At 60.5% G+C, this 57671-nt stretch carries 50 protein-coding genes and 5 pseudogenes (2 of these 55 only partly in view); 24 read left to right on the forward strand and 31 right to left on the reverse strand.

What is annotated here, in order from left to right:
* The 3 genes in view from EV130_RS09495 to EV130_RS09505 are tightly spaced (at most 15 nt apart) and all read right to left on the reverse strand, a layout consistent with a single transcriptional unit that may run on beyond the window.
* Positions 1–258, reverse strand: partial view of a Rab family GTPase gene (locus EV130_RS09495; protein ID WP_237358528.1) — the 5' portion only. Its footprint begins 234 nt before the window's first position; the window shows 258 of its 492 coding nt (coding positions 1–258); its start codon is at positions 256–258; the stop codon falls past the left edge of the window.
* Between the two features lie 15 nt (positions 259–273).
* Positions 274–2931: an OmpA family protein gene (locus tag EV130_RS09500; RefSeq protein ID WP_132660095.1), complete on the reverse strand. Its 2658-nt coding sequence runs from the start codon at positions 2929–2931 to the stop codon at positions 274–276.
* A gap of 7 nt (positions 2932–2938) precedes the next feature.
* The gene (locus EV130_RS09505) at positions 2939–3604 is read right to left on the reverse strand and encodes a DUF3450 domain-containing protein (protein WP_132551977.1); all 666 of its coding nucleotides are present in this window, start codon (positions 3602–3604) and stop codon (positions 2939–2941) included.
* Between the two features lie 228 nt (positions 3605–3832).
* Here EV130_RS09505 and EV130_RS32515 point away from each other — a divergent pair, with 228 nt between their 5' ends.
* Positions 3833–4054: a hypothetical protein gene (locus EV130_RS32515; protein WP_132551976.1), complete on the forward strand. Its 222-nt coding sequence runs from the start codon at positions 3833–3835 to the stop codon at positions 4052–4054.
* A gap of 249 nt (positions 4055–4303) precedes the next feature.
* Here EV130_RS32515 and EV130_RS33985 read toward each other — a convergent pair.
* Positions 4304–4437: pseudogene (locus EV130_RS33985) on the reverse strand (EamA/RhaT family transporter); the annotation flags it as partial.
* A gap of 129 nt (positions 4438–4566) precedes the next feature.
* Positions 4567–6003, reverse strand: a complete 1437-nt coding sequence (locus EV130_RS09515; protein WP_074060312.1) for an adenylate/guanylate cyclase domain-containing protein — start codon at positions 6001–6003, stop codon at positions 4567–4569.
* A 469-nt stretch (positions 6004–6472) separates the two neighbouring features.
* Between EV130_RS09515 and EV130_RS09520 the strand changes: the two genes are divergently transcribed.
* The 6 genes from EV130_RS09520 (at position 6473) to EV130_RS09545 (ending at position 13947) form a co-directional block, all read left to right on the forward strand.
* The gene (locus tag EV130_RS09520) at positions 6473–8209 is read left to right on the forward strand and encodes an adenylate/guanylate cyclase domain-containing protein (protein WP_132660099.1); all 1737 of its coding nucleotides are present in this window, start codon (positions 6473–6475) and stop codon (positions 8207–8209) included.
* Positions 8210–8823: 614 nt separating this feature from the next.
* Entirely contained in the window at positions 8824–9666 is an 843-nt protein-coding gene (locus EV130_RS09525) for a metallophosphoesterase family protein (RefSeq protein ID WP_074060311.1), read from the forward strand.
* The gene (locus EV130_RS09530; protein ID WP_074060310.1) at positions 9663–10832 is read left to right on the forward strand and encodes an ABC transporter ATP-binding protein; all 1170 of its coding nucleotides are present in this window, start codon (positions 9663–9665) and stop codon (positions 10830–10832) included. Before EV130_RS09525 ends, EV130_RS09530 begins: the two co-directional genes overlap by 4 nt.
* 1 nt (position 10833) lies before the next feature.
* Entirely contained in the window at positions 10834–11766 is a 933-nt protein-coding gene (locus EV130_RS09535; protein ID WP_420493378.1) for a carbohydrate ABC transporter permease, read from the forward strand.
* Entirely contained in the window at positions 11763–12611 is an 849-nt protein-coding gene (locus EV130_RS09540) for a carbohydrate ABC transporter permease (protein ID WP_132660101.1), read from the forward strand. Before EV130_RS09535 ends, EV130_RS09540 begins: the two co-directional genes overlap by 4 nt.
* A gap of 55 nt (positions 12612–12666) precedes the next feature.
* The gene (locus EV130_RS09545) at positions 12667–13947 is read left to right on the forward strand and encodes an ABC transporter substrate-binding protein (RefSeq protein ID WP_074060307.1); all 1281 of its coding nucleotides are present in this window, start codon (positions 12667–12669) and stop codon (positions 13945–13947) included.
* 81 nt (positions 13948–14028) lie between these two features.
* Here EV130_RS09545 and EV130_RS09550 read toward each other — a convergent pair whose 3' ends face one another.
* Positions 14029–15012, reverse strand: a complete 984-nt coding sequence (locus tag EV130_RS09550; protein WP_132660103.1) for a substrate-binding domain-containing protein — start codon at positions 15010–15012, stop codon at positions 14029–14031.
* Positions 15013–15412: 400 nt separating this feature from the next.
* On the opposite strand from EV130_RS09550, the gene EV130_RS32520 reads away from it, so the two are divergent.
* On the forward strand, positions 15413–15574 hold the full coding sequence (locus tag EV130_RS32520) for a hypothetical protein (protein WP_155774408.1): 162 nt from the start codon (positions 15413–15415) through the stop codon (positions 15572–15574).
* A 346-nt stretch (positions 15575–15920) separates the two neighbouring features.
* Here the strand turns inward: EV130_RS32520 and EV130_RS09555 are convergent, their stop codons facing one another.
* From EV130_RS09555 to EV130_RS09580, 6 genes are all read right to left on the reverse strand, one after another.
* On the reverse strand, positions 15921–17549 hold the full coding sequence (locus EV130_RS09555) for an ABC transporter ATP-binding protein (protein WP_074060304.1): 1629 nt from the start codon (positions 17547–17549) through the stop codon (positions 15921–15923).
* Positions 17546–18463 (reverse strand): ABC transporter permease, encoded by a 918-nt coding sequence (locus EV130_RS09560; RefSeq protein ID WP_074060303.1) that lies wholly within the window; start codon positions 18461–18463, stop codon positions 17546–17548. Before EV130_RS09560 ends, EV130_RS09555 begins: the two co-directional genes overlap by 4 nt.
* Before the next feature lie 11 nt (positions 18464–18474).
* On the reverse strand, positions 18475–19389 hold the full coding sequence (locus tag EV130_RS09565) for an ABC transporter permease (RefSeq protein ID WP_074063060.1): 915 nt from the start codon (positions 19387–19389) through the stop codon (positions 18475–18477).
* 79 nt (positions 19390–19468) lie between these two features.
* A complete protein-coding gene (locus tag EV130_RS09570) occupies positions 19469–20977 on the reverse strand; it encodes an ABC transporter substrate-binding protein (RefSeq protein WP_081377027.1) in 1509 nt (502 codons plus the stop codon).
* 88 nt (positions 20978–21065) lie between these two features.
* Entirely contained in the window at positions 21066–21971 is a 906-nt protein-coding gene (gene kdgD / locus EV130_RS09575; protein ID WP_074060302.1) for a 5-dehydro-4-deoxyglucarate dehydratase, read from the reverse strand.
* 63 nt (positions 21972–22034) lie between these two features.
* On the reverse strand, positions 22035–22805 hold the full coding sequence (locus EV130_RS09580; protein WP_074060301.1) for a FadR/GntR family transcriptional regulator: 771 nt from the start codon (positions 22803–22805) through the stop codon (positions 22035–22037).
* A 485-nt stretch (positions 22806–23290) separates the two neighbouring features.
* On the opposite strand from EV130_RS09580, the gene EV130_RS09585 reads away from it, so the two are divergent.
* Both EV130_RS09585 and EV130_RS09590 read left to right on the forward strand, forming a co-directional pair.
* The gene (locus EV130_RS09585; RefSeq protein ID WP_074060300.1) at positions 23291–23647 is read left to right on the forward strand and encodes an ArsR/SmtB family transcription factor; all 357 of its coding nucleotides are present in this window, start codon (positions 23291–23293) and stop codon (positions 23645–23647) included.
* On the forward strand, positions 23631–24134 hold the full coding sequence (locus EV130_RS09590) for an SRPBCC family protein (RefSeq protein ID WP_074060299.1): 504 nt from the start codon (positions 23631–23633) through the stop codon (positions 24132–24134). Before EV130_RS09585 ends, EV130_RS09590 begins: the two co-directional genes overlap by 17 nt.
* Before the next feature lie 1100 nt (positions 24135–25234).
* Here EV130_RS09590 and EV130_RS09595 read toward each other — a convergent pair.
* Positions 25235–25864: a hypothetical protein gene (locus EV130_RS09595; protein ID WP_132660105.1), complete on the reverse strand. Its 630-nt coding sequence runs from the start codon at positions 25862–25864 to the stop codon at positions 25235–25237.
* Positions 25865–25893: 29 nt separating this feature from the next.
* Positions 25894–27288, reverse strand: coding sequence for a selenium-binding family protein (locus tag EV130_RS09600; RefSeq protein WP_074060296.1), 1395 nt, complete (start codon positions 27286–27288; stop codon positions 25894–25896).
* A gap of 468 nt (positions 27289–27756) precedes the next feature.
* Between EV130_RS09600 and EV130_RS09605 the strand changes: the two genes are divergently transcribed.
* The 5 genes and pseudogenes from EV130_RS09605 (at position 27757) to EV130_RS09620 (ending at position 33569) form a co-directional block, all read left to right on the forward strand.
* Positions 27757–28851 carry a branched-chain amino acid ABC transporter substrate-binding protein gene (locus EV130_RS09605; protein ID WP_132660210.1) on the forward strand — a complete coding sequence of 365 codons (1095 nt, stop codon included), beginning with the start codon at positions 27757–27759 and terminating at the stop codon, positions 28849–28851.
* Between the two features lie 86 nt (positions 28852–28937).
* Positions 28938–30806, forward strand: a pseudogene (locus tag EV130_RS33270) (PAS-domain containing protein); the annotation flags it as partial.
* 162 nt (positions 30807–30968) lie between these two features.
* Positions 30969–32156 (forward strand): annotated as a pseudogene (locus EV130_RS33275) (ATP-binding response regulator); the annotation flags it as partial.
* Positions 32149–32526, forward strand: a complete 378-nt coding sequence (locus EV130_RS09615; protein WP_074060292.1) for a response regulator — start codon at positions 32149–32151, stop codon at positions 32524–32526. The pseudogene EV130_RS33275 and the gene EV130_RS09615, both read left to right, overlap by 8 nt.
* The gene (locus EV130_RS09620) at positions 32523–33569 is read left to right on the forward strand and encodes an adenylate/guanylate cyclase domain-containing protein (protein WP_074060291.1); all 1047 of its coding nucleotides are present in this window, start codon (positions 32523–32525) and stop codon (positions 33567–33569) included. Before EV130_RS09615 ends, EV130_RS09620 begins: the two co-directional genes overlap by 4 nt.
* Positions 33570–33750: 181 nt before the next feature.
* On the opposite strand, the gene EV130_RS09625 is transcribed toward EV130_RS09620, so the two are convergent.
* Positions 33751–34392 (reverse strand): Vgb family protein, encoded by a 642-nt coding sequence (locus tag EV130_RS09625; RefSeq protein ID WP_074060290.1) that lies wholly within the window; start codon positions 34390–34392, stop codon positions 33751–33753.
* Between the two features lie 48 nt (positions 34393–34440).
* Positions 34441–35661, reverse strand: a complete 1221-nt coding sequence (locus EV130_RS09630; RefSeq protein WP_074060289.1) for an ATP-binding protein — start codon at positions 35659–35661, stop codon at positions 34441–34443.
* A 122-nt stretch (positions 35662–35783) separates the two neighbouring features.
* Between EV130_RS09630 and EV130_RS09635 the strand changes: the two genes are divergently transcribed.
* From EV130_RS09635 to pepT, 5 genes and pseudogenes are all read left to right on the forward strand, one after another.
* Positions 35784–36620 carry a DUF899 domain-containing protein gene (locus tag EV130_RS09635; protein ID WP_074060288.1) on the forward strand — a complete coding sequence of 279 codons (837 nt, stop codon included), beginning with the start codon at positions 35784–35786 and terminating at the stop codon, positions 36618–36620.
* Positions 36601–36837 (forward strand): annotated as a pseudogene (locus tag EV130_RS09640) (hypothetical protein); the annotation flags it as partial. The gene EV130_RS09635 and the pseudogene EV130_RS09640, both read left to right, overlap by 20 nt.
* Before the next feature lie 239 nt (positions 36838–37076).
* Positions 37077–37526: an SRPBCC family protein gene (locus EV130_RS09645; RefSeq protein WP_132660107.1), complete on the forward strand. Its 450-nt coding sequence runs from the start codon at positions 37077–37079 to the stop codon at positions 37524–37526.
* A gap of 221 nt (positions 37527–37747) precedes the next feature.
* Entirely contained in the window at positions 37748–38806 is a 1059-nt protein-coding gene (locus EV130_RS09650) for an adenylate/guanylate cyclase domain-containing protein (RefSeq protein ID WP_132551954.1), read from the forward strand.
* A gap of 301 nt (positions 38807–39107) precedes the next feature.
* Complete coding sequence (pepT, locus tag EV130_RS09655) at positions 39108–40340, forward strand: peptidase T (protein WP_132660109.1); 1233 nt, start codon at positions 39108–39110, stop codon at positions 40338–40340.
* Positions 40341–40368: 28 nt separating this feature from the next.
* On the opposite strand, the gene EV130_RS09660 is transcribed toward pepT, so the two are convergent.
* The 6 genes from EV130_RS09660 to EV130_RS09685 all read right to left on the reverse strand — a co-directional run bounded on the left by EV130_RS09660 (position 40369) and on the right by EV130_RS09685 (position 45008).
* Positions 40369–41991, reverse strand: coding sequence for an ABC-F family ATP-binding cassette domain-containing protein (locus EV130_RS09660; RefSeq protein WP_074060284.1), 1623 nt, complete (start codon positions 41989–41991; stop codon positions 40369–40371).
* Positions 41992–42178: 187 nt separating this feature from the next.
* Positions 42179–42343: a DUF1328 domain-containing protein gene (locus EV130_RS09665; protein WP_022717247.1), complete on the reverse strand. Its 165-nt coding sequence runs from the start codon at positions 42341–42343 to the stop codon at positions 42179–42181.
* Between the two features lie 77 nt (positions 42344–42420).
* Positions 42421–42948 carry a hypothetical protein gene (locus EV130_RS09670; RefSeq protein WP_074060283.1) on the reverse strand — a complete coding sequence of 176 codons (528 nt, stop codon included), beginning with the start codon at positions 42946–42948 and terminating at the stop codon, positions 42421–42423.
* A 78-nt stretch (positions 42949–43026) separates the two neighbouring features.
* Positions 43027–43821, reverse strand: a complete 795-nt coding sequence (locus EV130_RS09675) for an anti-sigma factor family protein (RefSeq protein ID WP_132551951.1) — start codon at positions 43819–43821, stop codon at positions 43027–43029.
* Positions 43818–44423 carry an RNA polymerase sigma factor gene (locus EV130_RS09680; RefSeq protein ID WP_074060281.1) on the reverse strand — a complete coding sequence of 202 codons (606 nt, stop codon included), beginning with the start codon at positions 44421–44423 and terminating at the stop codon, positions 43818–43820. Before EV130_RS09680 ends, EV130_RS09675 begins: the two co-directional genes overlap by 4 nt.
* Positions 44424–44462: 39 nt before the next feature.
* Positions 44463–45008, reverse strand: coding sequence for a tetratricopeptide repeat protein (locus EV130_RS09685; RefSeq protein WP_132660111.1), 546 nt, complete (start codon positions 45006–45008; stop codon positions 44463–44465).
* 167 nt (positions 45009–45175) lie between these two features.
* Here EV130_RS09685 and EV130_RS09690 point away from each other — a divergent pair, with 167 nt between their 5' ends.
* From EV130_RS09690 to EV130_RS09700, 3 genes are all read left to right on the forward strand, one after another.
* Positions 45176–46228, forward strand: coding sequence for a type III polyketide synthase (locus EV130_RS09690; RefSeq protein WP_074063058.1), 1053 nt, complete (start codon positions 45176–45178; stop codon positions 46226–46228).
* A complete protein-coding gene (locus EV130_RS09695; RefSeq protein ID WP_074060279.1) occupies positions 46225–46728 on the forward strand; it encodes an isoprenylcysteine carboxyl methyltransferase family protein in 504 nt (167 codons plus the stop codon). Before EV130_RS09690 ends, EV130_RS09695 begins: the two co-directional genes overlap by 4 nt.
* A 76-nt stretch (positions 46729–46804) precedes the next feature.
* On the forward strand, positions 46805–48052 hold the full coding sequence (locus tag EV130_RS09700) for an NAD(P)/FAD-dependent oxidoreductase (protein ID WP_132660113.1): 1248 nt from the start codon (positions 46805–46807) through the stop codon (positions 48050–48052).
* A 24-nt stretch (positions 48053–48076) separates the two neighbouring features.
* On the opposite strand, the gene EV130_RS09705 is transcribed toward EV130_RS09700, so the two are convergent.
* From EV130_RS09705 to EV130_RS09745, 9 genes and pseudogenes are all read right to left on the reverse strand, one after another.
* Positions 48077–48610 carry a gluconokinase gene (locus tag EV130_RS09705; RefSeq protein ID WP_132660115.1) on the reverse strand — a complete coding sequence of 178 codons (534 nt, stop codon included), beginning with the start codon at positions 48608–48610 and terminating at the stop codon, positions 48077–48079.
* Between the two features lie 28 nt (positions 48611–48638).
* Positions 48639–49592 (reverse strand): peptide ABC transporter ATP-binding protein, encoded by a 954-nt coding sequence (locus EV130_RS09710; RefSeq protein ID WP_074060276.1) that lies wholly within the window; start codon positions 49590–49592, stop codon positions 48639–48641.
* Positions 49589–50605, reverse strand: coding sequence for an ABC transporter ATP-binding protein (locus tag EV130_RS09715; RefSeq protein WP_074063057.1), 1017 nt, complete (start codon positions 50603–50605; stop codon positions 49589–49591). Before EV130_RS09715 ends, EV130_RS09710 begins: the two co-directional genes overlap by 4 nt.
* A complete protein-coding gene (locus EV130_RS09720; RefSeq protein WP_132660212.1) occupies positions 50605–51501 on the reverse strand; it encodes an ABC transporter permease subunit in 897 nt (298 codons plus the stop codon). Before EV130_RS09720 ends, EV130_RS09715 begins: the two co-directional genes overlap by 1 nt.
* A 27-nt stretch (positions 51502–51528) precedes the next feature.
* Positions 51529–52533 (reverse strand): ABC transporter permease subunit, encoded by a 1005-nt coding sequence (locus EV130_RS09725; protein WP_074060274.1) that lies wholly within the window; start codon positions 52531–52533, stop codon positions 51529–51531.
* Between the two features lie 87 nt (positions 52534–52620).
* On the reverse strand, positions 52621–54216 hold the full coding sequence (locus EV130_RS09730) for an ABC transporter substrate-binding protein (RefSeq protein ID WP_074060273.1): 1596 nt from the start codon (positions 54214–54216) through the stop codon (positions 52621–52623).
* A 342-nt stretch (positions 54217–54558) separates the two neighbouring features.
* The gene (gene rirA / locus EV130_RS09735; protein ID WP_074060272.1) at positions 54559–55035 is read right to left on the reverse strand and encodes an iron-responsive transcriptional regulator RirA; all 477 of its coding nucleotides are present in this window, start codon (positions 55033–55035) and stop codon (positions 54559–54561) included.
* Between the two features lie 182 nt (positions 55036–55217).
* Positions 55218–55453: pseudogene (locus EV130_RS09740) on the reverse strand (M48 family metalloprotease); the annotation flags it as partial.
* Between the two features lie 301 nt (positions 55454–55754).
* The gene (locus EV130_RS09745; protein ID WP_132660117.1) at positions 55755–57251 is read right to left on the reverse strand and encodes a CoA-acylating methylmalonate-semialdehyde dehydrogenase; all 1497 of its coding nucleotides are present in this window, start codon (positions 57249–57251) and stop codon (positions 55755–55757) included.
* Positions 57252–57447: 196 nt separating this feature from the next.
* Here EV130_RS09745 and EV130_RS09750 point away from each other — a divergent pair, with 196 nt between their 5' ends.
* Positions 57448–57671 carry the 5' portion of a putative quinol monooxygenase gene (locus tag EV130_RS09750; RefSeq protein WP_132660119.1) on the forward strand. 109 nt of this gene lie beyond the right edge of the window, so 224 of the gene's 333 nt are visible here — the first part of the coding sequence; the start codon lies at positions 57448–57450; its stop codon lies beyond the right edge, outside the window.

Genomic DNA, 57671 nt, shown 5'->3' on the forward strand with positions numbered 1-57671 from the left:
GCGGGTTCCATCGACGACAAGCACGAGCCCGGACGCACCCCGCACATTGCTGACGCGGAATGAGCCGATATCGTCTTCGCCGGCCAAATCCCACAAAATTAGATCCACGGTTTTGTCCGGGAGTGCGACACTCTTCTTGTCGATTTTCACTCCCACCGTGGTCAAGTAGGTATCTGAAAAGATGCTTTGCACAAACCTGCGAACCAGACTCGTCTTTCCGACAGCGAACCCACCCAACATGCAGATCTTTTTTTGCAATATCCTAGCTCCGCACTACTCCAGGCTTACCGTAATCGAAACCCGGCGATTGGTGGAGCTCCCAGTTCGACTATTTTCAGGCACCACTGGCTCAAAGGTGCCAGCGCCCCGAACCAGCAGCAGTTCCGGAGCGACGCCGCGCTTGTTGAGAAGCGCACGAACTGCCTCGGCGCGGGCGGCGCTGATCGACACGTTGGCCGTCTCACGGCCCGTGGCGTCTGCATGGCCGGTCAACATGAACCGCGCTGTTACGCCTGACTTGCGGGCATTTTTGGCGAATTCCTTTATTTGATCCGCCAACCTGTCGAGGACCGGCATCTGCTCTGGTCCCGGCACAGCTTTGGCGGAATAGAAGAAAATATCGGTCGCCTGGATGGCCTCTCTCAAATAATTAAGTTCTGCAAGGTTCAGCTCACGCAGCTGCGAGACATCCAGAACCACTCCGTCCGCCGAAAGTTGTTCTGCGGCGGCCCGCGCCCGGTTGATCCAGTTGGCAGGAGCCTCACCCTCGGCAACGATGCGACCCTGGACGATCGAAAGCAGAACAGATTTGGGCGGAGCCAGCGACGCCGTCAGCCGCTTCAACACGAACTCCGGCTCAAGGCTCTGATAGAATTGCCATTGCGAATGAACGCGGGCGGGATCGACATGCGTTCCAGACAACAGCGACTGCGGGTCGGCGCCAAGCGGGTCTCTCAGGCCGGAAATGTAGAATTGGCCATCGCGCACCTTTTGTTCCGCAACGATGATGCCCGGTTGGGCCTCAAGTCGCGACACATAGGCCTGCCAGTGCTCCGCCGCGCGTGCTTCGGGGCTCACATCACGAACCTTGGAGATGTCGAATTCCGGTCCGCCTGCCGAAAGCTGTCGGGCCGCTGCGCGCGCCCGATCTATCCAGGTGTCGGCAGCCTCACCCTCGGCAACGATGCGATCCTTGACGATCGAAAGTCGTACTGTATCCGGCGGAGCCAGCGACGCCGTCAGCCGCTTCAGCACGAACTCCGGCTCAAGGCTCTGATAGAATTGCCATTGCGAATGAACGCGGGCGGGATCGACATGCGTTCCAGACAACAGCGACTGCGGGTCGGCGCCAAGCGGGTCTCTCAGGCCGGAAATGTAGAATTGGCCATCGCGCACCTTTTGTTCCGCAACGATGATGCCCGGTTGGGCCTCAAGTCGCGACACATAGGCCTGCCAGTGCTCCGCCGCGCGTGCTTCGGGGCTCACATCACGAACCTTGGAGATGTCGAATTCCGGTCCGCCTGCCGAAAGCTGTCGGGCCGCTGCGCGCGCCCGATCTATCCAGGTGTCGGCAGCCTCACCCTCGGCAACGATGCGATCCTTGACGATCGAAAGTCGTACTGTATCCGGCGGAGCCAGCGACGCCGTCAGCCGCTTCAGCACGAACTCCGGCTCAAGGCTCTGATAGAATTGCCAGCGTGAATGAACGCGGGCGGGATCGACCTGCGTTCCAGACAACAGCGACTGCGGGTCGGCGCCAAGCGGGTCTCTCAGGCCGGAAATGTAGAAATGTCCATCGCGCACCGTTTGTTGGGCGACGATGATGCCCGGTTGGGTCCCCAGTCGCGAAACATAGGCTTGCCAGCGCTGCCCGGATTGCCAGGAAAGAAAGAACCAACCGCCTGCCGGAATCAAAACCAGCAGGACTGCAGCCACCACCAGCCACGGAAATCCCTGGTTTGAGTCCTCCTGCTTCAGTTCAACGCAGGTCTGCAACTGCGTCTCTATGCCGGCTAACTGAGAACCGTCGCCGTCGAACTGCTCTAAAGCCTGTGAGTATTCATCATGGATGCGAAGCAACACATCGCGAACTATTTCATGTAATTCCTCTGGCGGATTTCCCCGGATCACCGCAACCAAGGTCGCAAACGGTCCAACTTCTGACCAGAGACGAAGCTCCCCAAAGCGGATAGTGTCCAGGCCGCTCTGTTCTTTCTCGTTAAATGAGTCTTTAACAAAGTCTTGAATTGCACTGAGCATCGAAGAAATGAGTTGAGGATCCTCGCTCGTTGCATTATCGGCAGTTACATGCGCGATCAAAAGCCCCGAATTTCGGTTAATGAGAAAGACATGTTCTACACGATAGACAAGAGAATGCTTCAGAACAACTTCCGAGAAGCTGGCACCAGTTCTCCAAGATTCAAATCTCCACTTGAGCCCATGCCAGGTAAATATATGTCTTAAAGTCTCATTCAGCGACTGAAAGGTCTGGTCGATCTTTTCCCCGATCGACTTGCGAATTGCCGGCAGAAACACCGGGTATAATATATCCGTCAGCGTGCGCGGGCTCTTCTGGATCGACCGTTGCACAGCCCTCTCGACGGCTGGCGCAAGGGCCTCGCCGAGCTGCGCATGAGGCGCCCGTGCGGCTGCACTGGGAAGAACGCCGCCCACTGCTTCCGCAAGCTGCTCCGGTTCGCCCAGCAGATGCGTAACGCGTGAAAGCTCTGAAATTTCGCGGCCGACCAGCAACTGGCGCAGCGTTTCCATGCGACGATCGGCGGTTGGAACTCCGTCGAAACGCGCATGATGGTCCGGATCAATGTTCCGAGCAATTTCGACCAAAAGAATAGCCAGAGCCGCGCGATCGATCTCGGTATCGTTCGAGGCGGCTTTTTGAGGAAGTCTGATTGGGTCGACGGTCGACGTCAAGTTCCCATCAACTCACTTTCCAGCTACGTTCCGAGTTGCTCTTGCTACCGCCAGAATCCTGATTTATGCATTTTGCAACCTCGACAAACAGGCCAGCCAAAAGATTTCTGTCGGTCTTGACGTTGCTGAGATCGGAAAACATTTTCTCCATTAGCATCTGAATGCTTTCATTCTTTTGCTTGATTTCCTCACGCAGCAAATGATCGCTTCGATTTATCCGGTCCGCAACGTCGCGCTCAAGCTCGCTCAATTGATCCGACAACGCGCGCACCTGCTTTTCAAGTGCCTGATTTTGCTCGCGAAGATTCCGGTCAATCTCCTTGTCGGCCTCGGCTCGTGCATCTTTTTCGCTCCGCAATTGCGCCGCGAGCGATTCGACCTGCTTCTTTGCATTTGACTCGTACGCTTCAAGATTGCGCTTGGCCTCGGATTCGACATCCTTAAAGCGCTGCAAGAACCGGTCTTCAAGCTTGGAAAAACGGCGGTCATAGTCCTGCATCTGGTTGCCGAACAGCAGATCGCGTATCTTGTCGACACCTACAGCGTCACCGGAGATCCCGCCCTCGCGGGCCTGGGCCGCCATGAAGTTCAGCCCGTTTCCCTCTGCATTACCTATCAGATTTTCGTCCGCCTTATTCGTAGAAGAAGCGGTACTCGAAGGTTCCTTTGCCATCCTTATGCCCCCCATTTGAACACCTGCCACGGTGCAACCCCGTCAACAGGTAATAATGTCAGCAAAATAGCCGGCCCACAAGCCGGAATCTTCTTGACTCAAGCCGATTCGTGATGCAGCCGAGCGCTACGTCACTGACGTAGCAATGGAAGTTTGGGGCGATGCCATCTAGCGGGCGGCCGCGACTGGTCGGGGATCAATCGCGGCAAGCGGCACGGTCGTCGAGCAGTGACGGTCCGCAATCTCTGCGCTCACGGCATCACGATGTTCATCCGCAAGGCGATCACTCGAGTAACGACGGCGGCAGGGCGCAATATCGCGCTCAAGGAGGGCGGTCCCATCAAGCTCGATAAGAAGCGCTTCACCAATTACACGGCAACACTGCGGGCGTTTGCGCGCGCACTCGCGGATGGCGTGACGAACCTTCCAGACGTCAAGAAGGGGTCGTAGCGCCCCTGGAGCGGCCTCAGGATTCCAAGTTGGTAGACGGGCTGTTGCGTTGCCATTTGGGCCATACTTACCTTGAAGTCGAGGCGATTGAACTCGCCGAACTGGCCCGGCAGCGGCTAGGCGACGAAAGTCATGTCGACGAGTATGGCGGAGCCGAAAGGTGCGGGCGCAACTCGTGCGGCTACAATGTCCGAACGCCTGCTTACGGGATCGAATAAGTCTGTGTCCAACGGCTGCCATGACGGCGTATGTGCAGGGCCGCCCCGCGAACATCGCTGTTGTCAGCGGTCGGAAAACAGCATCCAACCCCACGACATCGTCACAGGTGGGCTGAGATAGATCGCAGCGCTGACCTTGGCCACTTTGACCTCCCCGAACGAAGTCGCGTTGTCAACAGAGCGGGTCGAACCAACCCTCGGGAGTTTTCGGTGATCGGGGGTTCGACACACACACACACACACACACACTGCTTTTCTGACGCATGGTCCCGTGGGCCAATCGCTCAACTCGCCTTAAACGGCCCCTCCCACCCGAAACACCGGCAGTTCCTGCCGCACGCCTCGAAGATGTGCAGTTCTCGGGTCGACCGCAAAAGCCGCCAGTCCGTCGCGAACCCCGGTCGCGTCGTAAACGTCCTGGCTGACAAAAATCTCGTCGGCGTCGGCAAGGCCTTGGACGCGCGCAGCAATGTTCACGGTCTGGCCGAAATAGTCGAGGCGCTCGTTCAGCGTGACCGCAATTGCCGCGCCTCTGTGAACGCCGATCTTGAGGATCAGAGCCTTGTCTGGCTGCCGCTTGTTGAACGAGGCGATTTCGCTGCGCATGTCGAGCGCCGCGCGCACGGCATCGGCAGGCCTCAGGAACGCTGCCATCACCGCATCGCCGATCGTCTTGATGATCGCGCCGTTGTGGCGGACCGTCACGTCCTGCAGCCGCTCAAAATGCTGCTGCACAAGTGCAAAGGCATTCAGGTCTCCGATCCGGTCATAAAGTGCAGTCGAGCCCTTCAGGTCGGTGAAAAGGAGAGCGATGTCCGTGACGCCGAGCCCTTCGTGGCTGCGGATCACCTCGGAGCGAAAGAGGTCGCGGAACGTCTGGGTCGTGAGCAGCCGCTTCCCTGAGAGGAACGGCGCGAAGTGGAGCGGCGGCGGCCTGTCGACGCCGGGCGGCAGTTGAAGGATCCCGAACTCGATGCGTTTGTCCGCGACATTGGACATCTCGAAAATCACCTTGCCGGCCGCGATGGTGCCCGCGTCCGGCGTGCTGGACTCGAGGTCAAGACGGATTGCAATGCGCTGTTCGCCAGTCGGAAGCGCGGGATCGACAATGAATGTGATACCTGCGTCGCTGTCGGAGCTGCTGCCATGTAATATGCCAGCCTCTGCGATTATCTCAAAAGCGGTCGTCTCGCCCGGCTCGATATAGGCTAATCCGCGGCTCAGCATCTCCCTCAGGTGGACGAAAGGGGTTCCGTCCGGGATCAAGCCCTCACTCGTCGAGCTGTAGCGGAAAAGATAATCCTCCACCGTCAGCGTCTGCGGATCGTGATAGGAGATGCGGCGAATGGCCGGGTTCACGGTGAAGGTTATCGCGATCATGTCGTCGAGAGCCGCCACGAAATCCAAATGGCAGTGGGTGCAGCGGCAGTGACTGCGGAGATTCTTGAGAGCCCGGAAGCTATCGATGACACAGGAGCAGACCGGACAGATCAGAATCCAGGTCATATCGAAGAGACCTAGGGCGGTGGCGTGCAGGAAGAGAACAATCGTCTCCTCCTCGTTGAGGCTCTTGTCGGCGGCGAATTTGATCGGATTGATGCGGAAGAGCTCGGCGTCGCTTGCCGAACGGATGTTGCTCTCGAGCTTGGATACGAGCCGCGCACTCCAGGTCCGGGCCGACTCTAGCGCCGTCAGCTTCTCTTCGAGGTTCTTCTCGTCGATCGATGCCATGGCGACCTCCTCCCCGGACTGCGCTATTGTCAACCGAACGAGTTCAGTTGATCGTCCACCATCAGCGGTTCTACATGTTCGCAGCATTCTAGGTCTACCATAGCGAAAGGCTTCATTGTAGTGGGAAGCCCCCAGGATCCGGGACGTGCAGGAGTTGGCGCCGACGAGCCTGTCCGCCGACCCACCCACTTGTCGACTTCGGGATGGGTCGAGCGGACCGGCAGCTTTCAGAAAATCGCCGAGGTTGCTCGAATGGCTGAAATGATGGCGCAAAGCAGTCTGACCCGTTGCGACCCAATGCGGACCTTCTTCGAAGCAAGCCCAAGCGCAAGTCATGAGCCCAAAGGGACAATCGACTGGCGGGATCACCCCATGTAGCCTGCTGGCGGTCGAACCTCGAAGTCCCCGATAGACTTTTGAAATAGTCGTCATACAATCCGATCTCTGCGTTCTACGAAGGCAATGTGAAATGTCCGAAGAACGAGCCCAGCGCCGTCTTGCCGCCATATTGGCTGCCGACGTGGTGGGCTACAGTCGACTTCTGGACCAGGACGAGCAAGGAACATTGGCCGCGTTAAGGGGGCGGCGAAAGGAGATCCTCGAACCACTGGTCCGCGACCGCCAAGGCCGTGTCGTAAAAGTGATGGGTGATGGCGTTCTCGTGGAGTTCGGAAGTGCTGTGAACGCTGTGTTATGCGCCGTCGAACTCCAGAAGCGGATGGTGGCCGCCAACGAGGGTATGCCTGCCGACCGGCAAATCAACCTTCATATCGGCATTAATTTGGGCGACGTCGTTGTCGAGGCCGGCGATCTGTTCGGCGATGGCGTCGTTGTCGCCGTGCGACTTCAGGCGATGGCCGGGGCGGGAGAAATCTGTGTCTCCGGCGGCATCTACGACCAGGTCAAGCGGAAGCTTGATTGCGGCTTCGACGAACTTGGTCCGCAATCGATCAAGAACGTCGCCGAACCGGTGTCCGTCTACCGGCTTCGGTTGTCGCCCGCATCGGAAGATGGCGTGCCGGCGGACAAAGCGCCGCTGCCGCTCCCCACCAAGCCCTCCATCGCCGTCCTCCCATTTACGAACATGAGCAACGATCCGGAGCAGGAGGCATTTGTCGATGGCCTCACCGAAGACCTGATCACGGATCTGTCGAGAACCAGTGAGTTGTTCGTCATCGCCAGCAACTCGGCATTTGCCTACAAGGGCAGGCACATGGATGTGCGTCGCATCGCGCGCGAGCTAGGAGTGCGCCATCTTCTTGAAGGGAGTGCACGACGGGCAGCGGGACGGGTGCGTATAAATGCCCAACTGATCGACGCGATCGCGGGTGACCATCTTTGGGCCGAACGATTCGACCGGAGCCTTGAAGATATCTTCGCCGTTCAGGACGAGGTGACCGGCAAAATCGTCGAAGCTTTGGTGGGCCGCCTGATCGCAGCGCCGGCGCGCAACAGACCAAGCAACCTGGAAGCCTATGACCTCTGTGTGCGCGCGCGGGCCCTTGGCCTGCAAACGGCGCTCACCGCGAAAGAAGCCATTTTCCTGCTGAACCGGGCAATCGCGCTCGATCCGGAATACGCGGAGGCGCACCGTTGGCTGGCACTGAACCTCTGGCTGGGCTGGGAGTTCTGGGACGAACCGATGGATCCCAACCGCGCAAAAGCCCTTGCCGAAGCACAGCGCGCGGTCGAACTCGACCCGAACGATGCAGGGAATCGCTGGGTATTGGGCGTGATATTGGGCCACGAGAGCCGTTGGGCGGATTCGGATGCCGAATTCAACGCCGCCCACAAGCTGGACCCCAACCACGCCGACGCATGGGCGATGCAGGCAGAACTTACGACGGAAAACGGGCGGCCTGCGGAAGCCATTGAGCAGGTGCGGAAGGCGCTCCGGCTCAATCCTCACCCGCCCGGTTGGTATTACTGGATGTTGGGCCAGGCTCAATATTCCATCGGCGACTACAAATCAGCGGTCCAAACGCTGCGCAGGCCCGAAACTTATCGCACGACTTCACGACGCCTGCTGGCAGCGAGTCTGGCGCAGCTTGGCCGCTTGGAGGAGGCGCGCTGGGAGGCGAAAATGTTCATGATAAGCAACCCGCACTTCACCATCCGGCACTGGTCGGCATCGCAGCCTTTCCCGGCGGAAGACGTGCGCCAGCATATCGTGGCTGGCTATCGCCTAGCGGGGCTTCCGGAATGACGTTTGGCAAATCTCCCCAAGCCCGAAGCCGTTCGCTTGTACTTCCGCTCCATGCTCGAGTCGTCCCAATCTACCTTGGCAAGTGGCCGCTCTCCACCCCAGATCGGATGTTGAGACGGCCCGAGCCCAACGTCTGCTTTCGGGGATTCGGCATAGCCGCCGGAACGGCTGACTAGAGGGCGCAAAGGGGCCTCCGCGCGGCGACCGCAGGACGGGAACTTCGACCCAGAAGCGGAAATTATTTCCGCTCCACACCCATATTGACTGGGGCCCAAAGCCAGGGCGCAAAGGTGGCATCCACGGTCGCTCGCGGCGGGAAAATATAAGGAATTTCAAAGGCGATTTTTCTAAGTCATTGAAATTATAAGGTTCAGCCAATTCTCTCCAGAAGCCCTTAATTCCTTGATTTTCCTGTCGTGCCGGATCCCGTTTTGACATCATTGGCAACCTGATCCCCAAAATCGTGCCCACAGAGGCAACAGCCCGTGAAACTTTTGTGACCGAATTGATGAAAAGGTGGAAGGGCTGTAACAGGCCTGACATGGGAGGGCTCTAAGGAAGACGCCGTCGCCGCCATTTAGCGCAGGCGGACGATGACCTCGGAGAGCCCATTTATGAAAATCATCCAGATCACCGACACGCATTTCAGCCCCGAGAAGACCCATTTCAACGGCAACTGGGCGCCACTTCTGAGCTGGATTGAGGACCAGGAGGCGGACCTTATTGTCCACACCGGCGACCTGACTGTCGATGGCGCCGACAAGGCGGATGACATCTCCTTCTCGATGGACCTGATGCGCCAGGTCTCCACACCGATGCTGATCGTGCCTGGCAATCATGACGTCGGCCACTTCTCCCATATGAGCCAGCCGGTGAATACCGAGCGTCTTGCCCGGTGGCGCTCACTCGCCGGCGGCGACCGCTTTGTAGAAGATGCGAACGGCTGGCGTCTCGTCGGGCTCAATGCGCTTCTTTTCGGACGCGAGGATGAGGAAGAAGAGGCGCAGTTCGAATGGCTGCGGACCGCATTCGAGGAACGTGATGGACGCCGGCTGGCGCTGTTTGCTCATAAGCCGCTGTTTGTTGACGAACCGCATGAGGGCGATACGGGTTATTGGGGCCTGCGCCCCAAGCAGCGCCAGCGTGTCTACGACCTGATGGCAGCCCACGACGTGGCGCTCTATGCGAGCGGCCACCTCCACTGGGCCTGGAAGGGGCGCTTCGAGAACACGTCCGTCGTATGGGGGCCATCGGCCGCCTTCGTCATCGATACGTTAGAGCGCGAGATGCCCGGCGAGCGCCTGATCGGCGCCGTTTTGCATCATCTCGGCGACGAGGTGAGGAGCGAGATCGTCGCCGTGCCCGGCATGACGGCACATGTCATCGATGACGTCATCCATGAGGTCTATCCCGCTTCCGCTCCGAAGGCGCGAGCAGCGCAGGAGGAGGCGGAATGAGTGCACTCACCCTCACTAACATCCACAAGTCGTTCGGCAAAAACCAGATCCTTAAAAGCGTCAGCCTTGATGCCCAGCCGGGCGAGTTCATCGCGCTGGTCGGACCATCGGGCTGCGGTAAGAGCACGCTTCTCCGCATCCTTGCAGGGCTCGAAAGTGCGGATAGTGGCGAGATTGTCATCGACGGTCGCGACGTGAGCCAGGTCCGAGCCGCCGATCGCAATATCGCGATGGTGTTCCAGTCCTACGCTCTTTATCCGCATCTGACGGCAGCGCAGAACATTGCCGTTCCGCTCGTCATGCGCCGCCTGACGCGGGCGCAGCGCATCCCCTTCCTCGCACCGCTGATGCCCGGCCAGCGCAAGGCGGTCGCCGCCATTCATCGCGATGTGCGCGAGATGTCCACCTCGCTGAAGATCGACCACCTTCTTGACCGCAAGCCGGGCCAGATGTCCGGCGGCCAGCGCCAGCGCGTAGCACTCGCGCGCGCCATGGTGCGCCGTCCGGCCGTCTTCCTGATGGACGAGCCGCTGTCGAACCTCGACGCCAACCTGCGCGTCCATGCCCGCGGCGAGATCGTCGAAATGCACCGCCGTGCCGGCGTGCCGACCGTGTACGTCACCCACGACCAGGCGGAAGCGCTATCGATGGCCGACCGCGTCGCCGTGATGATCGGCGGTTCGTTGCTCCAGCTTGCCCCGCCGCAGGTGATCTACGACAATCCGCAGCATATCGAGGTCGCCAAATTTGTCGGCCAGCCGCGCATCAACCTCATCGCCTCCCATGTGGAAGCCAAAGGCGCCATCGCGCTCGGCACCGAGCGCTGCGTCCTTCTCGATCTAATTCTGCCCGCGGATACGCCCGTCACGCTCGGCATCCGGCCGGAATTCGTCCGTGTGTTGCGCTCGGGCGAGTCCGGCCTGCCTGCCCGCGTCGCGCGGGTGGAGTTCCTCGGTTCAGAAATCATCGTCTACTGCCGGCTTGACACGATCGGCGAAACAATGATTGCCAAGGTCACCCCTGCCGAAGGTGCAGGGCTTGCCGCCGGTACGGCCGTGCGTCTTTCAGCTGCCGCCCAACACATCTTCGTCTTTGGCGCCGATGGCGCTCGCCTCGCCGCGGCGCCGCTTGTCGAAAACCCGGTCCGGGAGGCGGCCCATGGCTAACATGGCCGCAACTTCTATCGGCGCGGTTCCGGCCGTCCCGAAGACTCGGCGCTCTGCCGCCGAACGGCAGGAGGCCCGCGTCGGGATGCTCCTTTCGCTGCCCGCCATCCTCCTCGTCTTCGTTTTCGTCATCCTGCCGGTCGTGGCGGTGATCGCCCTTGCCTTCACCAATTTTGAGCTCGGCTATCCGAGCTTCGAATTCGTCGGCTTCGACAACTATGTCGAGCTCTTCGGCGACCGCACCTTCATGAAGTCGCTGTGGAACACGAGCGTCTATGCGGTGATCGTCACGCCGATCTCGATCTTCATGGCGCTGGGGCTCGCGATGCTGATCGAGGCCGAAGGTATCGGTCGCTCCTTCTTCCGCACGGCCTATTTCCTACCGGTCGCCTCGCTGCTCGTCGCAATGGCAACCGTGTGGCAATATCTCTTCCATCCGACGATCGGCCCGATCAACACGATGCTCGCCATGATCGGCATCTCCGGTCCGAACTGGCTCGGTGCCGCAAACACCGTGCTCTACAGCCTGTCGATCATCGGCATCTGGCAGTCGGTCGGCTTCAACCTCGTGCTCTTCCTTGCCGGCCTCACCGCCATTCCTCGTGAACTTTACGCCGCAGCCGAAGTCGATGGCGCCAAAACCGCCTGGGACCGCTTCAGGCTGGTCACGTGGCCGATGCTCGGGCCGACCACGCTCTTCGTCACCACGGTCAGCGTCGTTAACTCGGTCAAGGTGTTCGAAACGGTCAAGACGCTCACCGAAGGCGGACCGAACAAGGCGTCTGAAGTGCTGCTCTACACGATCTACCAGGAGGGCTTCGTGTACCTGCGCGTCGGTTATGCCTCCGCCATGACAGTCGTCTTCCTCGCCATCCTCGTCGTGCTGATGTTTCTGCAATATCGCATTCAGGACAAGCAGGTGCATTACGTATGAGCCGGAACGCTTTCACCCCCTCCATGTCGCTCGGCCGCGTTGCCCGGCTCTCGATCCTCAGCCTCGGCGCCATCGTTTTCCTGGTGCCCTACATCTTCATGATCTCGACCGCCGGCAAGGCGCAGAGCGACATCTTCACGTCGTCACTCAACCTGATCCCGACTCACTGGTTCTACGGGCAAAACTTCGCCAAGGCGTGGTCTCGCGTGCACATGCCGACGCTGCTGTTCAACGGTATCCTGGTCTGCCTGATCATCCTCGTGATCCAGGTGGTGGTCGCCATCCCCTGCGCCTACGCCATGGCAAAACTGAAGTTCCGCGCGGCCAAGGCGATGATGGTTCTCATCATGCTCGGTCTGCTGGTGCCTATCCACGCGACAGCACTGCCGCTCTATGTCGCCTTCGATCGGGCGGGGGCGCTGAACAGCTATGTCTCGCTGGTCGCCCCCTTCACCATCTCGGTCTTCGGCATCTTCCTGTTCCTGCAGTTCTTCCGTGCCATGCCGAACGACCTGATCCACGCTGCGCGCCTCGATGGCATGAGCGAGATCGGCGTTATCGCCCGGGTCATCGTGCCGAATGCCTGGCCCGCGATCACCGCCTTCTCAATCTTTTCGATCGTCGCCCACTGGAACGACCTTTACTGGCCGCTGATCGTCGTTTCGAACCAGGCCTATGCCACGCCGCCACTTGGTCTTCTTTACTTCCGCGCCGCGGAAGCCGGCGACGACTACGGCGCCCTGATGGCCGCAACCCTCATCATCACTTCCCCTCTCGTCGTAGCCTTTCTGCTAGCCCAGAAGCGCTTCGTCGAAGGGATCACCATGACCGGCCTCAAGGGCTGACCCTTGTGCTAACCGGTCGTCTCCTCCCAAGCCGCCCCGAACCAGGAGCCATGCGATGAAGCATTTCACCAAGATCCTTGCCGCCGCGAGCGTCGCCATAACAGGCGCCATGACGTTCTCGCTTCCGGCCCATGCCGAAACCACGCTCACCGTGCATTATCCGATGCCGGGCTTCTTCAAGGACGTGATGGACACGATTTCGAAGAAGTTCATGGAAGAGAACCCGGACATCAAGATTCAGTTCGCCAATCCTTCCGCGACCTATGAGGAAGGCATCCAGACGATCATGCGCCAGGTCGGCACGTCCGAAATGCCAGACCTGACTTTCATCGGCCTGAACCGGCTGCGCATGGCTAATGAACGCGATGTCCCGGTCGATCTCGGGCCACTGATCGCCAAGGACAAGGCGTCCATGGTCGAGCAGGGTTTTTCGGATACGATCCTGAAGCTCGCACAGGTCAACGGCAAGCAGGTCGGTCTGGCATTCGCCACCTCCAACCCTATCATGTACTACAATGCCGATCTGGTTAAGGCTGCCGGTGGCAACCCAGACCAGCCGCCGAAGACCTGGGACGAGGTCATCGACCTAGGCGCCAAAATCAAGGCTCTTGGCAACGGCGTCGATTCCGTCGACTTCCGCTGGCAGGGTGACGACTGGATGTTCTCCGCGCTTCTCTTCGGCGCCGGCGGCACCATGCTCTCCGAAGACGAAAGCAAGGTCACCTTCAACGGTCCGGAAGGCCAAAAGGCGATGAAGGTCGTCGATCGCTTGGTCAAGGAAGCCGGTATGCCGGTCTTCACCAAGCAGGCCGGCGAACAGGCATTCGTCGCCGGCAAGGTAGGCTTTGCCTTCCAGACCACCGGAGCATTGCGCAACACGATCAAGAATGTCGGCGACAAGTTCGACCTTCGTACCGCTGAAATCCCGCTTCTCGACCCGGAAAACGGCAAGCTGCCGACCGGTGGCAACGCCGTCGTCATCCTGACCCGTGACGAAGCAAAGCAGAATGCTGCGTGGAAGTTCGCAAAGTTCGCCGCCGGCCCGTATGGCGCGTCAGTGGTTGTGCCGGGCACGGGCTACGTTCCGAACAACGAACTGGCCGCTAAGTCGCCGGAGTATCTCGGAGAGTTCTACCAGAAGAACCCGCTCTTCCAGGCCGGGCTGAAGCAGATGCCGCGGATGATCCCGTGGTACGCTTTTCCGGGCTCGAACGGCGTCCGCGTCACCCAGACGATCGTCGATAACACTGCCCGCGTTGTCGACCAGTCGGCCACGCCGGAAGAAGCCTTGGACGACGCGGCAAAGGACGTGAAGCGACTGCTGCCGCGTAGCTGACAGGTTCGTGCCGCCGCTCTTCCAATGGGAGGCGGCGGTTACACGGTCACTTCATGCGCACGTCGGGCTCGAGGAGGAGGACTATTCCGAGATCGCTCGCACCGTGCCACCGCGTCGTAACGAGAAGTCCACTTGAAGATGACGGGGCGGTGCAGCATTCTCGGCAATGTCGAGCAAAAGCGACGCGGCAGCCGCACCCATGCTGGCATCCGGCATCTCAATTGTGGTAAGCGGCGGATCCATTATCCGCCCAAGAGAAATTCCATCAAAGCCCGCAACCGACACATCGCCCGGGACCGACAAGCCCTCACGGCGGAGGGCGCCTATGACGCCGAAGGCTAGAATATCGTTGGAAGCAATTATCGCTGTCGGCCGAACATCGGCCACGGCAACCCCCAGGTCGAGCATGTCGTACTCGCCGATAAAGGCGATCTGCATCGCTCGCAAAGGCTCAAGTCCCGTCTCCGCCATTGCCTGACAGTAACCGTCGTAGCGCAGGCGTGCCCGGTCGGAGGCAACAAAGCTCCCGGATACGAACAGAATGCGTTCGTGCCCGAGTTCTCTCAGCAGCATCGCAAGTTCACGCCCGGCCTTAAAATTGTCCACTGTAACTGCCGAGGGAAAACGCTCCGTCGGGCGGTTATGAAGCAGAACGGTCGGTGGTAGCGGCAGGGCTGGCCAATTGTTTCGGTCGGCACTGCAGAGCGTCAGAATTAGGCCGGTCGGCTTCTCGTTGAGCAGAGCCGAGACGGCATCCAATTCGCGCGCCGGATCGTAATGAGACTGAGCTATCAAAACACCATGTCCGGCTATCAGCATGCGGTTTTCGATGCTCGATAGGGAAGAGGAGAAAACCGGATTTGTGATGCTGGGTATAAGAACTCCTACAACGTGTCGCCTTTCGGCTTTGCCCGTGGAAGCAAGCGGCCGGTAGCCGAGCTCGGCGGCAGCGCGGCGGACCTTGAGCACCATCGCCTCGCTCACGGAGCCCTTGAGCGTGAGAGCCCGGCTTGCAGTCGCGAGAGAACATCCGGCCTTCGAAGCCACGTCCTGTAGCGTAGCCAATTACCAACCCCGTTTCGTTCCACCATCTGGAGATATCTTTCCGTCGCCCAAACAGCAGACGGTTCGATCCGAAGCTCTAACATGTACACTAAAGCAATGTCATGCTGAGCTTATCCTCCTAAAGTTTCTTTCGAAGCTGAGGCGCAAAGCTTCCGCACCTAGCTTCGCAAAGCGGCCATGCGTGTGGTGGTCGCCGGACCGGGGCCTCCACTCCGAAAACGGAAATAATTGCCGCCGTGACCGGCGGTCGACTGAGGCCCAAAACCGGGGCACGAAGGTGGCATCCACAATTTCTGGGAATACCAACCTGGCGTAGACGCCCTCCCTCGCGGTTTCCTACATGGAGGCGTCGCGAGGGCGCATCCGTTTGAACAGGGCAACAAGCGAACCGGTTTCGATAGTGGCTTCCATTCTGAAGGTGAACGGTTACGACATCGTGCCGGAAGCCGATACCGAGCTTATGGCCGTCGCCTTCCTCGAGCTGATCGACCGCCATCGAACGACGGAAGCGTTCGAGACCTACCTGGCCGACTACGTCGTTCCCTCTAACCTCGTCCCCTGACAAGCACCGAGCCCTGAAGGCGCAAATTCCGGGGTGGAGGCGCAGTTTCGGGAAATGGCAGCGATCCTAGGGATCGAGCACCGGCTCCCTACAATAATTGGTATTCCCCTAGAGACGGCGGACGCCCAGGATGACGCCCGCAATTTTGGACTAGGGAACGCCGAGGTCATCCCCCTGCATTTCAGGGACCGTCGGAAATGACTGCGCTTGCTTCTCGAACGATTAATTTTCCCGCACCTTTGCCTCAGCCACGCTGACCTTCCTTCCTCGACGTTGGAGCAACGAGCCGCGGTACTGTAGCGCCACAAATCGACACCGGTGCTGCGATTGTGCGGGAAGCTGGATGTCATGCCCATTTGGGCCGGGGCACCGAATTAAGCAGCGACTTTGTGTAGTGGTGCTTCGGACTGTTGAAAAGTATCTCCGTCTCGCTTTCCTCCACGACCTTGCCCTGCTGCATCACCAGTATCCGGTCGGCAAACTCCCGTACGATCGGCAGATCATGCGTGATGAAGACGTAGGAGAGGCCCAGACTGCCGCGGAGATCGGCCAGCAGCGCGATGACTTGCATCTGGATCGACACGTCGAGCGCCGAGACCGCCTCGTCGCACACAATCAGTTCCGGCTCGCTGGCCAGAGCGCGAGCAATCGCGATGCGTTGACGTTGGCCGCCGGAAAACTGGTGAGGATGGCGCTCGGCATGCTCGGCCTTCATGCCCACGAGTTCCAGAAGCTCCACGACACGGTCTTTCCAACGCGCTCTTGGCAGAATGTCGCGATGGATCACCCACGGCTCTGAAACGATCGAGCGCACGTTCATGCGCGGGTTCATCGAGCCGAACGGATCCTGGAACACCATCTGCACGCGCCGTCGGAAGCCGTTCAGCGCCTTGCCTTCCAGCTTGAAAATATCTGCGCCGGCGAACAGCGCCTTGCCGGACGTCGGATCGTTGAGCCGCAGCAACATGCGCGCAATGCTCGACTTGCCCGAACCGGATTCGCCGACGATACCCACTGTCTCTCCGCGCCGGACAGTGAAACTGACATCGTCGACGGCCCGGAATTCCCGTTTGGACGAGAAAGGGCCGGAACCGAGTATGTAATGCTTGCTCAGGTGTTCAACCTGCAACAGAATCTCGCCCTTGATCTCGGCTCGCGGCTGTTTCGGCGACGAACCGGCATGCGGCAATGCCGACATCAGCCGGCGCGTATAGGCATGACCCGGATTGGTGAAAATATCCTGCGCGGGGCCGCTCTCGACCACCTTTCCGCCATTCATGACAATGATGCGGTCCGCCATTGCCGCGGCAACTTCAAGATCGTGAGTGATCATGATCAGCGCCATGCCGGTTTCGCGCTGCAAGTCCCTCAACAGTTCGAGGATCTGCGACTGGACGCTCACATCCAGCGCCGTAGTCGGCTCGTCGGCGATCAGGATGTCCGGTTTCAGCGCGATTGCCATCGCGATCATCACGCGCTGGCGCTGGCCACCGGAAAACTGATGCGGATAATAGTCGATCCGCTTTTCCGCTTCCGGAATACCGACGCGTTCCAGCAGATGGACGACCTTGTCCCGCACCGGACCGGCATCGCCGTCGCGATGACTTTCGAAGACTTCGGCGATCTGTCGCCCTACGGTGTAGACAGGGTTGAGATAGGCCAGCGGATCCTGAAAGATCATGGCAATGCGACGCCCGTTCAACTCGCGCCGCTCCTCTTCATCGAGCCGTGACAGGTCCGTTCCATCGAAAATCAGGGAGCCGGAGACGATGTCGCCCGGCGGGCAGTCGATAAGCCCCATGACTGTCCCGGTACTGACGCTCTTGCCGGAACCGCTTTCGCCGAGAATCACCAAAGTCTCCCCGGGGCAGACATCGAAGGACACATCGTCGACGGCCCGAACCGGATCGCCTTCGGACAGGAAGTCGACCGTCAGGTTGTCGATCTTAAGAATTGGCTTGTCCGACGCGGTCATCGCGGGGCCTTTCGCAGCGATTGCAGGCGCCAGCGCTGCAGCGGATCGGCAACGGTCCGCGCCCAACTGGCGAGAATGTTGAGGGAAAGGGTCGTCAGCAGGATGGCAAGTCCCGGCCAGAAGGCAATCCACCACGCGGATGCCAGATAGCCGCGGCCATTCGCAACCATGGCCCCCCACGTGAAGTCCGGCGGCTGGATGCCGAGGCCGAGGAAGCTGAGCGAGGATTCGGCCAGAATGACGGTCGCGAAATCGATTGCCGCGATCGTTACCAGCGTTGGCAGCACGAGCGGAGCGATATGCCGGAACAGGATGCGGCCAGAGCTCGCACCCATCGAGCGGGCGGCGCTGACGAACATGCGCTCGCGCAATTCCAGCACTTCGGCGCGCGCCGTGCGGATGAAGATCGGCATGCGTGTGATCGCCAGCACGATGACCAGGTTCATCATGCTGGGGCCGAGCGTGTAAAGCACGATCAGGGCCAGTAGCAGCGAGGGGAAACTCATGATCACGTCGGCGAGACGCAGGATGACATGGCTGTACCAGCGCTCCGAATAGCCGGCGATCAGGCCAAGCATGCCGCCTGCGACCATGGAGCAGAAGACAGCGGCGGCAGCGATGCCAAGCGTATTCTGTGCGCCGACGATCAGCCGCGCCAGAATGGAGCGCCCCAGCGTATCGGCGCCGAGGATGTATATGAAACCATGCTCCAGGGAAAATGGCGCCAGATTGCGCTGCCGCAGCCCGAGCTTGCCGGCGAGGTCACCCACCAGGAGCGGTCCGACCAGCACGCATGCGATGAGCACGATGAGGAAGAGCGCCGCGCACAGCGCCAGCTTGTCGCGGGCAAGATATATGGCCAGCTGCCGAAGGCTGCCGGGCGACTTCACGGATAGCACCGTCACTTCGGCCATGGTCCGCTCCCTCAATACCGGATACGCGGATCGAGCGTGACATACAGCAGATCGATCGCGATGTTGACGATGAAGATGGCGACGGCGGTGACGAGAATCGTCGACTGCACGACGGCGAAATCCCGCTGGATGATGGAATCGATCATCAGCTTGCCTATGCCCGGCCAACCGAAGATGGTTTCGACGACGACGGCGCCGTTTATCAGGCCCGTGGCCAGATCTCCCGCGACTGTGATGACCGGAAGCAGCGAATTTCTCAGGGCATGACCGAAGATGATCTTGCGGCGCATCATGCCCTTTGCATGAGCGGTCTTGATGTAGGGCGAGGCGAGCGCCGAGATCATCGTGCCGCGCACCACCTGCACCAGAAGACCGAAGGGGCGCAGCATCAGCACTGCGATCGGCATGATCCAGTGCAGGCCGGTGCCCGTGCCGGAGGTGGGCAGAATTCCGAGCCCGACGGCGAAGACAAGAATGCCGACGATCGCGATCCAGAAGTCCGGCGTGCTGGCGCCGGCCAGCGACACAAGGCCGGCGGTACGGTCAAACAGGCTGCCGGGCCGTGCGGCGGCCAGGGCCCCGACGACGATGGCAAGCGCCGTTGCCAGTGTCATTGCGACGAAGGCGAGTTTCAACGTGGCCGGAAAGGCTTCGAGCGCCACGTCGATGGCGGACCGGTTCTGGCGCAGCGACTGACCGAAATCCAACGACAGCAGGTTCTGCAGGTATTGCAGGAACTGCACGTGGATAGGCTGGTCCAGACCGTTGAGTCGCGCGAAGGCTTCTCGCGCCTCGAGGCTGGAATCGAGTGGCAGATAGAGCGCCGAGGGATCACCCGTCAGGCGCGTGAGGAAGAAGACGAGTGTCAGCAGACCGATCAGCGATATGATGCTGTGATACGCGCGCCGGCCGATATAACCGAGCATCATCCGGAACCTCTGGTTTCACCTAGGAGTTCAAGCGAGCGCAGAAGGTATCTTCCACGCTCGCCCGGCATATTGCGGCTCAATTCTTGATGCCGATATTTGCGAGCGGAATCTCGCTGTTGGTCGTAATGTCCGGTTTCCAGTCAAGACGCGTGCCAACGCGGGTGTAACCGATCATGTGGAACATCGGGATGTCCAGGGCCAGTTCGTCATGTACCTTGTTGAAGATCGCCTTGAACCTGGTCGTGCGATCCTCTCCGGTGGCCGCCATGGCATCGGCGATCTCCTTGTCGAGCGCCGGCTCTCTTACCGTCGAATAGCTGCCCTCTGAGGTGTAAAAGATCGGAATGGTGAAGGCGGCGTCGCCCTTGTTGTTGTCGTGCATCATCTGCAGGAGGTTCGGCCCACGGCCTTCGGGGAACGGCTTCTGCAGGTAACGCAGCCAGTCGTTCACATCCAGCATGGTGAGCTTCACGTTGAGGCCGACATCCTGCCACATGGCCATCATGGCTTCCATGGCTTCCGTACCGTTCGGATAGATGCCGTTGCGACCGATGAGCTCGATTTCAGTGTCGACCGGAACGCCTGCTGCCTTTGCCTCGGCAATCAGCGCGCGCGCCTGCTCGGCGTCGAAGGTCCATGGCGCGAGCTTATCATCGTGGCCGTTGATGCCAACGACGACCATTTGCGACGCACGTTGGACATCGTCTCCGAAGAGTTGAGCGAGTCCCTCCCAGTCGATTGCGAGGTTGAGCGCCTTGCGAATACGAACATCATCAAGGGGAGCGAACCCGGCATCGATGCGCATCGCAGTCGTTTCCGAGTTGAGATAGGCGAAGTCCGTGTCCGGATTGGTCGCGTCCTGGATCGCGATGGACGGCGTGAGGTCGGCTTCTCCGGTTTCGACCATGGCGGCGCGGATCGAGGATTCCGGACGCCAGACATAGCTGGCCTTGGTGATTGCCGGCTTCTTGCCCCAGTAACCGTCGAAACTTTCCAGCACCACCGTCTGCGGCGTGAAGCTAGCGAGCTTGAAAGGGCCGGTCCCGATCGGATCGTTGACCGCCTTGTCCGCTGGCGTGTTCGGAGAGACGACCATCACCACGCTGAGTAGCGTGGGCAGGATCGGCTGCGGCTTATCCGACTTGATCTCCACCGTCAGGTCATCGACCACTGTCACCGTGAGCTTGGCGGCGCCGAATTTGGCGATATTGCTGCAGGTCACCTTGCCGCCTGTCATGCGCTCGATCGAGTACTTGACGGCTTCGGCGTCGAATGCGGCGCCATCCTGGAACTTCACGCCTTCGCGTAGCTTGAGCCGCCACGTGTTCGGGTCGGTCTGCGTCCATTGCGTGGCGAGACTGGGGGTCGCCTGACCGTTTGCGGGATCGATGACCGTCAGCGGCTCGACGACATTGCGGCTCAGGATCTGGCCGACATTGGTGATAATGGTGCCGCAGGGCTCGAGGTTCGCCGGCTGCTCCGGCAGGACGATATTAATTTCGGACGCGTTTTGAGCAGTGGCGTGGCCGGCCAAACCCGAAAGGAACATTGCGCCCGCGACGATGTGAACTGATTTTATTGCCATTTGCACTCCTCCCGAAAGTGAAACGATGAAGTTTGGAATTTGCGTCATAGAACGGCGCCGTTCTCTCGGCGTCCGCCCACCGTTCCCGTCAGCCGCGCGCTGCCTCAATCAGGCTGCGCAACATTTCTCGCTCCTCGCCCGTCAGGTCGACCAGCGGAGGACGAACGGGGCCCGGCGTGTAGCCGACCAGATCGACGCCTGCTTTGATGATGGAGACGGGGTAGCCTGCCTTGCGATCGCGAAGCGCCGCGAAGGGAAAGAAGAAGGTGTGAAGAATGTTCTCCATCGTCGCCCGGTCACCAGCACGCATGGCTCGGTAGAAGCGTTGCGCCAGTTCGGGCACGAAGTTGAAAACCGCCGAGGAATAGGTGGTCACTCCCACGCCGTTAAAACCCTCGGCGAAGAGTTCATGTGTCGGCATGCCACCGATGTAGCACAGCCGCTCACCAAGCTTGGCCGTCACGTGGCGCACCAGATCCACCTTGCCGGTGCCATCCTTGAAGCCGATCAGGTTGGGACAGGCATCCGCCAAGCGCGCGACCGTGTCGGCATTGGCTACGGAATTGGCTCGGTTGTAGAGAATGACGCCCAGGCTCGTGGAATCGCAGACCGCCTTGACATGCGCGTAGATTCCTTCCTGCGGCGCCTCGGTCAGATAGTGCGGAAGCAGGAGAATACCGTCGGCACCCGCCCTTTCCACGATCGCCGCGGACTCGACTGCGAGCGAGGTGCCGTAGCCGCAGCCCGCTATGATCGGCACATTACCCGACACGTCTTTGGCGGCCTTCGTTACTTCTCCCACTTCGGACGGCGAAAGCGAAAAGAACTCACCAGTGCCGCCGGCGGCGAACAGGGCGGCGGCCTCGAAGCCCGACAGCCACTCCACATGGTGGCGATAGCTGTTCAGGTTGAGCTGGTGATCCGGCGTGAAGTGCGTGACAGGAAAGGACAGCAGCCCCGAAGCGACACGCGACTTGATTTCTTCAGGCGACAACGAATTTCCTCCCGTGCAGCAAGCTTAAGACGGGGCAATTCATATGATGACTTTTGAGACGAGTCAATCAATGTCATCTTTTTTTTGTCCCTGACCCCACGCGGTCAGTGAGCGATAGCGTTTGATGCCCGTAACAAGGTGGCGCCGCATCGCCTCTCGCGCGCGATCAGGGTCGCGCGCCAGGATGGCCTCGGCGATTTCCCGATGCTCATCGAGAATCGGAGCATCCCTGCTCGGCAGCGGATCCACGCCCCCCATCACCGTGCGGAACTTCACGCGCGGGATCATGCGCCGCCCGACATGCTCGAGGAAGGTGCGGAAGCGGGCATTGTTGGTCGCCGTCGCAATAGCCAAATGGAACTGGAAGTCCGCCTCGTCCGTCGGCTTTCCTTCCGCAACCAAGCGGGAAAACCGCTCCACCTGCGCCTGAATCTCTGCTTCCTGGGCCGGAGCACTCCGCACGGCCGCCAGCCCGGCCGCCTCCACTTCTATGCCAATGCGCAGTTCCAGCTCTTCAATGATGTCAGAGATCTTGTCCGTTTCGCCAGTGAATAGCCGGAGCCCCGGATCGGCCTGCCGTGGACCGATCACGAATACGCCCGAGCCCTGCCTCGACTCGACGAGTCCATCGGCACGCAGAGCCGCAATCGCCTCGCGCACGACTGTTCGGCTCACCCCAAACTTATCGATCAAGGCTGGTTCGGTGGGCAATTTGTCTCCAGGCGCATAGTAGCCGGCATCGATTTGCGCTCGAAGTGCGTCTTCAACATCCGCTGATAAGGATCTCCGACCACGCGAGCGCCTCGGTGCAGGCTTACGATCTTCTGTATTCATTTGCTAATTCATCTTATGACCACAACGAATGCCGCAGCTTATTTCGAATGGCCGGCGGCCGCAACTCCGTGACATCACACCTGGAGGGACTGCGCTTCCAGATTTTGTCCTAGCAGGCGGTCTTGATCATAAAAGCCTGCTTTTCTCCGGTGGCCGCATTTCATCGCGCTTGACGGTTATTCTGCGAGGAGCATTGGTGATTTTTCTGCTCTTGAAGGAACTAACGACCCTCTCGTTGCAGTGTCCACCCGTGTCAGATCCTTTAGCCTGCACATGAGGTTGGCCGCGCCGGAATGGGGCCGTTAGCCGGCGGAGTGGTGTCGGGAGCAGGCGTTGAATTCTGACATTCGTTCATCAGCGGCTCTAAGGTCCGCTTTTGACCCCGAGCAGACGATTTTTTTGCTGCCGCCGGACGACCGGTCTACTGCAATGGAAAGTTCGGGATACTTGTGCTTCCTGCGCGAGCAGGTTATACACTGAACTAGATGGTTCAGTATCTAGATCCTCCCCTCGATCTCTCGTTTGCGGCGCTGTCCGATGCGACCCGCCGCGGGATCATCGATCAGCTTGGGCGAGGGGACGCGTCGATCACCAGTCTCGCGGATAACTTCCAGATGACGCTGACCGGCATGAAGAAGCACGTCCAGGTTCTCGAGCGGGCGGGGCTCGTCGTCACGCAGAAGGTCGGACGGGTGAGAACCTGCAAGCTTGGGAAACGCGGCCTCAAGGCGGAGGCCGAGTGGATCGAGGCGCATCGCAAGCTCTTCGAGGCCCGCTTCGAAGCATTGGACGAAATCATCAGCGAAATGAAACAGGAGGAAAGCGATGACTCAGCAAGTTAACAGTGCAAGTAGTGGGCCAAACCGCACGTCAGTCGAGCGCAGAGGGGATCGCGAACTCGTGGTAACGCGGACATTCAATGCGCCGCCGAGCACGGTTTACAGGGCGTGGAGCCAGCCCGAGCTGTTCCAGCGCTGGTGGGTGCCAAAATCGGTATCCGGCGTTTCGCTGGTATCGTGCGATATGGACGTCCGTACCGGCGGCAAATACCGGCTGGAATTCGGAGCCGGCGGTTCGGACACCATGGCCTTCTATGGCAAGTATCTCGAGGTGGTGCCGAACGAGCGCATCGTCTGGACCAACGACGAGGGCGAAGAGGGTGCGATCACGACCGTGACCTTCAAGGACCAAGGCGGGAGGACACTGCTGAATTTCCACGAAGTCTATCCGTCCAAGGAGGCGCTTGAGGAAGCACTACAGGGCTCGGCGGCCGCATTGCCGGAGCAGTTGGAGCAGCTCGACGAATTGCTCTCCAGCATAGACCAGTAGCGCGGGTCGGGAAACTCGGCTTGAGGGAACGTCTTGTCTTGGGAAGTGACTCCACCGGCCTTTCTGGCCGGAGCGGGGGCGCAAAGCAGCCCTCCACGCGCAACCAATTGACAGCCCGTTTCGGGCCCAATCAGCTGTTCGCGGCGTCTGTTGGTAAAGACCGCAACGGCTCGATCTTTCCGGTTCCCATCCCTGGCTCATTTGGGCAATCCCGCCTTCAGCAGGCCCTGGCGGAACAGTTCCAATTGCTCCGGACGCTCCAGCAGCAAACCTCGCCTGACGAAATCCTCCGTGGAGAAGTCGGGGCACAGTTTCAGTAGCTGCGCCCTCGCGGTCTCGGTTGCATTCGTGTTGCCGGCCTGTGCGTAGCAGGCGGCTAGGCGCGCGCAGGTAAACAGGCCCGGATTGGGGAGCTCCTTGAGCGCCGCTGCAGCGTCCTCGTAGCGGCCAAGAATATAGAGCGCATTGCCAAGCGCCGCGCTGTACCACGGCGGCGGAAAACCAAGCCGCTCAAGGCTCAGGGTCTCGACATCGAACTGGTCAACTGGCGGGGCATTTTACAATTGCGAAGGAGCAGAAGCCAGATCGTCGATCGAACAGACGCCTGCAACTCCAGCAACTACAAGACACAGGAACAGCGCCGGAGCCTCAGCAAATAGTGACTTCCGCCGCGGCCTTGAATGATAACGCCTCTTGCGCATGCCCTTCCCCCAGAAGATTGGCGCCATGATCGTATCCGATGCCGTGCATTAGTAGAAGCTGTAGTATCCATACCCTAAACGGAGAAAACTTCGCTCCGCAGTGCGCCTATCGGATGATCTTGACGTCAAGCAGCGAGAAGTAGGTGGCATCCGCGGTCGCTCGCGACGGAAACCAGCGGAAATTCAAAGGTTCTTTCGACAAGCTTTGAAAGCAAGCGGCAGGCCACGATCACCACACACTCGTGCGCTTCTATCGGCTGTCTGATCATCCCCACGTCGTCGAAGCGAAGAATGTGTCCATGGCGTAGAGTTATCTGCACCTCTTGGCCTTCGGGGCGACTTCGATCGACGCACACGCACGGATTGCTCCCGGACTTCAGCGCATCTTTTTCGCCTTCGCTAGACGATCAGCAGCACGCAACCGGTGCCAAGCAGTACCAGCGTCCATACGAGATCCACGTTAAGCCAGGCGCTGCGCAATATCTCGAGCCCAATCCAACGATAGACCGCCAAAGCCACAAGACTTGTAACCGCCAACATGGCAAGTGTATGGACGCCGACTGCGGCGATCGCAATGGCAGCCGACTCGTCCCCGCCCATTTCGCGCAATGGTGAATCCGCAAGACAAAGTGGTATCAACGCTGGCAGGATCATCAGCCCGGCCCCGTGGGCCGTCGCCATCAGAAACGACCACAACGCCAGGCCGGCAAGCCCCGTGCGCATGCCGATCCTAACGCGACGCCCGTGCCCGACGAAATGATGCCAGACGGCCCAGCCGATGAGGCCGGCTCCAGCCGCCGCGCGTACGAGATCCTGGTCGACGAAGAGCCCGGCTGCGACCAGAACTCCAGCCACCAGTGCGATCGACACGGCGTGTCCGACGGCGATGGCGGGCACTGCCTGGACCACGGCGGCAGAACTCTGCCTGTGAACTCCAAGCGCCACGGCAAACAGCCATCCCATCGCAGGGTTGAGACCATGAAAGGCTCCTAGTCCTGCCAGCAAAATCCACGGCCAGATTTCGTTCATGGGCGCCTCTTGTGGCCAACCTTTGCTCCTTACGGATAACAATACGAATCTGATGAACAATCCCCACCCTGGAGGCGGACCTGATGCGGGCGATGTGATTTTGGCCATTCGACGAAGAATTTCTCGTCGAATGCAATGCCTCCGTCAGGCTCCGCGTCAAGCTTCACCATCCAGCCCGAGATGCCATCGGGATAGAACTGCTCGTCGATCGCACCGTAGAGAGAGTTGGTGAAATAGATACGGCGTCCATCGCGACTGATCTCGACCATCTGCGGGCCGCCATTCAGCGCACCATTCTTCGCTCCTGAATGTGACGCACGCGAAACGATGCCGCCGATCCGAACCTTGCCTGTCAGCTTTGGCTTGAACGGATCTGAAACATCGTACTGATGCAGGTCACCGGTTCCCCAGCACGACACGTAGAGAAATCTGTCATCCATCGAAAGGTCTATGTCGGTGACGAGTGGTGGTACTGCACTGAAACCCTTCAGCATCGGCGGCAACAGGTCTGGATCGGCGGGCTCCGCCGGAATGTCGATCACCTTTGTCACCGCCCACTGGGTTCCGTCACGGTGCCAGACCCATATCGAGGAGGAGAGGTCCTCAAGACTGACAACGCAATTGACAAAACCATAGGCCTTTGTCGGGTCATGCGCGGGTCTGAGCTCGAATACGAGCTGATACTTGTCACCGAAATCGATCGTCTGCAGGTGCTTGCGCTTATGCAAATCCCAAAAGTGCAGACGGCGGCCGTATTTCGCACCGAGCAGGACTTCCGGGATCAGGCCGTTTTCGAACGTATCCGGCGTGCCCCACTCGCTGGTGACGAGTGTATCGTGGCCGAGATGCCACCAGACGTCATAGGAAAGCTGTTGCGGACCTCGATCCATTTCCCACTGGCCGCGCACCTCGAATGTCTCGTGATCCATGAGGAGAATTCCGCCCGGTCCCTTACCTTCGGCGTTGCCGAGTGCTGCAACATAGATCCCTTCTGGTCCGCAGTGAACAGTATGCGGCCTGGAGTAGCCGGCCCGCTCGGCGACTTCGCCGGGTTCGATGACCTTGAAGAGCGATGGCCTGCGGCCATCGGGCTTGGTGTCGATGATATGGATACGCGAGGATTTCAATCCCGGCACCACCAGATAGCGGCGTTCTGCATGCGGATGCGGCGCATTCGGGCAAAGGCAGGATGAACAGGCGTTCCAGCCGAAATGATGCAACTCGTCACCGACATTGGGCATCGGGAGGGATGTGACGATCTGACTATAGGTGGCCGATCGAGGATCGACATCGACGACCGCGAGTTCGTCGGGAACTGCTCGCGTCGGATCGAAGGCAACGACGTAGGCAAGCGTCTCCGGTGCAGCCTTCATAGCCATTCGCGGTGACGGATAAAAGCTCGGATCGGGTTTCCACGTTACCATGTGAAGTGCTCCTGGCTCGCGTTTGCTGAACAATGGAAAATGTTCGCTAGATGCTTGCCGACAGCCGACTCATCGCTGCGGACGGGGCAGGATCCAAGGATGTCTCGACGGAATACAGGTTCGAAACCGCCCTCTGCGGCTGGGCGAGCTGTAGAGGTAATCCTCCCCGCGTAATTGTCTCAGATAATGGCGGGTTTGGGCAGTCCTTTTTTGCCGCCCCCTCTTCGCGGCTTCCCCTTCATTGCTTTATGCAAGCCGCGCCCACCTCAGTGCCATCGACACCAAAGGCCATATCACTCCTCAGCGCCGCATGGTATATTTCGAGACATGGCCACTAAGGCGCCGCTGGAATAGCAGACAGCTGATCGCGGCGGCTCGCGAGTGACCCATAATGACCGAGGCGCCCGGCTGCGCAGTCGCGGTACCGCTCTCGTGCCCAAGATTGCTATCAAGGCGGAAGGCTGTTTCATGCACCGCATCGCCGTCGCAGTTTTCGCGCTTGCAGCCGTGGTCGGTTATTCCGCGCACGCTGAGGTGCTGATCGGCGTCTCAGCCGCGATGACCGGACGGCTCGCATGGATCGGCGAGCAGGGGCAGCGTGGCGCAGAGATGGCCGTGGCCGATATCAATGCGGCGGGCGGCGTTCTGGGCCAGCAGGTGCGGCTCATCGCGGTCGACGACTTCTGCGATCCAGAGCAAGCGGTAGCCGTTGCCAAAAAACTCGTGGCTGACGGTGTCGTTCTCGTCGTCGGGCACTACTGCTCTGGAGCCTCGATCCCGGCATCAAAGGTGTATGAGGCGGCGGGAGTTCTGCAGATTTCGCCGGGGTCGACCAATCCGCTGCTGACCGAACAAGGCCGCGCCAACGTGTTCCGCGTCATTGGTCGCGACGATGCGCAAGGCGTCGTCGCCGGCAACTACCTTGCCGATCATTGGGGCAACAAGAAGATTGCGATCCTTCACGATGGCACCACCTATGGCAGGGGCCTTGCCGATGAGACCAAAAAACAATTGAACAAGCGAGGCGTATCCGACACGATCTACGAGGCCTACAGTCCCGCGAAGAACGACTATTCGATTGAAATTGCTGCACTAAAGGCTGCAAAAGTCGACGTGGTCTATGTCGGCGGCTATCATGCTGAAGTTGCACTGATGGTTCGCGCTGCGCACGACCAAGGCTACCCAGGCCAGTTCATCTCAGGCGACGCCCTGGCGACCGAAGAATTTGCGCTGATCGCCGGTCCAGCCGCTGAGGGAACTCTCTTCACGTTTTCCGCGGACCCACGGCGAACCCCCCAAGCGGGCCCGGTGGTGGAGCGCTTCCGGGCAGAGAACTTCGAACCCGCAGGCTATACGCTGCTGAGCTACGGGGCCGTTCAGACCTGGGCGCAGGCGCTCAAGGAAGCCGGTTCGCTGGAGTTGCGCGAGGTGATTGCTTCATTGCGCGGCCACTCGTTTGATACGGTATTGGGACGCATCGACTTTGACGACAAAGGCGACCTCACGGTTCAGAGCTGGGTATGGTATATCTGGAAGGATGGCGAATACGTGCCATTGCAATAGCCCAACGCTAATCACTGGGGATCGCATTCGAGAAAAAAACTGTGCGGGCAATGTTGACCACATCAGCCGGACGATGGGTCGCCGCGATGTTTGACCGTCTCGGCATACGTGGCCGCTTACTCTTTGCTTTCTTTGGCATCAGCACCTTTGCGGTGCTCGCGACCGCTGCAGCCGTATATGCCTTCCTGCAAGTGGGCGAGGTCGTCGAGAGGATCACAGAACGCCGGGTCCCGTCGGCGCTTGCATCGCTCGAGCTCTCGCGCCAAGCCGAACGGGTCGCCGCCACTACGCCGGCCGTACTTGCCACGACCAGCACGGTCCAGCACAACGAGGTCTCGGCTGCAATCGCAGTGGAGATGTCCCGCCTCGAAGAATTGCTAGCCGCGCTCAAAGGCACCGCGGCAAATACGGCGGCCGTGGCTGAGATCGAAGCCGCGGTGATTGGCCTGGGGCGCAATCTCAAAGCTCTTAACGATCTTGTCGCCGCGCGCCTCGGTGTGGTTGCGCGCAAAGAGGAACTACTGAGCCGTTTGTCGACTACGACAATCGCAAGCGAGCGCCTTGTGGCACCCGCCATCCTCGTGATGAACTCCAAGGTTCCCCAATGGAAGATAACCGTGGCGGATGCCACCGTGCCACCGGAAGCGCGAGCGGCGGCTACGACAGAGCTTGCGCAGGCAATTTCCGCCTACATTCCACAACAGAAGGCACAACGGGAGATTTCGGCGATCAACGAAGCCCTGCTTAAAACGGCGGTTGCGCCGACGCCCGGCGACCTGGTGCTGATGTCGTTTCCGCTGCGTCGCTCGGTCGAGGCGCTTGCGGCGGTGACATCGGAGATCGATGAGAAGCTGCAGACGCGGTTCCGCCAGCGCGTCGCCGAGTTCAAAGGGCTGATCGACGGACCGAAGAGCATTGCACAAGCGCGTGAGGATGAGCTCGCATTACTCGCAAACGGCGGCAAGCTTTTGGTGGAGAACGCTCAGCTCTCGCATAATTTGACCGTTGCCGTGGATCGCTTGGTAGCTGCGGCCAACCGCGACATCACCGAGGCCGGCCGTGAAGCTGCGACCGTCCAGCGCTACGGCACCGGTGTTGTTCTTGGCTCAGCCGTCCTGAGCCTCCTGAGTTCAGTTCTGATCGTATGGTTGTATGTCGACCGCAATCTTCTTGCCCGCTTGTCGGGTCTGAGCCAAAGCATGCTTGCCATCGCCGGCGGCAATCTTCGGGCACCGCTGCCGGCCATGGGCCGCGACGAGATCGGTCGCATGACCAAGGCGCTTGCGCTGTTCCGTGACACTGCAGTCGAGGTCAAGGAAAAAAACCTGCGCGAGATCGCCGAAGCGCGCCAGCGACTCGTCGATGCAATCGAGAGCATCTCCGAGGGTTTCGCCCTTTACGATGCCGAGGACCGGCTTGTTCTGTGCAACAGCCGCTACCGGGAAATCCTCTATCCCGGCATAGCCGATGCCGTCGTGCCGGGTGCGCAATTTGAGACGATTGTCCGTAAAGCCGTCAAACAGGGCCTCGTCGAGGATGCCAAAGGTCGGGAGGAGGAGTGGCTCGCCGCGCGGCTTGAGGCACACCGCAACCCTAAACAGACGCTGGTTCAACATCGCAGTCATGACCACTGGGTCCAGGTCAACGAGCGGCGCATTACCGGCGGCGGCACGGTCGCGGTCTACACCGATATCAGCAATCTTAAGAGGCATGAAACGGAGCTCGAGATCGCCCGCGACGCGGCCATGGCGGCGACACAGGCCAAGAGCAAGTTCCTTGCAAGCATGAGCCACGAGTTGCGCACGCCGCTGAACGCCATCCTGGGCATTACCGAAATGCTTGAGGAAGATGCCAGCGAAGCCGGTCAAGGCGAACTGGTCGAACCCCTTCAACGCGTCTCGCGCGCCGGCAAGCACCTGCTCAAACTCATCAATGAGGTCCTCGATCTGTCAAAGATCGAGGCCGGCCGCCTGGAACTGCATATCGAGGAGTTCGATGTCGCAAGAATGGTTCAAGATGCCGCGGCAACCGCGCAGCCCCTTGCGCAGAAGAACCGCAACCGGATCATCGTCCGCTGCCCGGATGACATTGGCTGCATGCGCGCCGATCAGCTTCGGGTGCGTCAGATCCTCCTCAACCTGTTGAGTAACGCCTGCAAGTTCACCGAGAATGGCCAAGTGACGATTGAGGCGACCTGCGCGAAGCCCAATGGAGGCGGTGGCGTGATATTTACCGTCGCCGACACCGGCATCGGTATGACGCCGCAGCAGATGACGAACCTGTTCCAGGAGTTCAGTCAGGCCGACAGTTCTACCACCCGCAAGTACGGCGGCACTGGGCTCGGGCTTGCCATCAGCCAACGCCTATGCCGCGCGATGGATGGGCAGATAACTGTCGACAGCACTCCCGGCGCCGGTACCAAGTTCACGGTGTGGCTGCCATCGGCAATCGAGCTAAGTCCCACGCTAGAAGGGCTGCCGGCCCCTGACACCGGACTTGCCTCTGATGATCCTGTTCGCCTCGCCACGAACGTCGTCCTCGTCGTTGATGACGATAAGGCGGTGCGGGACCAGATGCGCTGGTTCCTCGCGCGCGAGGGTTGCGATGTCGTAACGGCCAGGGACGGTGCCGAAGGTCTTGATCTGGCCCGGCAGGTGAAACCCTCGCTCATCACCCTTGACGTGCTGATGCCGGGTTGCGACGGCTGGAGCGTCCTGCAGGAACTGAAGGCGGATCCTGAGCTCGCGAGTATCCCCGTGGTGATGCTCACCATGGCCGATAACAGGAATCGGGGGTATTCGCTCGGTGCCGCCGACTACTTGATAAAGCCGATCGACCGCGACACGCTCCGGAAACTGATCGCCAAATTCTGGTCGGGCGCGCCAAACCCGGCGCTTCGAGTTCTGATCGTCGAAGATGATGAGAACACGCGGCAGCAATGGCGTCGCATATTGAGTACTGAGGGTTGCGATGTGGACGAGGCCGGAAATGGCCGGGTCGCGCTGGAACGGCTCATCGGCGCGCCTGCGGACCTGATCATTCTCGACCTCATCATGCCGGAGATGGACGGCTTCGAGTTCCTTGTCGAATTGCGAAAGAAGCCAGCCTTCAAGGCGGTGCCGGTCGTGGTCGTTACGGCGGCGACCCTTGGCGAGGAAGACCACCGGCGCCTGAACGGTGGCGTCGAGCGCGTGCTCGCCAAGAGCGCCTTCAGCCGCAACGAGCTTCTGGAGGAATTGCGCAAGATGGTTGCACGATACATTGTCAAAAGAAGTTCGCCTGACGAGGATCGCCACGATGGTTAGGATTCTCTATGTCGAGGACAACGAGGACAACATCTACATGTTGTCCGCGCGGCTTAGGCGCAAAGGCTACGAGGTAATCGTCGCCACCGATGGCGATCAGGGCCTGGCGCGTGCACGATCGGATGCGCCGGCCCTAATCCTGATGGACTTGAGCCTTCCCGTCCTCGACGGCTGGGAGGCGACAAGGCGTCTCAAGGCATTGGCTGAGACGCGGGGTATTCCTGTAATCGCACTCTCGTCGCATGCGATGGCTGGCGACCGCGAAGCAGCACTGGCAGCCGGGTGCGATGACTTCGATACCAAGCCTGTCGACTTCGCGCGCCTGCTTGGAAAGATCAGGGCCCTGCTCCCAAGGGAGTCGATGCCATGATTGAGGCTGGACCTGCCCTGCTCGTCGTTGATGATAACGAGGACAACCGCTTTACGCTGACCGAGCGGTTGAAGCGAGAAGGCTACCGGAACGTCGCATGCGCCAGCAATGGCCGGGAGGGGCTCGAAATGCTGGCAACGAGACCATTCGACCTCGTGCTGCTCGACATCACGATGCCGGAAATGGACGGCTACCAGGTGCTCGAGCACCTGAAGGCCGACACAACGCTGCGCAACATTCCGGTTGTCATGATATCGGCGGTCGATGAGATCGACAGTGTTGCGCGCTGCATCAGCCTCGGCGCCGAGGATTATCTGGCCAAACCGTTCAATGCGGTTCTGCTGCGCGCCCGAGTGGCCGCGTGCCTGGAAAAGAAGCGGCTGCGCGACCAAGAGGCGGTATACATGCAGCAAATCGAAAACGAGAAGCGCCGAGCCGACGAGCTTCTGTACGCCATCCTACCCGCCGGCGCGGTGCGCGAGCTCAAAGCGACCAATGAGGTCCGGCCTCGCCGATACAACGAAGTCGCGGTGCTATTTTGTGATATCGTCGGCTTCACAGCCTATTGCGACGAGAATCCGCCGGAGAAAGTGGTGGAGGATCTTCAGGCGCTGATCGGTGAATATGAACGGATCGTGCGTCAGCATGGGATGGAGAAGATCAAGACTATCGGCGACGCCTTTATGGCTACGGCCGGCCTGTTTGATCGCATGCCGGATCCTGTTTTTGCCAGCCTGCAATGCGGGCTCGACATGGTGGCGGCATCACACCGCATCGAGCCCAAATGGGAGGTACGAGTCGGCGTTCAATTCGGTCCAGTTGTGGCAGGAATCATCGGGCAGCGGCAATACGTGTTCGACCTGTGGGGCGACACGGTGAATATGGCCTCCCGGATCGCAGCCCATGCTAGCCCGGGGACGGTAGCGACCAGTGGCGCCACGTGGCATCGCATCCGCGAGCGGGGTCGCGGGCGCTCACTGGGCTTCGTAGACATCAAGGGCAAGGGTCGGATTGAACTGATCGAATGCCAGGCTTTTCGTTGAGGGACCGGAACAACTCTAGCCACAGCATTGACATGCGGCTCGTCTTGCCAGGCTGAGACGACGCTTCGTTTGCAGCAGCGACAAGACGCTGAAGGTGCAAATTTGGCGCCGGAAGCGAGAGTGATCGCCGTTGTCCGCGAGGCCGGTCGACCATTCGCGATCAGATCGGCTTATGTCTTCGTCACCGCGACTCGCGTCTCGGCCGGCGGATGGCCCGCACCTTACCGCTGCTTCCGCCGCCGCAGAAGAGCTGATCGCCGCCATCGGATTCGAGCCCGGAGACACTCACACCGGCAGGCATGGCGAGCACTTCGAGGACCTCTCCCGTTTCATGATCGATTTGCCTGATCTCGCTCTCGTCACCTTCCCAGGTGGCGTGCCAGAGTTCGCCGTCGACCCAGGTGACACCCGTGACGAAGCGGCTGGACTCGATGGTACGGAGAATTGCTCCTGTCTCAGGATCAATCTGATGGATCTTGCGGTCCCGGTATTGCCCCACCCACAGCGTGCCCTCGGCCCAGGCAAGGCCAGAGTCGCCGCCGCCGGGCGTCGGGATCGTGGCGACCACGTGGCCGGTCTTCGGATCGATCTTCTGGATTCGGTCCTCGGCAATCTGAAACAGATGCTTTCCGTCGAAGGCGGTCCCTGCGTGCGCGGCAACGTCAATGGAGCGAACGGTCTGTCCGCTCGAGGGGTCGAGGGCGTTCAGCCTGTCTCCGGACGCAAACCAGACGTGCCGGCCGTCAAAAGTGACGCCATGCACCTGCTCGGCACCCGGAAAAGGTCCATATTCGCGGAGAATTTCGGCTGCGGATTTCTTCATGATTCCACCCTGTCTTTCCAGGTTTCCAACTCGGCTCAGGACCTGACCTTAATCACCCGGCAGCGGACCGGGGAGTAACAAGATTGTCGGGAATCCCGGCACCGGAGGGGTCATCCAGCGACGCGCCCGTCCACGGCCATAAGACTGCACCTTGCCTGCTGCGGCAAGCTGCTCGAGCGCTCGCTGTACCGTGCGCGGGCTTGCGCCGAGCGCAATCGCAAGTGCTGAGCTCGACCATGACTCGCCGTCAGCAAGAAAGGCAAGCACCGCCGGATGCTGTTCTTCGACGGGCGGCGCCAGTACAGCGATCTCGCGAGCGCGGCGCGGCATCAACGCAAAGCCTCGCTTCGTCGCCTTCACATCGGCAAGGGTCCGGATTGCGGCGCGAAGCCGCCCGATCTCGACCCTCAGCCGCGCGCGATGGGATTCATCGGCATGTCTTGCCCGGAAGGCGCGGGCGACGAGGATGGCCCTCGGAACGTCGCCAGGCCAGGCTTCGCCCAGCGCACGGGCGAGTGCGAACAATACCGGGCGCGACGCGAGCGGGACGGCCAGCCGCTCGTCCCGCACGATATTCCGGCATGCGTCCACAACAAGCGCACCGGACCCCGGCAGCGCTTCGATCTCCTCGAGTAGGAGCAGACGTTCCTCACCACGCGCAATCAGGCGCGCCGCAGGTGTTACCAGGAGGAGAAAGGCTCGTTCTACCTCCGCGGTGAGTGCAGGAATGTCTGCCTCGCTCGCGGCGTGTCTGGCCCGCGTGAGAGCCTCGCGCGCCGCTTTCGTTTGAAGACGCCGAATGGCGATCCCGGCAACAACCAACTCATGGGCGGCCTTCGACGCGGGCGGGAGCGGCGTTGAATCGAGCACCGCCAGCTTACTCTCTGCCTCGTCGAGGCGGCCAATCAGGAGCAGGCGCCGGATCTCCACATTCCGTGCATGTGCGGCATTGATGCGGTCGCCATGGGCTTCGAGAGTCGCCCGCGCTGCGTCGAGCGCCTTCGCAGGCCAGGTGAGGTCGCGCGAGACGAGGGCGATTTCGGCCTGGGCGACGACACACCTTGCGCGGGCCACCGCCTCCTTGCGGCCGAAGGCACGCGCCGCACTCCTGAGCAGAGCCGTGGCCCGGCCGAGATCGCCGAGTTGCGCCATCGCAATACCCCTGAGCGCAAGCGCCGGCGCGTCGCCGCGAAGCGCGACCCGCTTCAATGCGCCAAGGGGATCACCCGCGGCAAGGGCGCGTGCCGCAGCAGTGATCAGCGAGTCCATCGGAATCCCGTCACACTTGTAACTCCCACCATTCGATATCCGGCCCTAGTCTATTCGTGACCAGCAAGCAACACGCCGCCCCGAAAATGAGACGGCGACAGACAGCCAAAGGAGCAAAAAGGATGACGGCACACGTAACAGGAACACGTCAGGAGTGGTTGTCGGCACGGCTCGACCTGCTCGAGGATGAGAAGGAGCTGACCCGGCGCAGCGACGCACTGGCGTTGCGGCGTCAGGAATTACCCTGGGTTCGGATCGACAAGGAATACCGGTTCGAGACCGAAGAAGGCAGCGCCAAGCTGGCGGATCTATTCAAGGGCCGCTCGCAGCTTCTCGTCTATCACTTCATGTTCGGCCCCGACTATACGGCCGGATGCCCCTCCTGCTCGTCGATCGCCGATGGATTCAACGGCATCGTGGTCCATCTGGAGAACCACGATGTCGCCTTCTCGGCGGTCTCGCGCGCACCGCTTGCAAGGCTGCAGGGATTCAAGCGGCGGATGGGCTGGACTTTTCCCTGGGCCTCGTCGAACGGCGGCGATTTCAATCGTGACTTCAGCGTCTGGTTCACTGAAGAAGAGCAGCGCGAGGGCAGCATAGATTACAATTTCCGCCGCGAGCCGCCGGCACCTGAGCGGCTCGCTGAAAAACCGGTTCAGGAATGGCAGGTGCGTGGCAGCGAGGCGCCGGTCGCGCAGATCGCAGCCATGACGGGAACCGACGTTGCCACATATACGCGCGACAGGCCGGGCCTCAGTGCCTTCGTGCTCGACGATGGCATCGTCTACCATAGCTATTCCAGCTATGCGCGCGGTCTGGACGGTCTGTGGGGTATGTACCAATGGCTCGACCGTGCTCCTATGGGGCGCAACGAGCACGGCGTGTGGTGGCGCCACCACGACAAGTACGAAACGGAATCTCGCCGGGGGGGCCGCAACGATGATTGCTGCTCAGCGTGAAACCTTGGGCTCCTCCGGCGCCGCCGATTGGCTATCCCTTGCGGCGGCGCCGACCTTCGCGGTCATGGCGCTGTTGACCGCGGTCTCCGGCGGTTCGGACATGATATGCTCTACCGCGTCTCATACATCGCCGCTGACCGGAATGATCCCGATGTACTTTCTGATGAGCGCCTTCCATCTGTCGCCCTGGCTGAAGCTGATCTCCAGCCGGCGAGCCTGCCGTCCCGATCCGGCTTTGGCCCAACAACACACCGACGAACCGGACAACAACCATGGAGAATCAAGTCATTTCGCACGAGCAGTTGCGGAAGGCGCGCCTTGATCTGCTCATCGCCTGGAAGCGATGGCGCCCTTGTTGCGAGTGAGCAGTTGCCTAAATGCTGTCTAGGCCACGCGGGACTCCCGGCCATTCTGCGCCTCATGCGAGGCAGGCAATAGCAACCACAGGAGAGACCAATGCAAGAGGCCCTTGTCGTTCGTCGCGAAACGCATATCCCGGCGCCGCCCTCGGCGGTGTTTGCCCTGTTGACAGATCCAGAGAAAATCCTGCGCTGGATGGGTACCGAGGCGGAGATCGAGCCGCAGCCTGGGGGGATCTATCTGGTCAACGTCACCGGCGCTCGCTTCGCCCGCGGTTCCTTTCGCGAGGTGGTGCCGGTGCACCGTCTGACCTACAGCTTCGGCTGGGACGGCAGCGAAATCGTGCCGCCGGGGTCGAGCCTGGTCGAGATCGACCTGATCGAGCAGCCGGACGGCACGCTGCTGCGCCTGACCCACACTGGCCTGCCGAATGCCGAACAATGTGCCGGTCATGCGGAAGGCTGGGCTCACTACCTCGGTCGGCTAGTCGAGGTGGCAGCCGGACGCGACCCGGGCCCGGATCCGATGCATGGCAGATACGACTGAACTTCGCTTCCGAAACGCACGCCTTTTGCGAAGTCAGGCACGGCCAGCCTGCGCAACACATGGCCTTGACGAAGCAGTTGTTGCGACACCGGCAGGTAGCTTCGTCCGGGGCATCGCCTCGATGACGGGCCTGTCGGGAATGTCCTCCGACACAGGGCAGACTGACAGGCCCTCGCCACGGCGTGGATGACAGGCTTCGGCCCCCGTGGCATGATCGAGGCATGGATCTGCCCGCGCCCCTCGCCTGGCTGGTCGACGAGGCCGGCGCCTCATCCGACCCCGAATTGTTCCTAGCCGAGCTCGGCGGCCGGTTGCTGGCCGACGGCCTGCCACTGGCCGGCGCAGCCCTGACGCTTGCCGTGCCGCATCCGATCATTGCCCGCCGCACCTGGTTATGGCGGGCCGAATCCGGGGTCGTGATCGAGGCGCTCGGCTTTGCCGGCGGGCCGCCCGGTCAGGCCGGCCGCGGCTGGCTTGCCGGACTTGGCCCCGTGCACGAGGAGGCGGTCGGCCGGGCTCCGGACAGCCCGGTGCTGGGCTGGGCGGGATGCCGACCATTCCAACCTGCCGAGGCCGACCGGCTGAAGCAGGCCTCGCGCTTTGCCGCCGCGCCCCTGGCTGCGCTGGCAGCACGTGCGGCCCTGGCAACACTGCTCGAAGCCTATCTCGGACGGCGCAGCGCAGCGCAGGTGCAGGCGGGCGCGCTCTGCCGCGGTGCCGGCGAGACCATCCGCGCCGCATTGCTGTGCGCCGATCTGCGCGATTTCACAGCACTGTCCGAAGCGACAGAACCCTCCGTCATGATCGCCGCCCTTGACGCCTGGTTCGACCGCGTCACCGGGGCGGTGCATGCTTTCGGGGGTGAAGTTTTGAAGTTCATCGGCGACGGCGTGCTGGCGATCTTTCCGGCCGCCGGCGCGCCGGGCGAGGCCTGCGAGGCGGCGCTGCGCGCAGTCGCCGCCGCCCGCGCAGGCATGGTTCACCTCGATGCGACGCGCCAGGCGCAGGGCCTGCCATCGCTACCCTTCGGCATGGCGCTGCATTTCGGAGAGATGTTATGGGGCAATATCGGCGCTGCCGACCGGTTGGACTTTACCGCCATCGGCCCCGCGGTCAACCTGGTCAGCCGGCTCGAAGGGCTCTGCAAGCCCCTTGGTCACACCGTGCTCATCTCAGGCGCAGTCGCCAAGGAGACGGCAACGGCCTTGATTCCCCTGGGCGAACACGCATTGCGCGGCATCGCTGATCCCTGCGCGGTCTTCACCCTGCCGGAGGAATGAGCCCTGCCGTCCAGGCCGGTAAGGACATCGAATGCGCGACTGAGAGATCGGACTGACGAGGACATTGCGGTTGACTGCCAAGGTACGGGTGCCGCTTCGGCCTCGTGTCACCGGCCGGGCGACCAGGCCGAAACGGCGATCAGGTTTGCGAATGGCATATAGGCAGTCCTTATCGATGCTCGCCATACAGGACCTGGCCCCGCGCCGCTGACACAGGCGCGAGGAAAAAAAGGCCTTCACCGAAATGCCGATGAAGGTTACAGCAGTCCATCGCTGACGATCATGCACTGGACTTGAGCCTATGACCGATACTGTTACCGATCGCTTCCTTCGATATGTCGTTATTGACACGCAATCGGATCCCACCTCGTCAACGCAGCCTTCCACCGAAAAGCAGAAGAATCTTGGCCGTTTGCTGGTCGAGGAACTGCTGGCAATCGGGCTTTCGGATGCGCATCTCGACGAGCACGGCTATGTCTATGCGACCATTCCTTCCAATGCGGACAAGCCGGTGCCGGTCATCTGCTTCTGTTCGCATATGGATACCGCACCTGACTTCACCGGAACGAATGTCACCCCGCAAATCGTACGGAACTACGGCGGCGGCGACATTCGGCTTTCAGGCGATCGGCAGCAGATCATTCGCGTCGTTGACCATCCGGCGCTCAACGACCAGATCGGCAACGACATCATCACGACCGACGGTACGACGCTGCTCGGGGCAGATGACAAGGCCGGCATTGCCGAGATCATGACGGCGGCGCAAATCCTGGTCGACAATCCGGATATCAAGCACGGCACGATCAAGATCCTCTTCACGCCGGACGAGGAAATCGGCCGTGGCGTCGACAAGGTCGACCTTGAAAAGCTCGGGGCCCGGTTCGCCTACACCATGGATGGCGAGACGGCAGGCCATATCGAAGACGAGACCTTCTCCGCCGATGGTGTCGAGATCACTATTCAAGGTGTGGCCATCCATCCCGGATTCGCCAAAGGAAAAATGGAAAATGCCATCAAGATCGCCGGCGCCATCATCAATCGGTTGCCGAAGAACGTGGCACCGGAGACGACCGAGGGCAGAGAGGGCTTCGTCCACCCCACAGGCGTCACCGGCTCGATGGAAAAAGCAGCCCTCAACCTGATCGTACGTGACTTCAATGACGATGGCCTCGCAGCCAAGGAAGCGATGCTGGAGAGGATCGTACAAGAGGTGATGGCGGACTATCCGGGCTCCTCCTACGGCTTCAGGGTCAAGCCGCAGTACCGCAACATGAAGGCCATCCTCGACCGCCATCCGGAAATCATCCAAAACGCCGTCGAGGCAATCCGGCGCGCCGGAATGGAGCCAGTGCGCGGCAGCATCCGGGGCGGGACGGACGGTTCGCGGCTTTCGTTCATGAACCTGCCCTGCCCCAATATCTTCGCAGGCGGCCACGCCTTCCATTCGCCGCTCGAATGGGTCAGCCGACAAGATATGGAAAAAGCGGTCAAGACGATCGTCGAGCTCGCGAAAATCTGGGAAGAGCGCGCTTAAGCCGCTTAAGCGCGTATTCCTCTCGAACTCAACGACGCAGGCCAGGCGCCTCATGACCGGTGCGCGCCACGTATTCCGTGTAGCCGCCGCTATATTGGTGAATGCCGTCGGGGGTCAGTTCCAGCACCCGATTGGACAAAGCGCCCAGGAAGTGCCGGTCGTGCGAAACGAAGAGCATCGTTCCTTCGTACTCGGACAACGCCTTGATGAGCATTTCCTTGGTGTCCAGGTCCAGGTGGTTTGTCGGCTCGTCCAGCACGAGGAGGTTCGGCGGATCGAAGAGCATCATTGCCATGACGAGCCGCGCCTTCTCGCCGCCAGAGAGCACCCGGCATTTCTTCTCGACGTCGTCGCCGGAAAAACCGAAGCAGCCCGAAAGCGCGCGCAACGAGCCCTGCCCCGCCTGCGGGAATTTATCTTCCAGTGACTGGAGGACGGTGCGTTCGCCGTCCAGGAGATCCATGGCGTGCTGGGCGAAATATCCCATCCTCACGCTGGCACCGAGAGCGACGTTGCCACTATCCGGCTCTGCAGAACCCGCGACCAGCTTCAGAAGCGTAGACTTTCCCGCGCCGTTGATACCCATGATGCACCAGCGTTCGCGCCGCCGCACCAAAAAATCCAGTCCCTCATAGATCGTTCGGCTCCCATATTTCTTGTGCACGTTCTTCAGGCTGATGACATCCTCGCCCGAGCGCGGTGCCGGCAAAAACTCGAACGAAACGACCTGGCGACGCTTCGGCGGTTCCACCCGGTCGATCTTCTCCAGCTTCTTCACGCGGCTTTGCACCTGCGAAGCATGCGAGGCGCGGGCCTTGAAGCGCTCGATAAACTTGATTTCCTTGGCGAGCATCGCCTGCTGGCGCTCGAACTGGGCTTGCTGCTGCTTCTCGTTCTGGGCCCGCTGATGCTCGTAAAAGGCATAGTCGCCGGAGTAGCTGTTCAAGTTGCCGCCATCAATCTCGATGATCTTGGTGACGATGCGATTCATGAACTCGCGGTCGTGCGAGGTCATCAGCAGCGCGCCGTCATAACCTTTCAGAAACTCCTCCAGCCAGATGAGGCTTTCCAGATCCAGATGGTTGCTCGGCTCGTCAAGCAACATGACGTCGGGACGCATCAGGAGAATTCGGGCAAGCGCCACACGCATCTTCCAGCCGCCCGATAGTGCACCAACGTCGCCGTCCATCATTTCCTGGCTGAAGCTGAGACCGCCTAAAACTTCGCGCGCGCGTCCTTCCAGGGCATAACCGTCGAGCTCCTCGTAGCGCGCCTGGACCTCGCCGTAGCGCTCGATGATCCTGTCCATGTCGTCGGCCTGTGCAGGATCCGACATGGCAGCCTCGAGCTCCCGCAATGCGGCAGCAACGATGCTCACGGGTCCGGCGCCGTCCATCACCTCGGACACGGCGCTGCGGCCCTCCATCTCGCCGACATCCTGATTGAAATAGCCGATGGTGACGCCCTTATCGACGGATACTTGCCCCTCGTCGGGTTGCTCGGCCTGTGTGATCATCCGGAAAAGGGTCGTTTTGCCGGCACCGTTCGGACCGACGAGGCCGACCTTGTCGCCTCTGTTGAGCGCTGCTGTCGCCTCGATGAAGAGGATGCGGTGGCTGTTCTGCTTGCTGATGTTTTCGATTCGAATCATATGCGATGAGGACCCAGGAAAGTTTTTTCGGAGGCCTTATGCCACGCGGCGGCAAGGCTGTCGCAAGTTTTTCCGCATTAAGATCTGTTTCGAAGGTCGCGGCTGATGCCCGATGACCCCCGGCGCAATCGACACGAAAAACCCGGCGCCATAACGCCGGGTTCTTCAAATACCTATTTTCATCGCACTATTCGCGGCGCATCAGGCGCATGACGAGCGATACGACGAACAGCACCAGGAATATGAAGAAAAGAACCTGTGCTATGGAAGCCGAAGCGCCTGCGATCCCGCCAAATCCGAGGACGCCGGCGATCAGGGCTACGACGAGAAATACCAAAGCGTAGTACAGCATGGTGAACTCCTCTTTCGATTTCTGATTTATCAACGGCTACCCTTGGCAATTGGTTCCAGATCGCCTGGTCCAAAGCATCAGCCGAACTGGAGGATGCCCTGACGCGTGCGGTCGCCTTCGTCGGGGGCGGGTGGCTCTGCTGCTTCGAGATAGAACTTCACCGGCGCTATGAGCACGAACCAGATGCAGGCACCAGCCATGAACGCCGATCCGATGGGATCATCAATGCGCGCCACGAATGGAAGCCCGGCCGAGGCGAAGAGAACGGTCATCCGCAAAGACCATTCCGCCTCACGCTTGCTGATCGCTCTGGCTCGGAGCGTTTTGTAACGCCGCGCGTCATAGCCGCTTCTTCCCGCCCTTGCGGAGGAAGCCAGCTTCCAGATGGATGGCAGGGCCAGCATGAGCAATGCCGCGAGGCTGAGGACAAGAGGCTGACCTGAGAAATTGTACCGGCTTGCGATTGCCAGCAGCGAAAGCGCCAACAGGTTCCACACCGGCTCCAAATGCTCCGGATGCTGCGCCGCGTAGACATGCCAAACCCGCAGTGTACGCGCCGCGCCTGAAAGCAGCGGCTCGTCGATATAACGATTGATCCAATCCATGCTGAAATGCCGGCCCCTGTCGTATCGAGATGATCGGCAACACCATGCAATCTGGACATCATGATGGCGGGACGGCATTCATGCCGTCAATTTTGACCTGAGGTTGTCGACGAGTTCCTGCATGCGGTCTGCCGGGGCATGGCCGATCAACATGAAGGCATGGCTCCGGCTGGACCAGTAGATGACGTTCATGCCCTTACGGCCTTCGATCTCCGGGGCCTTTTCACCCTTGTCCGAGCGGATGATGCAGAGCGCCATCGGGCCGGTCTCGGGATCGAGGTAGCCGATCTGGGCGAGAGGTCGTTCGTCGTATTCCAGGAGCAGCACGCGCTTGAAGTCGACCCCCGGCAACGCAACCATCCTGGGGGAAAGTGCAAGCCCAAGCTTTCGGTCGATCTGAGCAAGCTGAACGCTCTGCACATCGCCAGGCGGAACAGGTCCTGCAAGAGTATCCGGCGTGTAGAGCGAAATATATTCGGCAACGACAGCGCGCCAATCGGCGTCCCCCTCGTCCTTCGAAAGGCTGCGGCTGATGCCGAGATAGGCGCGGTCAGCAATGACTCCCGCGACCACCGAAGCTGCAAGCGCACCGACAAAGCCGCGGCGGCTCGCAAAGCTTTGTTGCCTACTTGCCCGCCGTGTGGGGATTGCGGCAAGCATCGATTCGAGCCTGGCCCGCGGCGCGGCGGCGAGAAGCGGCGTGAAGGCCTCCTTGAACGGCAGGTTGCTTTTAGACAAGAATTCCAGCCTTGCGGCTACGCGTTCGTCGGCATTGCCGAGCGCTTCGATGCGCGCAGCATCCTGCCGCGGCAGCTCGCCGTCGATGAAGGCTGTCAGTTCTTCGTCAGAGGGTATGTTGATATGGTTGCTCATTGCCGTCCCTCGTCCGAAAAGGCGCCCGAAAGCGTCGCGCGTGCTGCCGCCAGCCGGCTCATCACGGTTCCGATCGGTATGGCCAGTATATCCGCCACCTCGCGATAGGAGAGCCCTTCCACGTAGGCGAGGAAGACGGCACTGCGCTGTGCTTCGGGAAGCGCGTCCACCTGCAGCAGCACCTGATTTGCCATGACATGCGTTTCGGCGTCGCGGGCTCCGTCGAAAACCAGTGCTTCCAGCGGATCAGCCAATCCCCTGCCCTGGCGAACCTTGCGGGACCGGACCTCGTTCAGCCAGATCGAATGCAGGATCGAAAACAGCCAGCGATCGAGCCGCGTCCCCTGTTCGAACTGCCCGCAGCGTTCCAGCGCCCGGACACAGGTCTGCTGAACGAGGTCATCGGCCACGTCGCGCTGCCGCGAGAGTACGAGACCATAACGCCAGAGCCTGGCAAGATTGTCTGTCAGGCCTTTCCTGATGTCCGCTTCGCTCGCGATGGCCGCCTCCGCCCCAGTTCGTCTCCCGGTAATCGCCAGCCGAAGCGGCGATCCCGTTTTCAGGCGACTATAGGCAGGAAATGTGGTGCGCGCGACCGGCATTCGATCATCCCTCCTTGCCGACACGCGCCCGCATCGATTTCATATCTTCGACGGATCGAGGATTACTGCGTTGAGGTCCTGATATTCCTCGCAACCCGTGCCGCAGATCGCCTTGATGATGTTCAACTGCTCCTTGGCGAGATCGATGCGGCCTTTGACGACGTAGGCTTCGCCAAGGTATTCACGAACCTTCGCATATTGGGGATCGAGCTTTACCGACTGAAGGTAGTACGAGATGCCTTCGTCCGTGCGGCCGAGCTTGCGGGTGGCGTAGCCGCGATAATTCAGCACTTGCGCATTGTTCTGATCCTTGACGGTGTCGAGTATCGCCAGCGCTTCCTCATATCGGCCGGCCTTCGCCAGTGAATAGGCATAGTCGGTGCGGTTCTCATCCGTCACGTTGGCGCCCTGCTGCTTCACGCACTGTTTCGACCTCTTGTCATAGATCTGACCCTTCTTGCAGGTGGGCGTATTCGCGCCGCCGCCACCACCGCCGCCGACGGCCAAGACGGGGGTGGAAAGGGTGGAGGCGGCGATGCAGCCGCCGAGGACGAGAGAAGCGATACGGACAATCGTGGTCGTCATGGGATGTCTCCAGGAAAATGACGTTGCCGCCAAACAACACCCCTGCCCGGCATTTTATTCGAACGGCACAAGGCATTTTCCATCACCTTATCGTGACGCGACGAGTGCGAATAAATCGGCGTCAAAGGTGTTTTCCGCTTTACCGCCAGTGGCAAATGGAGAATGCCGTGAACCATACGGTCAAATTTCTGAGCCTCGCCATTGCCGTGCCGGAACACATCATTACGCAGGCAGAAGCAGCCGAGGCCTCGGCCCGGCTCTTTGCCGGTCGCCTGAAGGACTTTCGGCATCTGGCGGGGGTCTTCGACAATGCGGGCATTATCAAGCGGCACGCCGCGCGTCCGCTCTCATGGTTCGACGAGCCGCATGGCTGGCAGGACCGGATGGACGCTTATGCCGAGGTCGCAAGCAATCTCTTCATCGAAACGGCGGCCAAGGCACTGCGGCAGGCGGAGCTAAAGGCAAGCGACATCGATTGCGTTGTCACCGTCTCCTCCACCGGGTTTACCACACCAAGCCTCGATGCGCAGCTTGCCAGGAAGATGGGGTTCCGGGCGGATATAGAACGCGTACCCGTGTTCGGGCTTGGCTGTGCTGCCGGCGTCTCTGGCCTCGGCATCGCGTCGCGTCTGGCAAAAGAAAGGCCGGGCAAGATCGTGCTCTTCGTGGCGATCGAGCTCTGCACCCTCGCCTTCCGGCTAGATGAGCTGACGCGGCCCAACATCATCGCAACAGCGCTCTTCGGCGATGGCGCCGCAGCCTGTGTGTTGCGCAACGGCGGAGACGGCATCTGCGAAGTGGCATCGAGCGGCGAACATCTGTTTCCCGACACGCTCGACATCATGGGCTGGAAGATCGACGACACAGGCTTCGGCATCGTACTTGCACAGTCGCTTCCGCCGTTCGCGCAGACGCAGCTCGGTCCTGCTGTCGACATGATCCTTGCCCGCGATGGCCTGTCGCGCCGGGATATTGGCCGCTTTATATGTCATCCGGGCGGCACGAAGGTGCTCACCGCGATGGAAAGCGCGCTGACGCTCTCGCCAGGATCGCTGGATCACGAGCGCGCGGTGATTTCCAACTATGGCAACATGTCCTCGCCAACCGTCCTCTTCGTGCTGGAACGCGCAATCCACGCCGGCCTGCCCGAGCGCTCGGCGATGATCGCCATGGGACCAGGCTTCTCCGCAAGCTGCGTGACGCTGCGGAGGACGGCATGATGCTCGCCGCTACCGCGCTTTTGACCTTCATCACGTTCCAGCGCCTCGGCGAGCTCGTTGTGGCCAAGCGCAACACTGCCATGCTCCTTGCCAAAGGCGGGCGCGAGATCGGGGCTGAACATTACCCCTGCATGGTCGCACTGCACTCGGCCTGGATCGGCGGCCTGTGGCTGCTTGCCCCAGACAGGCCGGTGAAGCTTGTTTGGTTGGCCATCTTCCTGCTGCTGCAAATCTTTCGCCTCTGGGTGCTCGTGACACTCAAGGAGCGATGGACGACAAGGATCATCGTTCTGCCGGGGGCGCCGCTCGTCTGCAGCGGGCCCTATCGCTTCATGCGGCATCCCAATTACGCGGTCGTCGCCGGCGAGATTGCCGTTTTGCCGCTTGCGTTCGGCATGCCGCTCTATGCAGCCGCCTTCACGATCCTGAATGCGCTCATGCTCGCTATCCGCATCCGTGCCGAAAATGCCGCACTCAAAACGGCAATGATTTTGAAATAAAATACAATTTTTCAATTGCACCATCGCGATCCTAAGGGCATTTTCGACCCTTGGTATTCGTGGGCTGCAAGGAAAAATGACCAAGAACGCAATCGTGCTCGGTGCCGGCATCATCGGTGTCTCGGCGGCAATTCATCTGCAACGGCGTGGGCGTCAGGTGACCCTGATCGATCGCAAGGATCCCGGCAGCGAGACCTCGTACGGCAATGCGGGACTAATCCAGCGTGAAGGTGTCGTGCCTTACGGCTTTCCTCAACAGATCGGCCTGCTGCTGCGCTATGCGCTGAACAACCGCATCGACGCGCATTATCACCTGAAGGCACTGCCGGGTCAGCTCGCGTTTCTTGCGCGATACTGGTGGAACTCCAATGCGCGGCGCCACGAGATGATCACCCGTGCCTATGCGCCGCTGATCGAGAACTCGATCCTCGAGCACAAGGATTTGATCGAGGCGTCGCATGCCGAGCAATTGATTCGCAAGGACGGCTGGATGAAGATCTTCCGAACCGAACCGAAGCGCGATGCGGAGCTTGCCGAGGCCGAGAGCTGGCAGAAGGAATTCGGCGTCAGCTATGAGACACTGTCTTCCGCCGACATTGCCCGCATGGAGCCGAGCCTGATGCAGAGCTTCGCCGGTGGCATCCGCTGGCGCGATCCCTGGTCTGTCCTTGACCCGCAGGCGCTGACTGCCGCTTACCGCAGCTATTTCGAAAGCCTCGGCGGCCGCTTTGTCACCGGCGACGCCAATTCGCTCGGCCAGTCGGGTTCCGGCTGGAAAATCATGACATCCGAAGGTTCACTCGGGGCCGACGATGCGGTGATGGCTCTCGGCCCTTGGGCTGCTGTGGCGACGAAGCGTCTCGGCTACTCCTTCCCCCTCGGCGTCAAGCGCGGCTACCACATGCACTATGCGGCCGAAGGCAATGCGATTCTCAACAACTGGACGCTCCATGCTGAACAAGGCTATTTCCTCGCGCCGATGAAACGCGGAATCCGGTTGACCACCGGCGCGGAATTTGCAGCACTCGACGCGCCGAAGACGCCCGTTCAGCTCGACCGGGCAGAAAAGGTCGCGCGCACCGTCTTTCCGCTCGGCCCCCGGCTCGATCCAGAGCCGTGGATGGGCGCGCGCCCCTGCACGCCCGACATGATGCCGATCATTGGCAAGGCGCCACGGCACAACGGTCTGTGGTTCGCCTTCGGGCATGCCCATCACGGCCTGACGCTCGGCCCGGTAACAGGCCGGGCGCTGGCCGAACTCATCACCGGCGAAACACCGTTTATCGATATCTCCGCCTATTCGCCGCAGCGCTTCAATCCGTAACGGAACGACAACCGTGGCGGCTTTTCAGGCAACCCCGAGCGGCGCGAGCTTCTTTCGGGCTTCTTCGGCAATGCCTTCGACAGTGTCGTCGATATCGACCGTCACGACGCCTGGCTCGCCGGTCGGCACCTCGAGGGTCCCTAGCTGGCTTTCAAGCAGGGACGCAGGCATGAAGTGACCCGTGCGATGCCCCATCCGCTCGCTCAGCAGTTCCTTGGAACCTTGGAGATAGACGAAGAAGAGATTGCCCCCGGTCGCAGCGCGTAGCTGCTCGCGATAGATGCGCTTCAGCGCCGAACAGGAGACAATGATGCCTTCGCCCTCTGCAAGGGCCGCCTTCATGGCCTTTCCGATGAGATCGAGCCAGGGTATGCGATCCGCATCGGTCAACGGGATGCCCTTCGACATCTTCTCGACGTTGGATGCCGGATGAAGCTGGTCGCCTTCGATGAAGCGGAGGTTCAATGCCTCCGCCAGCTTTTCGCCGATCGAGGATTTTCCGGAGCCGCTGACGCCCATGACAATGATGGCATGGGCCCTGTTCGTCCCCTCCCGCATTCAGTCCTCCGTCGTCGCCTGCGTCGGCTCAGTCGAGCGGAAAATGGCAGGCGTATTGTTGTTCGCCCTGTCCACTTAGTTCAGGCTCCACCCGGCGGCAATAGTCCTGCGCCTTCCAGCAGCGCGGGTTGAAGTGACAGCCGCTCGGCGGCTTCAACGGCGAGGGAAGCTCGCCTTGCAGACGGATGCGGCTCTTGGCGCGATCGGGATCGGCAATCGGCGTCGCGGACAGAAGTGCGGCCGTATAGGGATGACGCGGATGCGCAAAGACTTCGGCCGCCGGCCCCGTCTCGACCGGGCGGCCGAGATACATGACCATCACATCGTCGGCGATATGGCGAACGACCGACAGACCGTGCGAGATGAAGAGATAGGCAAGCCCCATTTCCTTCTGCAGATCCATCAACAGGTTCAGCACCTGCGCCTGGATCGACAGGTCGAGGGCCGAGACCGGCTCGTCGAGCACCAGGACCTTCGGCCGCAGCATGAGAGCACGGGCAATGGCGATGCGTTGGCGCTGGCCGCCGGAGAACATATGCGGATAGCGATCGTAATGCTCCGGCCGCAGGCCGACACGCGCCATCATTTCCTCCGCCTTGCGGCGCCGGCGCGCAGCATCGAGATCGGTGTTGATCTTCAGCGGCTCTTCCAGGATCGCACCGACCTTCTGGCGTGGATTGAGCGACCCATAGGGATTTTGGAAAACGATCTGCACCTGGCTGCGCAAGCTGCGGTCGCCGACGCGAGCAGGCTTGCCGTCGATCAGCAGCGTGCCGGCCGTCGGATCCTCGATCATGGTAACGAGACGGGCAAGCGTCGACTTGCCGCAGCCGGATTCGCCGACGACGGCAAGCGTCTTGCCGGAATAGAGGCTGAAGCTTACGCCGTTCAGCGCCTTGACGGTCGCCTCCGGTTTGAACATGCCGCGATTGACGGTGTAAAAACGGGCAAGGTCCTTGCCCTCGAGAACGGCGCCGGTCATACGAAGTCTCCAGCCGATTGCTTCGGCATAACGCCGGGATGACCGAGCGGCTTGCCGTCTTTCAATGGATAGTTACAGAGTGCAAGGCCGAGTTCCGGCCCCTGGCGGACGACGCCGCGATCGCATTCCACCGTGGCATAGCCGCAACGCGGCGCAAAGAGGCAACCGCGCGGGCGGTCATGCTGGCCGGGAACGACACCGGCGATCGACGGCAGATGCTGGCCGACTTGGGCCCGCTCCGGCAGAGCGGAAAGCAATGCGGCGGTGTAGGGATGATGCGGGTCGCGGAAGAGTGCCTTGACCGGCTGCTCCTCGACCTTTTGTCCGGCATACTGAACCTGAACGCGCTCGGCAGTTTCGGCGACGACGCCCATGTCGTGGGTGATCAATACCAGCGCCATACCCTGCTCCTTCTGCAGGCGCACCAAAAGATCGAGGATCTGCGCCTGGATCGTCACGTCGAGCGCGGTCGTCGGCTCATCGGCGATCAAAAGCTTCGGGTTGCAGGCGAGTGCCATGGCGATCATCACGCGCTGGCTCATGCCGCCGGACATCTGGTGCGGGAAGTTCGACAGGCGATCTTCCGGCGCCGGAATGCCGACAAGGTTCAGGAGCTCGATCGAGCGCTCCCGGCGCTCCTTGCGGTTGAGGCCCATGTGCATCCGCAGGCTCTCGCCGAGCTGGAAGCCGACCGTGAAGCACGGGTTAAGGCTCGACATCGGCTCCTGGAAGATCATCGCCATGTCCTTGCCGATGATCTTGCGGCGCTGCCGGCCGGAAATGCCGATGAGTTCCTTGCCGTCGAAAGTCATGCGGTCAGCGGTGATCTTCGCCGTCCAGGGCAGAAGACCCATCATGGCGAGCATGGCAACCGATTTGCCCGATCCTGATTCGCCGACGATCGAGAGGATCTCGCCCTTGTCGCAGCTCAGCGATACGCCATCGACGGCGCGGAAGAGACCGGAAGACGTCTGGAATTCGACGGTCAGATTCTGAATATCGAGAAGTGGCATCATGACCTCTTCAGCTTGGGATCCAGCGCATCGCGCAACCCGTCGCCCATCAGGTTGATGGCGAGAACGGTGACGAGGATGGCAAGACCCGGGAACGTTACGACCCACCAGGCGCGCTGGATGAACTCTCGCGCTTCGGCGAGCATCGTGCCCCATTCGGGTGTCGGAGGCTGCGCGCCCATGCCGAGGAAGCCGAGGGCAGCCGCATCAAGGATCGCCGCCGAGAAGGCGAGCGTAGCCTGGACGATCAGCGGCCCGAGACAGTTCGGCAGGATGGTCTTGAACATCAGCCGCAAGGTGCCCGCACCGGCGACGCGCGAGGCGATCACATACTCCTTCTCACGCTCGGCCATGACCGAGGCACGCGTCAGGCGCACGAAATGCGGCTGGTTGACGATGGAGATCGCAATCATCGCATTGATGAGGCCGGGGCCAAGGACCGCAACCAGGACCAGGGCCAAAAGCAGCGACGGGAAGGCCAGGATGATATCCATCAGGCGCATGATGGCGATATCGATTCGGCCGCGGAAATAGCCGGCCACGAGGCCGATCAGAACGCCGGCGATTACCGACAGCGTCACGACCACAACGCCGATGAAGAGCGAGAAGCGCGCGCCATAGATGAGGCGCGAGAGAATGTCGCGTCCGACTGCGTCCGTCCCGAGCGGGAAGGACAAGCTGCCGCCTTCCATCCAGAATGGGGCAAGAAGCAGCATCTGCCGGTTCTGCTCGTTTGGCATATGCGGGGCAACGAGGGGCGCAAACAGCGCCACGACCAGAATCAAGATGAAAACGGCGAGGCCGATAACGGCGCCCTTGTTTCGCGAGAAATAATACCAGAATTCCGCAAGAGCCGATGGGTGGGCGGTTTTTGCAGCGGCCGTTGCGGTTTGCATATTTGTCGTACTCACGGGGGACCGCTCCTAATACCGAATACGTGGGTTGATGAAGCCGTAGGTGATGTCGACGATCAGATTGACCAGCATGATGATGCCGGCAATCAGCAGAAGACCCCCCTGGACAACCGCATAGTCCCGCTTGAACACCGAATCGACCATCCACTTGCCGATACCGGGCCAGGAGAAGATCGTCTCCGTCAGGATCGCGCCCGCCAGAAGGACGCCGATCTGCAGACCGATCGTTGTCACGACCGGTATCATGGCATTGCGCAGCGCGTGCACGCCAACGACGCGAAGCGGCTTCAGACCCTTGGAGCGGGCGGTGCGGACATAATCTTCGCCGAGCACTTCGAGCATCGCCGAGCGCGTCTGGCGTGCGATGACGGCAAGCGGAATGGTGGCAAGCACGATCGTCGGCAGGATCAGGTAGCTGACTGCGGAGCGGAAGGCACCCGCCTGCCCCGACAGCAGGCTGTCGATCAGCATGAAGCCGGTGACCGGCTTGAAGAAATACATCAGCGAGATGCGGCCCGAAACGGGCGTCCAACCGAGATAGCCGGAGAAAAAGATGATGAGCAGCAGGCCCCACCAGAAGATCGGCATCGAATAGCCGACCAGGGCGACCCCCATCACGCTTTGATCGAACCACGTGCCTCGCTTGACGGCGGCAAAGACGCCGGCGGGCACGCCGAGACAGACCGCCAGGAGAATGGCACAAAGCGAGAGCTCGAGCGTTGCCGGGAAGAGCGCACCAAAGTCACTGAGAACGGGGCGCTTCGTGACGATCGATGTTCCGAAGTCGCCTTGCAGCACCTTGCCGAGGTAGTCGAAGTACTGAATGTACATGGGCCGGTCGAAACCGAGATCATGCATGATCTGGGCGTGACGCTCAGGCGCCATCACGCGTTCGCCCGACAATAGCATGACGGGATCACCGGGAAGCATGCGGATGAACGAAAAGGCAATGAGCGTGACGCCGAGGAATGTTGGGATCAGGACCGCGAGGCGCCCGATGAGAAATCGCAACATGGCAGATGTTCCAATAGTTTCCGGCGGTCAGGAGAACCTGACCGCCGGCCAGCCCGGCTTTCACCGGGCATTCTTGCATAGTTCTTATTATTCGGAAATGTCGACGCCGTCGAAGCGGTGATAGCCGAGCGGATCCTGGACGAAGCCGGAGACCTTCTTGCTCACCGGAATGAAGACGAGCGAATGGTTGATCGTTGCCCAGGGAGCTTCCTTCTTGAAGATCAGCTGGGCCTGCTGGTAAGCCTTGGTGCGCTCGGCAACATCTGCCGTCGTCTTGGCCTTGGTCATCAGGTCGTCGAATTCCTTGTTGCACCACTGCGCGCGGTTGTTGCCGCCGACAGCGTCGCAGCCGAGGAGCGTGTCCATGAAGTTGTCAGGATCGCCGTTGTCGCCCGTCCAGCCAAGGATGACGGCACCGTCACGGTCCTTGGCGGACGAGAGCTTCAGGTATTCGGCCCATTCATGGGTCACGATCTCGGCTTCGACGCCGATCTTTGCGAGGTCAGCCTGCATCAGTTCAGCTGCACGGCGAGCATTCAGCATGTACGGACGCGAGACGGGCATCGCCCAGAGCTTCATCTTGAAGTCCTTGACGCCGGCATCGGCAAGCATCTTCTTTGCGGCCTCCGGATCATACTTGTCGTCTTCGACGGCATCGTTGTACGACCACATCGTCGGCGGGATCGGGTTCTTTGCAACCGTTGCAGCACCCTGGAACACGGCATCGATAATCGCCTGCTTGTTGATCGCCATGTTGAGAGCCTTGCGGACTTCAACCTTGTCGAACGGCGGGATCAGAGTGTTGTAGGCAACATAGGAAACGTTGAGGCCGGCCTGTTCCATAACGGTCAGGTTCTCGTCCTTCTTCAATTCGGCTACGTCGGCAGCATTCGGGTACGGCATGATATGGCATTCGCCGGCCTTCAGCTTTTGCGCGCGCACGGCAGCGTCCGATGTGATCGCGAAAACGAGATCGTCGATCTTTTCCTTGCCCTTGAAGTAGCTCTCGTTGGCCTTGTAGCGGATGACGGCATCCGGCTGGTAGGCGACGAAGGTGAACGGACCGGTGCCGAGCGGCATCTGGTTCATCTGGTTCATCTTGCCGTCAGCGGCGAGCTTGTCGGCATATTCCTTCGACAGGATCGACGCGAAATCCATGGCGAGATCGGCCATGAAGGGCGCTTCAGGATGGGCCAGGGTGAACTTGACCGTCAGGTCGTCGACCTTCTCCATCGACTTGATAAGCTCCGGGAAGCCCATGCCGGCGGCATATTCATAAGAACCGCCTTCGACATACTTGTTCCACGGGTTGTCTGCCTTGAGCTGGCGCTCGAAGGAGAAGATGACGTCGTCGGCGTTGAGATCACGCGTCGGCGTGAAGAACTCGGTCGTCTGGAACTTGACGCCCGAGCGCAGCTTGAAGGTGTAAACCGTGCCATCGTCGGAAACGGTCCAGCTTTCGGCGAGACCCGGCTCGATCTCGGTGCTGCCGTGCTTGAATTCGACGAGACGGTTGTAGACCGTGCGCGAGGTCGCGTCAAAGGTCGTGCCTGCGGTGTAAAGGCCCGGATCGAAGCCTTCGGGCGAACCTTCAGAGCAATAGACAAGGGTTTTTGACCAGGCCGACGTCGCCATGACCGAAGCCAGGGCCGTCGCTGCCAGCAGGACGGAGAGCTTTTTCATAATTTTGTTTCCCAGGTTTGTTCTTTTTTGATCGTTGGAGATCGAGCACAAATATTCCCGATCAGCGGGCCGATGGAACGATATTTATTTGCTGAAAGCAACGGTATCCGCAGAAAATTTTTCCAGTTGGACAACTTTAGAAATTTTCGGTCAAAAATCGGCCTCATTTGGAAATAATCGGACGTAAGAAGCTGAGTTTTTGTCGCTTTTGGTATAATTTCGCGCTTTTTGGATAGCCGAAAAAGCCTCTGGACATTCAATCTGGAGGAGCGAAAACGCAAAAACCGCAGCTGCATGCTGCAGCTGCGGCCAACGAGCATGTTCGACTACTGCGTGCCGGGGTCAGGCAGCCGGAACGCTGATGGCGGGCTTGCGGTAATCCTCGCCGGTCAGGCCGAGGAGGAAGTTGATCTGCGGGCGTGCCCTCACGAGATCGTCGATCGAATATTCCGTCAGCACGTCGAAGAAGGCGTTAAGCGCCTTGCGCAGCGCCGAGTTCAGTCCGCAGCTGTCGACCAGGGGGCATTCCACGGCGCCGTCTTCAAAGCACTCGGCCATCGCAAAGCTGTCTTCAGTCACTTTGACCACGTCGAAAAGGCTGATATCCTTCGCCGGCTTGCCAAGCCGGACGCCGCCATTGCGGCCGCGGACGGTTTCGACCAGGCCCGCCTTGTTCAGCGGCTGGAGAATCTTGAACAGAAAGAGTTCAGAAACCCCGTATGCCCTGGCAATTTCGGGGATCCGACTGAGATGTCCTTCATTGGCCGCGCAATACATCAACATGCGAACCGCATAGTTGGTCTGCTTCGTCAATCGCATGCCGTTCTCCTGAATCGCGTGGGCTGGATGCCCGCATGGAAGCTATATAGTGGCTTTCGTAGTTTTGAACAATTCCAAAATATGAAATTCACATTCACGTTTGCACCGCCCGCCGCGCCCGCGCCATCAAAGCCGCCGTCCTGGCATATTACAGGACGACTTCTTTCATTTCTGGCCTACCTGCCGAACCTTCTCATGAGGTCGGCGGACCTGCGATCGGCTTCGCTTTCGCAGGGTCGCGCGTTGGAAAGCGCCAGCAATCCACCGCCTTGGACCAAGACACCTTCAACACCCGGGCCGACATCTTTCGCAATCAGTATGACCGGGCGAGCCGATGCCGGGTGGCACGATAGATCTGACGCAGGCTGTGCTTATGCTCGACATGGACGATTTCATGCGAAAGAACGGCGGCAATCAGGACCAGCCGACACAGATAACGGCGTAACAATCGGAGAAAGCACGATCACGATCCAGATGTCGAACTATTCCAAGCGCTCCGGGTTGTTCCTCGCGTTGAAACGGATCTGCCGGTCGTGCCTTTCAGCATCTGGTTCTTAAAAGCATTCGCGGTTTGCCTGCCCTTTGCTGGCCTATCCGGCGTCTTTGCGAAAGCTAGCCACCCTCGCCGAACTGAGGAGCACGCGCATGCCGGTGCAACGATCCTGAATCGCAAAATGGGGGCCGTGGCCCCCAGATCGGTACTCTTTTGCCTTTCGACACTACTTCATCGTCGGCATGACGAATTCGGCGCCGTCCTTGATGCCTGACGGCCAACGGGCGGTGACGGTCTTGGTCTTGGTCCAGAACTTGATCGAATCCGTACCGTGCTGGTTGAGGTCGCCGAAGCTGGAGGCCTTCCAACCGCCGAAGGAGTGATAGGCGAGCGGAACGGGGATCGGGACGTTGATGCCGATCATGCCGATGTTGATTCGCGAGGCGAAGTCGCGAGCGGCATCGCCGTCGCGGGTATAGATGGCGACGCCGTTGCCGTACTCGTGCTTCATCGGCAGATCGAGGGCCTCTTCGTAGTTCTTGGCACGAACGACTGAAAGCACAGGTCCGAAGATTTCGGTCTTGTAGATATCCATGTCGGGCGTGACGTGATCGAACAGCGAACCGCCGACGAAATAGCCGTCTTCATAACCCTGCAGCTTGAAGCCACGGCCGTCGACGACGAGTTTCGCGCCCTGCTCGACACCGCCGTCGATCAGGCCGTTGACGCGCGCATAGGCTTCCTTGGTGACGAGCGGTCCCATGTCGGCCTTATCATCGGTATAGGGGCCGATGCGCAGCGACTCGATCTTCGGGGTCAGCTTCTCAACGAGGCGGTTTGCGGTTTCCTCACCGACGGGAACCGCAACAGAGATCGCCATGCAGCGTTCGCCAGCCGAACCGTAGCCTGCGCCCATCAGCGCGTTGACGGCCTGGTCCAAGTCGGCATCCGGCATGATGATCATGTGGTTCTTCGCGCCGCCGAAGCACTGCGCACGCTTTCCGTTCATGGCGGCGGTGCCATAGACGTAACGGGCAATCGGCGTGGAACCAACGAAGGAGACGGCGCCGATATCCGGATCCGTCAGGATCGCATCGACGGCGGCCTTGTCGCCGTTGACGACGTTCAGGATGCCGGCCGGAAGTCCCGCTTCGATCATCAGTTCGGCCAGGCGCAGAGGAACGGACGGGTCGCGTTCGGAGGGCTTGAGGATGAAGGCGTTGCCGCAGGCGATTGCCGGCGCAAACATCCACATCGGGATCATGGCCGGGAAGTTGAACGGCGTGATGCCAGCGCCAATGCCGACGGCCTGGCGCAGGGAATACATGTCGATCGCCGGACCTGCGCCTTCGGTGAATTCGCCCTTCTGCAGGTGCGGGATACCGCAGACGAATTCGCAGACTTCAAGGCCACGGACGATATCGCCCTTTGAGTCCTCGACGGTCTTGCCGTGCTCCTGGGAGAGCAGTTCGGCCAGCTCGTCCATGTGCTTGTTCAGGAGTTCCACGAACTTGAAGAAGACTCGGGCGCGGCGCTGCGGATTGGTTGCGGCCCATTTCGGCTGCGCCGCCTTGGCGTTTTCGACCGCGGCACGGATTTCCTCGACGCTTGCGAGCGCCAGCGTTGCCTGGACCTCACCGGTTGCCGGGTTGTAGACGTTGCTGCTGCGGCCGCTTGTGCCCTCAACATGCTTGCCGCCAATGAAATGACCGATCTTTCGCATGGATGTCCTCCTCATTTATTTCCGTTGATGGCGCATAGTCGCACTTCAATTTGCACAAATCAATGCAATGCGATAAGCAACCGTTGTGCAAAAATCGAAGCCAAAGCGTGCGAGCTCCTCCAAGGAGGCCTTCTGCAAGGCGCAATCCTGGACAGCCGCGCGCCGAGAGGCCGAACTCAAGAGAGGTCGTCCATCGATGAGCGGCAAACGTGTCGTGAGAATGGCGGAACTGGAGATAGACCCTAGCCAGCTCGATGCTTATCGTGCGCTGCTGGCTGAAGAAATCGAGGCTTCGGCCGCGTCAGAACCAGGCGTGCTCACCCTTTACGCGGTCTCCATCAAGGATCGTCCGGAGAGAATCTGCATCTTCGAAGTCTATGCCAGCCAGGAGGACTACGAAGCACATCTGAAGACGCCGCA

It is taken from the genome of Rhizobium azibense (genome assembly GCF_004342325.1).
Taxonomy (GTDB): domain Bacteria; phylum Pseudomonadota; class Alphaproteobacteria; order Rhizobiales; family Rhizobiaceae; genus Rhizobium; species Rhizobium etli_B.

What these genes read in the sequence shown, in the direction of transcription:
- EV130_RS09505 (WP_132551977.1), bottom strand. Translation starts at nt 3,604, where the DNA reads ATGGCAAAGGAACCTTCGAGTACCGCTTCTTCTACGAATAAGGCGGAC.
- EV130_RS09515 (WP_074060312.1), bottom strand. Translation starts at nt 6,003, where the DNA reads ATGGCATCGATCGACGAGAAGAACCTCGAAGAGAAGCTGACGGCGCTA.
- EV130_RS09520 (WP_132660099.1), top strand. Translation starts at nt 6,473, where the DNA reads ATGTCCGAAGAACGAGCCCAGCGCCGTCTTGCCGCCATATTGGCTGCC.
- EV130_RS09525 (WP_074060311.1), top strand. Translation starts at nt 8,824, where the DNA reads ATGAAAATCATCCAGATCACCGACACGCATTTCAGCCCCGAGAAGACC.
- EV130_RS09530 (WP_074060310.1), top strand. Translation starts at nt 9,663, where the DNA reads ATGAGTGCACTCACCCTCACTAACATCCACAAGTCGTTCGGCAAAAAC.
- EV130_RS09535 (WP_420493378.1), top strand. Translation starts at nt 10,834, where the DNA reads ATGGCCGCAACTTCTATCGGCGCGGTTCCGGCCGTCCCGAAGACTCGG.
- EV130_RS09540 (WP_132660101.1), top strand. Translation starts at nt 11,763, where the DNA reads ATGAGCCGGAACGCTTTCACCCCCTCCATGTCGCTCGGCCGCGTTGCC.
- EV130_RS09545 (WP_074060307.1), top strand. Translation starts at nt 12,667, where the DNA reads ATGAAGCATTTCACCAAGATCCTTGCCGCCGCGAGCGTCGCCATAACA.
- EV130_RS09555 (WP_074060304.1), bottom strand. Translation starts at nt 17,549, where the DNA reads ATGACCGCGTCGGACAAGCCAATTCTTAAGATCGACAACCTGACGGTC.
- EV130_RS09560 (WP_074060303.1), bottom strand. Translation starts at nt 18,463, where the DNA reads ATGGCCGAAGTGACGGTGCTATCCGTGAAGTCGCCCGGCAGCCTTCGG.
- EV130_RS09565 (WP_074063060.1), bottom strand. Translation starts at nt 19,389, where the DNA reads ATGCTCGGTTATATCGGCCGGCGCGCGTATCACAGCATCATATCGCTG.
- EV130_RS09570 (WP_081377027.1), bottom strand. Translation starts at nt 20,977, where the DNA reads ATGGCAATAAAATCAGTTCACATCGTCGCGGGCGCAATGTTCCTTTCG.
- EV130_RS09580 (WP_074060301.1), bottom strand. Translation starts at nt 22,805, where the DNA reads ATGAATACAGAAGATCGTAAGCCTGCACCGAGGCGCTCGCGTGGTCGG.
- EV130_RS09585 (WP_074060300.1), top strand. Translation starts at nt 23,291, where the DNA reads ATGGTTCAGTATCTAGATCCTCCCCTCGATCTCTCGTTTGCGGCGCTG.
- EV130_RS09590 (WP_074060299.1), top strand. Translation starts at nt 23,631, where the DNA reads ATGACTCAGCAAGTTAACAGTGCAAGTAGTGGGCCAAACCGCACGTCA.
- EV130_RS09595 (WP_132660105.1), bottom strand. Translation starts at nt 25,864, where the DNA reads ATGAACGAAATCTGGCCGTGGATTTTGCTGGCAGGACTAGGAGCCTTT.
- EV130_RS09600 (WP_074060296.1), bottom strand. Translation starts at nt 27,288, where the DNA reads ATGGTAACGTGGAAACCCGATCCGAGCTTTTATCCGTCACCGCGAATG.
- EV130_RS09605 (WP_132660210.1), top strand. Translation starts at nt 27,757, where the DNA reads ATGCACCGCATCGCCGTCGCAGTTTTCGCGCTTGCAGCCGTGGTCGGT.
- EV130_RS09615 (WP_074060292.1), top strand. Translation starts at nt 32,149, where the DNA reads ATGGTTAGGATTCTCTATGTCGAGGACAACGAGGACAACATCTACATG.
- EV130_RS09620 (WP_074060291.1), top strand. Translation starts at nt 32,523, where the DNA reads ATGATTGAGGCTGGACCTGCCCTGCTCGTCGTTGATGATAACGAGGAC.
- EV130_RS09625 (WP_074060290.1), bottom strand. Translation starts at nt 34,392, where the DNA reads ATGAAGAAATCCGCAGCCGAAATTCTCCGCGAATATGGACCTTTTCCG.
- EV130_RS09630 (WP_074060289.1), bottom strand. Translation starts at nt 35,661, where the DNA reads ATGGACTCGCTGATCACTGCTGCGGCACGCGCCCTTGCCGCGGGTGAT.
- EV130_RS09635 (WP_074060288.1), top strand. Translation starts at nt 35,784, where the DNA reads ATGACGGCACACGTAACAGGAACACGTCAGGAGTGGTTGTCGGCACGG.
- EV130_RS09645 (WP_132660107.1), top strand. Translation starts at nt 37,077, where the DNA reads ATGCAAGAGGCCCTTGTCGTTCGTCGCGAAACGCATATCCCGGCGCCG.
- EV130_RS09650 (WP_132551954.1), top strand. Translation starts at nt 37,748, where the DNA reads ATGGATCTGCCCGCGCCCCTCGCCTGGCTGGTCGACGAGGCCGGCGCC.
- pepT (WP_132660109.1), top strand. Translation starts at nt 39,108, where the DNA reads ATGACCGATACTGTTACCGATCGCTTCCTTCGATATGTCGTTATTGAC.
- EV130_RS09660 (WP_074060284.1), bottom strand. Translation starts at nt 41,991, where the DNA reads ATGATTCGAATCGAAAACATCAGCAAGCAGAACAGCCACCGCATCCTC.
- EV130_RS09665 (WP_022717247.1), bottom strand. Translation starts at nt 42,343, where the DNA reads ATGCTGTACTACGCTTTGGTATTTCTCGTCGTAGCCCTGATCGCCGGC.
- EV130_RS09670 (WP_074060283.1), bottom strand. Translation starts at nt 42,948, where the DNA reads ATGGATTGGATCAATCGTTATATCGACGAGCCGCTGCTTTCAGGCGCG.
- EV130_RS09675 (WP_132551951.1), bottom strand. Translation starts at nt 43,821, where the DNA reads ATGAGCAACCATATCAACATACCCTCTGACGAAGAACTGACAGCCTTC.
- EV130_RS09680 (WP_074060281.1), bottom strand. Translation starts at nt 44,423, where the DNA reads ATGCCGGTCGCGCGCACCACATTTCCTGCCTATAGTCGCCTGAAAACG.
- EV130_RS09685 (WP_132660111.1), bottom strand. Translation starts at nt 45,008, where the DNA reads ATGACGACCACGATTGTCCGTATCGCTTCTCTCGTCCTCGGCGGCTGC.
- EV130_RS09695 (WP_074060279.1), top strand. Translation starts at nt 46,225, where the DNA reads ATGATGCTCGCCGCTACCGCGCTTTTGACCTTCATCACGTTCCAGCGC.
- EV130_RS09700 (WP_132660113.1), top strand. Translation starts at nt 46,805, where the DNA reads ATGACCAAGAACGCAATCGTGCTCGGTGCCGGCATCATCGGTGTCTCG.
- EV130_RS09705 (WP_132660115.1), bottom strand. Translation starts at nt 48,610, where the DNA reads ATGCGGGAGGGGACGAACAGGGCCCATGCCATCATTGTCATGGGCGTC.
- EV130_RS09710 (WP_074060276.1), bottom strand. Translation starts at nt 49,592, where the DNA reads ATGACCGGCGCCGTTCTCGAGGGCAAGGACCTTGCCCGTTTTTACACC.
- EV130_RS09715 (WP_074063057.1), bottom strand. Translation starts at nt 50,605, where the DNA reads ATGCCACTTCTCGATATTCAGAATCTGACCGTCGAATTCCAGACGTCT.
- EV130_RS09720 (WP_132660212.1), bottom strand. Translation starts at nt 51,501, where the DNA reads ATGCAAACCGCAACGGCCGCTGCAAAAACCGCCCACCCATCGGCTCTT.
- EV130_RS09725 (WP_074060274.1), bottom strand. Translation starts at nt 52,533, where the DNA reads ATGTTGCGATTTCTCATCGGGCGCCTCGCGGTCCTGATCCCAACATTC.
- EV130_RS09730 (WP_074060273.1), bottom strand. Translation starts at nt 54,216, where the DNA reads ATGAAAAAGCTCTCCGTCCTGCTGGCAGCGACGGCCCTGGCTTCGGTC.
- rirA (WP_074060272.1), bottom strand. Translation starts at nt 55,035, where the DNA reads ATGCGATTGACGAAGCAGACCAACTATGCGGTTCGCATGTTGATGTAT.
- EV130_RS09745 (WP_132660117.1), bottom strand. Translation starts at nt 57,251, where the DNA reads ATGCGAAAGATCGGTCATTTCATTGGCGGCAAGCATGTTGAGGGCACA.